Source organism: Corynebacterium urealyticum DSM 7109 (assembly GCF_000069945.1).
In the GTDB taxonomy this organism is placed as follows: Bacteria; Actinomycetota; Actinomycetes; order Mycobacteriales; family Mycobacteriaceae; genus Corynebacterium; species Corynebacterium urealyticum.
Map to the genome: position 1 here is coordinate 2017151 of NC_010545.1, position 57671 is coordinate 2074821.

Genomic DNA, 57671 nt, shown 5'->3' on the forward strand with positions numbered 1-57671 from the left:
ATGCCGCCAGCACGGGCCAGGTGGAAGATCACACTCGGGTCGATGTCACCGGTACGGGTGCCCATGACCAGACCAGCCAGCGGGGTCAGACCCATGGAGGTATCGATCGCCTCGCCACCACGGATCGCCGCAGCAGAGGCACCGTTGCCCAGGTGCAGGGTGATCTGGTTGATCTTCTCCGGCTCCCGGCCCATGATCTTCGGCACCGCGCGGGAGACGAACTCGTGGCTCGTGCCGTGGAAGCCGTAGCGGCGGATGTTGTACTTGTCCGCGACCTCCTTGTTGAGGCCGTAGTGCGCCGCGTGCTCCGGCAGGGTGGAGAAGAACGCCGTATCGAAGACCGCGACGTGCGGCACGTGGCCCAGCAGGGCGCGGGCGTTCTTGATGCCGTCGATGTTCGCTGGGTTGTGCAGTGGCGCCAGCGGGACGAGCTTCTCGATCTCAGCGACCATCTTGTCGTCGATCAGCACGGGCTCGGAGAAGGTCGCACCACCGTGCACGACACGGTGACCAACCGCGATGAGGTTCAGGTCCTGCGGGCCGCAGCCCAGCAGGGACATCATGCCGAACGCACGCTCCAGGCCCACCGAGTGGGACAGGATCGGGCGGGAGTCCTCCATCTTCGTGGTGGCCGTGGCGATCTTAATGTGGCCCTTCGGCTCACCGATCTTCTCGACGATGCCGGTGATGAACGGCTCTTCGTGCGCATCCGCGCTCGGGTCCAGGACCTGGAACTTGATGGAGGAGGAACCGGAGTTCAGAACCAGGACGAATTCGATCTCGCCTGCTGCTGGATCGTGCTCGGAGGGTGCCATGGTGATTGTCCTTTCGGAAGCTGAAGTGGTGAGGGGTGAGTGATGTTGTAGCTCGGGTACTTAGCCGGCCTGGATCGCGGTGATCGCCACGGTGTTGACGATGTCCGGGACGGTCGCGCCACGGGACAGGTCGTTGACCGGCTTGTTCAGGCCCTGCAGAATCGGGCCGACCGCCAATGCGTTCGCCGTGCGCTGCACCGCCTTGTAGGTGATGTTTCCGCTGTTCAGATCGGGGAAGATGAAAACATTGGCCTTGCCTGCCACGTCCGATTCCGGCATCTTCTTCTGACCCACGGAGGCGACGGCAGCGGCGTCAAACTGCAGTGGTCCGTCCAGCTGCAGTTCCGGGTTGTCTGCCTTCGCCTTCTCGACGGCGGCGGCGACAGCTTCGACGTCCTCGCCCGCACCGGAGGTTCCGGTGGAGTAAGAGAGCATCGCGACCTTCGGGTCGATGCCGAACTGGGCGGCTGTCTTCGCGGACACCGCGGCGATCTCGGCGAGCTGCTCGGCCGTCGGGTTCGGGTTGACCGCACAGTCACCGAAGGCCCACAGGTAGCCGTCCATGACCATGAGGAAGATGGAGCTGACCACAGAGGCGCCCGGGGCGGTCTTGATGATCTGGAAGCTCGGGCGGATGGTGTGCGCGGTGGTGTGCGCCGCGCCCGAGACCAGACCATCGGCCAGGCCCTTGTGAACCATCATCGTGGCGTAGTAGGAGATGTCCTTCATGGTCTCCCGCGCCTCGTCGAGGGTCACACCCTTGGACTTGCGCAGCTCCGCGAAGTCCTGGGCGAACTCCTCCAGCTGGGTACCGCTATTCGGGTTCGTGAGGGTAGCGCCGGAAAGGTCCAGCTGCAGCTCGCGGGCGCGCTGAGCGATCGCGCTCGGGTCGCCCAGGATGGTCAGGCGGCAGACGTTATGCTCCAGCAGCTGGTGGGCTGCCTGCAGGATGCGGTCGTCGTCGCCCTCCGGCAGGACGATGTGCGCGTTCTTCTCACGGGCCTGGATGATGAGGTTGCGCTCGAAGAGCTCCGGGCCGACGATCGGCTCGCGAGTCTCGGACTTGTGGACGCTGCCAAGATCGACGTAGCTGATGGCCTCGCCCTCGCACTCCAGTGCGGAGGAGGTGCTGGCGGGGCCTTCCAACATCGCGATGCCCGCCGGGACACGACCGATGCGGACGAGCTGGCCGAGGGACTGCTGCACGGAGATGCGGTCGGCGTCGGAACCTGCGACGAGGATGTGAGAGGCGCCCAGCGCGCCGGCGAGGCGGGCGTCGAAGGAAACGGACCCCGTGCCGACGAGAACGTCGGCGCTGGTGGTGCTGCCGAATTCCAGAGCCTGAGGGAAGTCCGGGTGGGACGGACGGATGTGTTCAAAAAAGGTCGGCGCTGCTGCCGCCACCGGCGTTAGCTGCCTCGATGATCGTGGGGCGCTGCGCTGCTGCGCTAGCCAGGGGGCTCACGACTGCTGTGACGGTCACCTAGTTCATCCTCCAGAGCTTCGTAGCGGTTAGCCGACCACAGTTGTCTTATATCGGTGGTGGGCTCGCAGCCCGCCACTATTACTGTGATCGGCTTCACTTTCTAGAAGAAACAATAACGTAGCGCACGTCACAACGCACGTTCGTATCCAGCCTACCTACACCCCTTTCCTACCCCTATGTATTTCCCGGGTTTGAACACTCAAAGGATGGAAAGCGGCAGCGCCACCGCACCACCTCGCGGCGGATCACAAGCCCCCCAAACCCTCAGGCCATGGCGGGCCAACCCCAGGCCTCGCCAGACATCCCCCGTGCGCTAGCGCAGTTTTTAGAGTGCGCTAGCGCCGTCCCCCCGCGTGCACCCGGCTATAGCGCTGGTCTGCGTGGCAATCCGCATCCGGAACCACGCCCTGCTGGCCTACCGGCGCCTCCGCAGAGCCTTCCGCGTCCGCCGACGCAGCCGGCGTTGCACCGTCGTCCTCGGTTTCCGCCTCGGCGGAGCCCTTGGCAGCCGACTTAGCGCGAGTCCAAGCCTTGCCTCGCCACAGGCCCCAGAGCACGATGACGGCGAGGATGGCCAGACCGATCTCCACCGCGCGCAGGCTCACCGTTCCCCCGGTCACCAGGCGCGAGGAGTTCAGCAGAACAAGCAGGAGACCCACCAGGCCACCGAGCACGGTGGGGTTGATGCGGCTCACGGCCCAGGCCGCGATCGGTGCGGCAATCACACCGCCGACCAGCAATCCGGCCACCGGCTGCCACAGGGACAGGAACTGCGGGCCCAGCCCGAAGATGAACCCGGCGGATGCCGCAACAGAAACCAGGAATTCCGAGGCGCTGACCGTACCGATCACCTTCCGCGGCTGAGTCTTAGCAACCGTCAGCAGCGTGGAGGTGGTCATGGGCCCCCATCCGCCGCCACCGCTGGCGTCCAGGAATCCGCTGGTGATCCCGAGAACACCCAGGCCGATGCGGGTGCGAGGTGCCCGGCGCGCGGTGTCCCGCTGCTTTTCTTCCTTAGTCTTCGACGCCTGCCTGGCGCTGGAGAGGAAGATCGAGCGGAAGAGCAGCCACAGTCCGAGCAGGAGCAGGAAGCTTGTCACCACCGGCTCGGCGGCCGCGGTGGAGATCTTGGAGAGCACCGTCGCCCCTAGGAAGGCACCGATCGCGCCCGGCACGCCGAGGGACAAGACGGTGGGCCAGTGAACGTTGCCGAGCTTCCAGTGGGCCGTGCCAGAGGCGGCGGTCGTGCCCACCTCGGCGATGTGCACGGCGGCGCTGGCCGCGGCGGGGCCGATGCCGGTGATCAGCAGCACCGTCGTGGCGGTGACGCCGAAGGCCATGCCCAGGGCGCCGTCCACGAGCTGTGCAGCCAGACCAGCGATGGCGAAAAGCAGAATTTTCCTCATGCCGGCACCCTCTCTGTAGCCCAGTGGCTAGCCGCGGCAGCAGCGGACGCCGCGCCAGCCAGGGCGGCGACTCGTGCGGTCACCAGCGGGGCGATCGCGGTGCCGAGTGGGCCCGCAGCGATCGCGCCCGGCACATCGACTGCCTTATCCAGCAGCAGGCCCGGGGCGAAGAACAGTGGCAGTACCGCGGTGGGTGCGGCCTGCGCCCCAGCGCGCTGGTCCAGCTCCTCGCGGTGCTGGGCCACGCTAATTCCCCCGCCGGTGGCGAAGATCGCCCGGGCGGGAATCCCCAGCAAGTGGCCTACCTCGGTGGCCAAATCCTCGACCGCCTCGTTGGCGCCCGGCACGGAGGACCCGACGGCGTAAACCACCGCATCTCCCACTGCATCGGCCTCCTCGCGGTGGCCGTGAGCCTTTCGCCACTGAGCCACGAGGAGCTCAGCCACATCAGCGCCCAAACCAATCGGTTCGGTGGCGCGCAGGGCCACACCATGGTTGCGCTCCGCCTGCGCGATGGCCGCGGGGACGTCCTTGCGCAGGTGGAAGGCGCTGGTGAACAGCAAGGGCATGACAACAGCCCGACGGTGACCAGCGGCCCGCAGCTCGCCGACCACGGCATCCAAGGTGTATTCGGAGAAATCCAGGAAGGCAGCACGCGCACCAACTTCTCCGGCAATCGCGTGCACGACATCCTCGGCACCGCGGCGTCGCGAGCCATGAGCCAGCACGATCACCGGCTCAGTCTGGGCGAAAGACTCGGCACACATCAGCTGCTCACCAAACCCGCGGTCAATGTATCCCCGGTCGAGGGGTTGATCAGCAGGAAGGAGCCCGTCTGCCCGCCCCGAACGTAGGCCTCCACCGCCAGTGGGTCGGCCACGGCCACGCGGATGCGGGCGACGTCATTCTGCTCCAGGGCGGTGGCCGGCCCCCCGGCCTCCCCCGCCTCCGCAGCCGCGCCATCGGCGATGCTCAGCTGCTCGTCGATGCCCAGCACGCGGGCGCGGACCTCTGCCGGGCCGTAGCGCAGCAGCAGGTTGGAACCGACCCGCACCGGCGCATCCGCCAGGTGGAAGGCCAGGGCGGAGAACTGGGTGACCGGCTCGGGCAGGGTCTCGTCGGAAAGGATGGAGCCGCGGGAAATGTCCAGCTCATCCTCCAGGCGGAGGGTGACGGACTGCCCGGCGGTGGCGCACTGCTGCGGGCCGTCCGGGGTGTCGATGCCAGCAACGCGGGAGCTGCGGAAACCAGCGTGCACGGTGTCCCCGACCGCGACCTCGCCGGAGGTGATGCGGCCGGCGTAGCCCCGGTAGTCGGTGGCGTGGTCGCGGATGACGAACTGCACCGGGAAGCGGAACTCCTCGGTGGCCGCGGCGGCGGGGCGGGCGTCCTCGAGGATCGTCAGCACGGATTCGCCCTCGTACCACGGGGTGTTCTCGGACTTGGAGACGACGTTGTCGCCCACCAGCGCGCTGATCGGGACGATGTCCACGACCGGCAGCTTCTCCTCGCCGAAGGCGCCGCGCAGCTCGTCGACGAGCTCGCGCACCTGCCCCGCGGCGGTCTCGAAGGCCTCCTGGGAGTAGTCCACCGCGTCGATCTTGTTCACGGCGACGACGACCTGCGGGATGTCCAGCAGGGCGGCGACGGTGAGGTGGCGGCGGGTCTGCTCGATCACGCCGTTACGGACGTCGACGAGGATGACCACCAGGTCGGAGGTGGACATGCCGGTGACGGTGTTGCGGGTGTACTGAACGTGGCCCGGGGTATCCGCGAGGATGAAGCTGCGGCGGTCGGAGGCGAAGTAGCGGTAGGCCACGTCGATGGTGATGCCCTGTTCGCGCTCGGCGCGTAGGCCGTCGACCAGCAGTGAAAGGTCGGGATTCTGCAGGCCGCGGGCAGCGGAGACGCGCTCCACGGATTCCAGTTGATCGGCCAGGATGGACTTGGTGTCGTGCAGCAAGCGGCCCACGAAGGTGGACTTGCCATCGTCGACGGAGCCCGCGGTGCACAGGCGCAGGGTCGGGGCTTCCTCGTAGGACGTCGCGGCGGTTACGCTCGCCTGATCGGCCCCGGTGGTCGTGGTGGATTCGGTGAGGGTGGTCGGGGCGGTCATCAGAAGTAGCCTTCCTTCTTGCGGTCTTCCATGGCGGATTCAGAGAGCTTGTCGTCAGCGCGGGTGGCGCCGCGCTCGGTGGTGGTGGAGGTGAGGATTTCCTCGATCACTTCTTGCGGGGTGGTGGCGTCGGAGAGAACCGCGCCGGTGCAGGACATGTCGCCCACGGTGCGGTAACGAACCGTCTTGGTGACCGTCTCCTCGCCTTCGCGGGGACCGCCCCACTCGCCGGCGGAGAGCCACATGCCGCCACGGTTGAAGACCTCCCGCTGGTGGGAGTAGTAGATCGGTGGCAGCTCGAGCTTGCGGTCGCGGATGTAGTGCCACACGTCAGCCTCGGTCCAGTTGGAGATCGGGAAGACGCGCATGTTCTCGCCGGCCTGAAGCTTGCCGTTGTACAGACCCCACAGCTCGGGGCGCTGACGGCGGGGGTTCCAGCCACCGAAGCCATCGCGGATGGAGAACACGCGCTCCTTGGCACGCGCCTTCTCCTCGTCACGGCGGGCGCCGCCAAGGACGGCGTCGTAACCGCGCTGCTGAATGGTCTCGACGAGCGGGACGGTCTGCAGCGGGTTGCGGGAACCGTCCGGACGCTCCTGCAGCGCGCCGCTATCAATCCAGTCCTGGACGTGCGCGACGTGCAGGTTGATGCGCGGATCGGCGGCGATGCGGTCGCGGAAATCGAGAACCTCCGGGAAGTTATGACCGGTGTCCACGTGCAGCAGCTCGAAGGGAACCGGGGCGGGGTGGAAGGCCCGCTTGGCTAGCTCCAGGACGACGACGGAATCCTTGCCGCCGGAGAAAAGCAGTGCCGGTCGGTCGAACTGGCCAGCGACCTCCCGAAGGATGTGGAGGGATTCGGCTTCCAGCTCCGCGAGGTGCGGACTGGAGAGCTCGGTGTTGGATTGTGCGTTGGTCGGTTCTGCGTTGGTAGTCGTGGTGCTCATACGTGTAGTCCGCATTCTGTTTTGTTGGTTCCTGCCCAGCGCCCGGAGCGGGGGTCCTCCCCCTCGGCGACGGGCAGGGTGCAGGTGGCGCAGCCGATGGACGGGTAGCCCTGCTTAGTCAGTGGGTTGATGATGAGGTCGTTGTCTTCGATGAAGCGCTGGACGTCGTCGTCGGTCCATGCCGCGATCGGGTTGAGCTTCAGCCGACCGGTGCGGTCCACCTCGATGACGGGGGTGTTCGCACGCAGCGGGGAGTCGACGCGGCGGACGCCGGAGACCCAGGCCTCGAAGGGGTCGAGCATCCTCGCGAGGGGCTCGACCTTGCGCATTCGGCAACAAGCCGTGGGGTTGCGCTGGTACAGGTTCGGCCCGTACACGTCGTCCTGCTCCGCGCGGCTCAGGGTCGGGGTGATGCGGCGCAGCGGAAGGTTGTAACGCTCCTCGACGGCGGCGGCGGTGTCGAGGGTTTCCGGGAAGTGGTACCCGGTGTCGAGGAAGACGAGCTCGGCATCGGCCTGCTGGCCATCAAATGCCCGCTGGGCCAGCTCGGCGAGGATCGTGTCCTGCATGCTGAGGGTGATGGCCACGGGCCCGTCCAGCTGCTCGGCTGCCCAGGAGAGTATCTCTGCGGCGCTGGCGTTGTCCAGCTTGTCCTTCCAGGTGGCGACCAGCTCCTCGTGGTAGCGGCGGCGTTCGTCGGGGATCGGGGTGGTTGTGGTCTGGGCAGGCTGCCCATCTGGCTGGGCGGGGCTGACCTCGGGGTCACGCCAGTTGTCGTTGTGGGTGTTGAGGCTCAACAGGGGCTGAGGCTGTTGAGTGATGCCTGCCTGGGAATTGCGCTCCGGCACTGCGGCTCCTCGTTGCGTTCTTGTCGTCGTGTTTGTCGTCGTTTGTTCTGCCGTGTGGTGAGCCCGGCTTCCCCTCGGAGGAGTAGAAAGCCAGACAGACCGCTCGGTCTAGGATTAGGGCACATACTAGGCGGGAATTGTGACACATGCAATAGAAGCGCAAAAGCCCGCCCGAGAAAAGAGCGACCACCTGCACTTTTACTTAGACCGCCTGGTCTACTTCCCAGCCCTAAACGACGAAAATATAGCCCCAATAACGAAGTAATCCCCCGTCCGATAGCATCAACCTCACAAATACCCCCCTCACCACCGAAGAAATCACATGACCGGATTGCCTTTGATGGGCGTCTTCGTTCTCGCGATCGTGGCGCTCATCCTGATGATCTCCAAGCTGCGTATCCACCCATTCCTGTCGCTGCTTTTCGTCTCCCTCGTCTTCGGACTCATCGGAGGCGTGCCACTGCTCGATGCGAAGGACGCCGATGGTGAAGTCATCACCACCGGCATCACCAGCCTCATCGGCGAAGGATTCTCCAGCACCTTCAAGTCCTTCGGCCTCGTCATCATCTTCGGCACGCTGATCGGCTACGTCCTGGAGAAAACCGGCGCCGCCTTCCAGCTCGCCGACGCCCTCGTGCGCCTCATCGGCAAGAGGCACCCAGTGCTGGCCATTCAGCTGATGGGCTGGATCGTGTGTATCCCGGTGTTCTCCGATTCCGGGTTCGTCATCCTCAACCCGGTGCGCCGAGCCCTCGCGCAGCGCACCGGCGCCTCCCCCGTAGCGATGGCCATCGCCCTCTCGGCGGGACTTTTCACCTCCCACGTCTTCATCCCACCAACCCCCGGCCCCATTGCCTCGGCCTCCAACCTCGGCCTGGAGGATAACCTCCTGCTCGTCATCGGCCTGGGCATGCTCGTGTCCATCCCGGTGCTGATCGTCTCCTACTTCTTCTCCGTCTACATCGGCAAGAAGATCACCACGCCGGAATCTGAGGTCATCCCAGATCAGGACGTCGAAGCCGCCTACGAGGAACTGCGTAACTCCTACACCCGCCTACCGAGCACCCTGACCTCGGTCCTGCCGATCATCGCCCCGATCATCCTCATGGCCGGCGGCTCGATCGCGAATATGTTCAAGTGGACCGAGGGCCTCGGGCGCCTCATCGTCTTCCTGGGCAACCCAATGCTCGCCCTCGCGATCGGCTTCCTGCTCGCCGTGATCCTGCTGGCTGAAACCCACATGATGGACCGCTTCCACCGGTTCACCGAGGAGGGCCTGCGCATCGTCGGCCCGATCATCTTCATCACCGCAGCCGGTGGCGTGCTGGGCAAAGTCATCGCCGAGACGGATGTCGTCGACTTCATCTCCAACAACGCCACCGAACTGGCAGGCCTCGGCCTGTTCTTCCCGTTCCTCGTCGCCGCCCTCTTCAAGACGGCACAGGGTTCGGCGACGGTTGCCATGGTCACGACCTCCGGCATCGTCGCCCCGCTCCTGCCCGTTCTTGGCCTGGAGACCCCACTGCAGGTCGGCCTCGCCGTCATGGCGATCTCCGCCGGCTCCCTGACCGTGTCCCACGCGAATGACTCGCACTTCTGGGTCGTCACGAACTTCTCCAAGATGACCCCTCAGCAGGCCTACCGCTCGCAGACCGTGGTGACTGGCCTCATGGGCGTCACCGCAATGCTCTTCGTGTGGGTATTGAGCCTGTTTATCGTCTAGCACCACGACAGTTTCCCTAAGCCGAGGCCCTTCGGGGCTTCGGCTTCGTGCTTTCCACACCATGCCCAACGAAGGATTTACACTCGAAGCCATGAAATTTGCCGTCATGCCGGACTCGTTCAAGGGAGCGCTCAGCGCCGGCGAGGCCACCGCCGCCATCACCCGCGGGCTCCTGCGGGCGATACCCGACGCCCAGATCAGCACCATCCCCATGGCCGACGGCGGGGAGGGCACCGTCGAGGCCATGCTCGCGGCCCACCAGAATGAACACGGCTCCGCTGGAGAAAGCACCAACGATTTCCCACGCCGCGTGAGCTGCGAGGTCTCCGGCCCCCACGGCCCGACCGCCGCACCGGTGGCAGCGACCTACGCCCTGCTGGACGAGCGCACCGCCGTCATCGAGATGGCAGCCGCCGCGGGGTTGCCGCTGATGGGCGAGGACCGCGACGTCGAAAACTCGACCACCTACGGCGTCGGCGAGCTGATCCGCGATGCGGTGGACAACGGTGCGACGCGGATCCTCATCGGGGCGGGCGGGTCAGCCACCAACGACCTCGGCTGCGGGGCGGTCGCCGCGCTCGGCGCCGTGTTCCGCGACGCCTCCGGCGAGGAGGTCCTCCCCACCGGGGCCACGCTGGCTGATGTCCATTCTCTCGACCTTTCCGGCATTCCGGACGTCATTACCGCGGCCTCAATCACGGTCCTCGCCGATATCGATAACCCGATCCTCGGCCCCCGTGGCTGCGCGGCCATCTTCGCCCCGCAGAAGGGTGCGGACGCCGAGTGCGTAGCCCGGTTGGAGGCTGGCGCGGAGCACCTGACGGAGGTTGTCGCCCGGAGCTGCGGAACGTCGATCGCGGATCTACCCGGCGCGGGTGCCGCTGGTGGATTCGCCGGCGGGCTCGTAGCGACCCTGGGAGCGGAGATCCGCCCCGGCATCGACGCGCTCTTGGAGGCCGTGGGCTTCGACTCCCTCGCCGCGGGGGTGGATGCCATCATCACCGCGGAGGGTCAGATCGATGGCCAATCGCTCTCCGGCAAGGTGCCGGTGGGCATCGCCCGGCGCGCGGGCGGAACCCCAGTATTCGTGCTGGCTGGCTCCGTCGGAGTGACGGAGAAAAACAGCGGTGCAGCGAGTGCTATGCAGCCACTCTACGACGCCGGGATCACCGCAATCTTCACCATCGGCCAGCGCCCGGAACCACTCCACACGGCCATCGCTGGCACAGCCGGAAACCTCGAAACCGCAGCCGAGAACCTGGCCCGCACGCTGGCCGCTCACACCTCTAACGAAAGGTGATGGGTTCTGCAGATGACAACAGCGCCTGCTGAAAAATCAGCAGGCGCTGCGGGGTATTTGCGAGGAGCAAGTCCTACGCTCATAAATGAGAATACACTGTCCCCATGACCAGTCAAGAGGCTCTCCAGCTGCTGCTATCTGAAAAACGCCTGGCTCCTTTCGCTCACGCTGCCAGCGGAAACATAGCCCGCGCTGAAGAGCTGTACCGGTGGAATAATCGCTTGTCGGGCGCTCTGCATGCTCAAATCGGGCTATTCGAAGTGATCACCCGCAATGCTCTTGATAGGGCCCTCCGAGCCTGGTGCTTACAACGCTTCGGAACCAGCTCCTGGACCTCCCGCGACTTACCTGCAAACGAGATCCATGTCCTGATTTCTCGTCAGCTCGCTGATGCCCGAAAAAATACCGCTAAGGCGGCTCGAAACCGGCCTCCTCGGCATCCACGGAAGAACGCGAAACCCATTCACGACGATGTCGTCGCCCAATTGACACTGGGAAACTGGGCTGCCTTGCTCGGAGCATTCCCCCGTCATCAGATGAGCCCAAAGAAACAGGAAGCGGCTGCATCGCTATGGTCCAACGCGTACACAGTCGCATTTCCGCGTTTAAGACTTGCTCCTCAACAAGACGGACATTCCATTCCCCAGGATGGCATCAGCTTAGGGGATAACTACCGACGGGTCACTGATCTCAGGAACCGTGTGGCACATCACGAAAACCTTTTGGATGTCCGGGTCAATCGACGCTTGAACGACATGATCACCGTGCTCGCCGCAATCGACGAAAACATACCCGGCTGGTTTCTCCGAGGAAGTAAAGTGCGACGCATTTACCAGCAAGACCCGAGGGGTTCTTGGTCTTAACAACTGTCTCTTCGCGCCACTATCGGCAAGCTCGCTCATCGCGCTTGCTGAAAAGCAGAGAAATCTCACACGCTATTCTTGAAGCGGTCAATCCGCTCACCATAAGGTTCAAAGGCCCATGAAGCACGCCAAAAACCTCGCCCGCATCGCGCGCAACTCCGTGAGCAGCCTAGCCACGGAGGTCCGCTCCCGGGTCGAGGAGAAGAAAGCCCGCCTCTTCCCGAAGTCCAGCACACCGCGGCAGGTCAGGCCGGGGATCCGTGACCTCGATGCCACCGGCGTCCTCACCGTCGCCGACCACGGCACGGACATCCCCTTGCACTGGTACGAGGTCGGCCCCGGCCACGGCTCGACTGCAGAGACGGGCAACGCGGAACCGCTGACGATCGTGTTCATCCACGGCTTCACCCTCGGCGCGGACTCCTGGTACCGCCAGTTCCGCGGACTGCGTAAGAAGCTGCCGGGCGTGCGTCTCCTCACCCTCGACCTGCGCGGTCACGGCAAGACTGGTGCGGTGCCACCCTCGTTGTGTTCGACGGAAACGGCTGCGGAAGACGTCCTGGCCGTTCTCGCCGAGCGTGCGCCGGCCGGAAAGCTGATCCTCGTCGGCCACTCCCTCGGCGGGCAGATTGCGTTCGCCGCGCTGCGACATGCCCCGGAGGACGTGCGGCAGCGCATCGCGGGGTTCGTGCTGGTATCCATAGCCATCGACCGCTTCGCCGCGAACGGTATCCCGGAGCTGCTGAATCTGCGCAGTGTCGGCTGGCTGGCCGGGCTGCTGAAGGCCTCGCCGAAGCGGGTTCGCAAGCTGCGCGACAAGATCGCCGGCCTGATCGCCCCGGCGCTCGCGATCGCGGTGTTCTCCCGACCCACGAACCGCCAGGTCATCGACCTGCACGCCTACATGATCAACGAAACGCCACTGGACACGTACCTAGGCTTCCTCGATGACCTGCGCGGGCACGATGAATACGACGCCGTCCCGTATCTTTCCGGTCTGCCCGGGACCGTCCTCGTCGGGGACAACGACGACGTCACCTCACGCGAACAGGCTGAAAAGATCGTTGCTGCGTGGCCGGGCGCGGAGCTGATCGAGGTCGCCAACGCGGGCCACATGCTCCCCTTGGAGGCTCCGAAGGAGGTCAACGCGGCGATCGCGCGACTGGCAGAGAGGGTCGCGGGAGGTACGACGCACCCCCAACAGCGCTGAGACATCGTTACTGAAGCATGAGCTGACGTGTACACCCCACACCACGGTCCAGAACGCCAGAGTCCCCGGCCAAAGGACCGGGGACTCACGAGGCACAAGTGCTAGAGCTGGAGCCAGCAAAAGCGAATGCCACTGTCTACTGTGTCGCTGACACCAACTGCGCGTCGAGCTGACGGTTTTTCAGGTCCTTGCGCAGGATCTTTCCGGTGGCAGATTTTGGAACAGCGTCCAGAAACTCCACGATGCGAACCTTCTTATACGGCGCCACCCGCTCCGCAACCCACGCCTTCAGCTCCTCCGGGTCAATCTCTGCCGGAACGCCAGCGGAATTCTGCTGCGGGACAACAAAAGCTCGAGGAATCTCTTCGCCATCCCCCTCGCGCACGTAGCCGACCACCGCGGCGTCAGAAATGTCATCCCGGGTCAGGAGCAGCGCCTCCAGCTCTGCCGGAGGCACCTGGTAGCCCTTGTATTTGATCAATTCCTTCGCGCGATCAACGACGTAGCAATTACCTTCCGAATCCACGGCGACCATGTCGCCGGTGCGCAACCAACCATCCGGCAGCAGAGTCCGGGCCGTGGCCTCCTCGTTGTTGAGATAGCCCTTCATCACCTGCGGACCGCGGACCCACATTTCACCAACCGCCGATCGTTCGCCCGACTGTGTGGGCGCGGGAATCTCCGGCAGATCATCCTTGGAGATATCAACGATCTTGATCTCGGTATTTGGCAACGGAGCGCCAACGGACTCTAGAGGCGTCACGTTAACCAAAGAGTTATGGGTAACCGGGGAGGTTTCAGTCATCCCAAAGCCCTGGTAGATATCCACGCTGAGCCGCTGCTGCACCGCGATGGCAAGCTCCCGGTCGAGGGGTGCAGCTCCGGACTGGATAGCGCGCAGAGAGCTCAGGTCATAGGATTCCACCGCCGGGTGCTTCGCGAGTAGAACAGCGATCGGCGGCGCGATGAAGGTGCAGTCAATGTTGAATCGCTCGTGTGCTGACAAGAAGGATTCCAACTCGAACTTCGGCAGCGTGACCATTGTGCAGCCCTGAAACAGAGCCGCCCCAAGCAGGCAGTTCATACCGTAAATGTGGAAGAAGGGAAGGACGCCGCAGACCACCGAGCCGGTTTTCATGCCATTGTGCTGCATGGACGGGGACACCTGGAAGAGATTGGCGACCAGGTTCTGGTGACTCAGCTTCACACCCTTCGGAATCCCTGTGGTTCCCGAAGAAAACGGCAACACAGCAATATCCTCGTCCGCGTTGATTTCAACCTCAGGCGCAGTGTGATTTTCAGCGAGAAGCGCCTTGAGCCCAGCCTCGGCATCGGTGAGGTTAATAACCCCTTCAGCCGGAATCCCCTTCGCCTGCGCAGCTTCCATGCCTGCGGTGCCCAGCAGATCTGTGGTGAGCAGCATCTTTGCATCCGCCGCCCGCAACTGCTTTTCAGCATCCTCAGCAGTCGCCAAGGAGCCTAGCGTCGTCACCGTGGCCCCGGATCGAAGAATGCCGAAGTAGGAGATGACAAACGCGGCATGGTTGGGGCAGTGCAGCGCAACCACGTCCCCCTTCCCGACCCCGCGAGCGGCGAGAGCGCCTGCCATGCGCTCGTAACTCGCCTTCAATTCTTGAAATGTCATCTCTTCGCCGGTCAAACCGTCGATGAGCGCAGTTTTGTTTGCCAGCCCGCCCGACAGGTCGCCGAAGATGGCGTCATAAAGAGGAATCTGTGGGATTGTGACGTCTGGATAAGGGCTTGGGATGGGCATAGCGGTAATCCTTTCGGCGTATCAACGAACCGCGGAGCGTGACCCATAGTGGAAATCTGAAACGTGATTCAGGTCACAAGCGCGAGGTTAGCAGAAGCCCTTTCCCTGGCAAATGTTTTTCTCGAAAAACAACCACGCGGGCGGCTACCCATCGCCGGTCGCCCCATCAGCGACCCCGTCCGGACTATCGCAAGTGAAGCAAGCGCTCCGCTCCGTCGAAAAGGTGCGAGTGCTCGTTGTAGCTCACGAGACGCACCGGAGTAAGCCCATCCACGCCTCGGCCCGCTCCATCGAACGGCGCCACCTCCAGCTGGCGAGCACCTCCAACCCACCCATCAGCATTAGCTCCCGACCTCTCTGGGAGAACCCTAAGCACAGTCAAAGACGCGGTGTAGGTACGCCCAATTAGGTGACGGAAATTGGAACCAAAGAGCGAAGACACAATCACACTAATCGGGCCACCGCTCGTCGCCACGACCACATCCCTCCCTTGAGCAAGATCTACTACAGCCGCGAACGCACCGAGCACCTCCCTGCGGAAATCTTGAAACTCCGGAGCCTCCACCCAACGATCCAGCGCCCGATCCAACACAGCCCCTAGCAGGCGATGCCCCTCGACGAGCAGCTCCCCATCCCCGCCGTCTGCCGCCTGCCGATAAACCTCCGCCAAGCGGTCACGCTCTTCCGGATGCTCGTCAAGATAGGGCATCACGACAGAATCGGAGTTGAACTCGCACCACCCCTCCATGACGGCTGGATCAATGTCGAGCGACTCGGCGAGCGGAGCCAAGGTGTCGCGCTGGCGACGCAAGGGTCCCGATACAAGAGCTGCACCCCCTTTGAGCCTTCGCTGCAGCTCCGCAGCCACGAGCCGCGCTTGCCGATGCCCAACGCGGGTGAGGCGATCGTATTGCTCCTCCATTCCCCGCTGCCATTGCCCCCGCCCTGCAGCAGCAGAATCCGCCTGGCCATGCCGGAGCAGGTAGATCGTTCCTGTCATGCGAAAATTCAACTTTCTGAGATATCGGGCATTCTAAGGTGCCTTAGGATCAAGTCTATGGCCACACATCCACCCCAGGAGCAACTCCAGAAAACTGAGAAGCTATCGCCCAGAGCCGCCGCCCGGCGCGAGGAAATCCTCACCGCTGCCCGGAAAGTTTTTGTCCGCGATGGTTATACCGCGACAAAGCTCCTCGATGTTGCTAAAGAGGCCGGATGCGCAGCGGGAACGCTGTATACCTACTTCGAGAACCGCGAAGATCTCTTCACAGCCGTCCTGCAACAAGTTGAACATGAGATGCGCAGCGCCAGCGGAAGAATAGCCAGCGATGACCCCCGCGAACTCATCAGCGCCGCCAATCGCGCCTATGTCGAAAGCTACGCCGACAATGCCCCGGAACTCTCGCTGATGGAGCAGGTTTCGCAAACCCATCCCGAAATGCACAAACTGCGCACGTCGCGGGCGCGGGGATTCACCTCCCGGAACCAACGGCTCATCAAGTCATTGCAGGACGATGGCACTCTCGCCAGCGACCGGGACGCCGAAATGCTCGCCCTCAGCTTGTCCATCATGGTCTCGCGACTGTGCTACTCAGTGTTCGTTGAAAACATGATCCCCGATGCCGGCGAGGCAGACGGTGCCGCCACGGCCGAGAAACATAAAGCCCGCACTATTGAGCGCATCGTCAACACCGTCAATGACATCTGGTTTCGCACGCTAGGCCTCTAGCGCACCCTGAAGGGCTAGACCCCACCACCCAAGACCCCTCGGAGGTCGGCAAGGCTGAAATCTCCCAAAAGGATTGAATCGTGATTCAATTCACATTACAATCAGCATTGTTCACCAAAACTATGCACAACGGCAGGTAGGAACCTCATGTCTCACCACACCCCAGCAAACAAGCCGATCAGTTACGACTACTCCGGGCACAACGCAATCGTTACCGGCGGCACCCGTGGCATCGGCTACGCCACGGCTCGACTCTTGGCCGCGAGTGGCGCGAACGTGACGATCACCGGTCGCAAACAAGAAACCGTCGAACCCGCCGCCGCTGCCCTCCAGGCTGAGGCAGCCGAGCTGAACCCCAACGCCGGTCGCGTCATCGGAATCGCCGCCCACGTCGCAGACCCCGATGCAGCCCGAAGGACCTGCGAAGCCACCGTTCAAGAATTCGGCAGCGTCGACGTCCTGGTGAATAACGCCGGAACAAACCCCGCCTACGGGCCAATCCACAAGCAGAGTCCCGAAGCCATGGCAAAGACCTACGAAGTCAACGTCATCGGCCCCGTCATCTGGACCGCCGCCGCGAAAGACGCAGGCATGGGGGCCGATCGCAAGGGCGCGGTCGTCAACCTCTCGTCCATCGGCGCCCTCACCGAGGAAGCAAAGCTCGGCGTCTACAACGGGACCAAAGCTGCGCTCCTGCACATGACCCGCCAGATGGCCAACGAGCTCGCCCCCACCATCCACGTCAACTCAATCGCCCCAGGCGTGGTGCGCACCAAGCTCTCCGAAGCGCTATGGAAAGAACACGAAGACGCCGTCGCGGCTATCACTCCCGCGCAGCGGATTGGCGAGCCCGAAGACATCGCCGCTGCTATCGCCTTCCTCGCAGCACCTGCAACAACCTGGCTCATCGGTGAAAATCTCGTCGTCGACGGCGGCATGCTCGTCCAGCCCTAGGTTCATCACCCACCCAAGCAACAGCACCACCGAAACGCTCAGAACGAGGAAAAGATATGGACTTCGCGCCCAGCGCACGCTCGAAGGAGTATCAGGAACAGCTCCTTCGCTTCATGGATGAACACGTCTACCCGGCCGAGCCGATCTACCACCGGCAGATGACCGAGTCCGGCGATCCGCACCACCACCCAGCGATCCTTGAAGACCTCAAAGCCGAAGCCAAGAAGCAGGGCCTATGGAACCTCTTCCACCCCCACGCCGGCACCGGCCCGGGCTTGAGCAACGTTGACTACGCCCCATTGGCAGAAATCATGGGACGCTCCCCCCAGCTTGGCCCCGAAGCCTGCAATTGCAATGCCCCGGACACCGGGAACATGGAGGTTCTCGAGCTTTACGGCAGCGAGGCCCACCGCAGGGACTACCTGAATCCGCTGCTCGACGGTGAAATCCGCTCCGCGTTCGCCATGACCGAACCAGGAGTCGCCTCCTCAGATGCCACCAATGTGTCCATGCGCATGGAACGAGTGACCGGCTACACCGCCGAAGGCTCGAATAAGCCCCTCGATGGGTATGTACTTAACGGGCGGAAGTGGTTTAGCTCGAACGGCATGCGACCCAACCTCAAGGTGCTCATCGTCATGGGCAAGACCAGCCCAGAGGCTGAGCCCCACCGCCAGCAGTCCATGCTGGTCGTCCCCGCCGACGCCCCCGGCGTCCACATCGTGCGCGACCTTCCCGTCTTCGGCTACCACGACCGCGAAGGCCACGCCGAACTGGAATTTGAGGACGTATTCGTCCCCGACCACGACATCCTCCTGGAGGAGGGAGCGGGTTTTCGGATCTCCCAGGACCGCTTGGGGCCAGGCCGGATTCACCACTGCATGCGCGCCATCGGCATGGCAGAACGTGCACTCGAGCTGATGTGCGAACGAGCCTTGTCGCGAAGCACCTTCGGCAAAGCGCTGGCCGAGCGCGACACGATCCAAGAACGCATCGCCAACGCCCGCATCGACATCGAGCAGGCCCGGCTATTGACTTTGAAGGCCGCCTGGATGATGGACACGGTCGGCAATAAGGCCGCTCGCCAGGAAATTGCTGCCATCAAGGTTGCTGCCCCACAGGTCGCACTCCGCATCGTGGACGAAGCCATCCAAGTATTCGGTGGCGAGGGTGTGACCTCCGATACCCCGCTGGCTCACATGTGGGCTGGCCTGCGATCACTCCGGCTGGCCGATGGCCCGGATGAAGTCCACCGCATGACCATCGCCCGACAAGAACTGCGCAAATACAAGTAGAACCCCTGCACAGCACAGACCTATCGAAGGAGCCACGGTGAACGACCCAACAACCGGCAGCCATAATTCAGCCACGAAGAACCCGGCCGCGCCGTTCAACATGGACGAGCTCAGCGCCTGGCTTAGCCGCATCACGCCGTTGAGGGGTGAGATCTCGCTCGACCGCGTCGGAAACGGACAATCGAACCTCACGTTTCTCGTCGAAGACACCGCGGGCTCGCGCTGCATCGTCCGCCGCCCACCGCTCGGGAAGCTGGCTGCCAGTGCCCATAACGTCGTGCGCGAAGGAAAGATCATGGCAGCCCTTCACGACACCGAGGTGCCAGTCCCGGTAATTCATGGCAGCACCGACGAGCTCGCGGACCACGGTCAGTCAATCTCCGATGCCCCCGTCGTGGCGATGAGCATGGTCGACGGAATAACCATTAGCTCCGCAGAAGCCGCCTCGCCCTTGGGGCTGGACATCCGGCACAACGTTGCCACCAACATGCTGGACGCGATGATCCACATCCACGACGTCAATCTCGAATCCACCGGGCTGGACACGCTGGCGTCCCACGACCCCTACGCCCCACGCCAGCTCAAGCGCTGGTCAGGGCAGTGGGATAAAACCAAAACCCGGGAATTACCTGCGCTCGACAAACTCACGGCCCTCCTGGAGAAAAACACCCCAGAGCAGAAAGAAACCGTGCTGGTGCACGGCGACCTGCACGTCGGCAATGTCATAGCCAACCCAGACGACGGCACCATCAACGCGGTCATTGACTGGGAGCTCACCACACTGGGCGATCCTCTCGCGGACGTGGGGACAATGCTGGCTTATTGGCCAGTCAAGGACGGGCTAGTGCTCCCCGGATTTGAAGCACCCCTCCTCGACGGATTCCCAAAGTCTGAAGAACTAGCCTCACGGTATCTCTCTGCCACGGGACGGGATAGGAATGCATTGGCGTTTTGGCACGTCCTGGGACTATGGAAAGTCGCGATCATCTGCGAAGGCGTGGTGCGGCGCGTCATGCAGAATCCCGACAACCGCGCCTCCGGAGGCGCCCCCACCCAGGAGATGGTCGAATGGGTTGTCGCTGAGGCACAGCAGACCGCGAGGGAGTACGGGCTCAGCTAGGTGGCCTGCTTTTAGCAGAGAACCTCCGGCAAGCTCACTAAGCTGGGCGCCATGGCAATCCGAACCCCGCAAGAGTGGATCAGCGAGTACCCCCTCCTCGAGCGCCTCGTCGCGCTGGAGGAGACCCTGTGGTTGAAACCCGACCTGCCTCGAGCCGAAGAAGGCCTGGCGCACGTCGGGATCACCCCGGACCAGGTCCAGGACGCCGCGGACCGGCTGAAACGCTTCTCCCCCTACCTGCAGCAGGTCTTCCCAGAGACCACGCCCAGCGCGGGCGTCATCGAATCCCCTCTCCGCCACGTGCCCGCGATGAAGGAGGCGATCGAGGACCTCACCGGGCAGCAGATCGAAGGACAGCTGTGGGCGAAGCTCGACTCCCACCTGCCGATCTCCGGGTCCATCAAGGCCCGCGGCGGGATCTACGAGGTGCTCCAGCACGCCGAGGCCCTCGCCCTGGAACACGGCCTGATCACCGTGGACAGCGACTACCGGCTCCTCGACTCCGCCGAGGCCCGCGAGCTCTTCGGCCAGCACCGCGTGGCTGTGGGCTCCACCGGCAACCTGGGGCTATCCATTGGCATCATGAGCGCCAAGCTGGGCTTCCAGGCCGCGGTCCACATGAGCGCGGATGCCCGCCAGTGGAAGAAGGACCTGCTGCGCTCCCACGGCGTGGAGGTCGTGGAGTACGAACAGGACTACTCCGTCGCCGTCGCCGCTGGCCGCAAGGCCGCCGAGGACGACGACAGCGTCTACTTCGTGGATGACGAGAACTCCGTCTCCCTCTTCCTCGGTTACGCGGTCGCCGGGGCGCGACTGGCCGGCCAGCTGCAGGCCTTGGACGTCCGGTTCACCGAGCAGGAGCCGCTCCACGTGTACCTGCCCTGCGGGGTCGGCGGTGGTCCAGGTGGTGTCGCATTCGGCATCAAGGCCATTTTCGGCGACGCGGCGCGCTGCTATTTCGCCGAGCCCACCCACTCCCCCGCCATGTTCATCGGAGTGCACACCGGCGCCCACGATCAACTGGCAGTGCAGGACTTCGGCATCGATAACCTCACCGCCGCCGATGGCCTGGCCGTGGGGCGCCCCTCCGGCTTCGTCGGCGAGCGGATGCAGCACCTCATCGACGGCTACTACACCGTCAGCGACGAGAACATGTTCCGGGGTGTGGCCCTCTTCGATCGCTCCGAGGATGTGCAGTGTGAGCCGAGCTCCGCGACCAGCTTCTTCGGCCCCGGAGCCATCGGCCGGGCGGGCACCCACCTGGCGTGGATCACGGGTGGGGCGATGGTGCCAGAGGAAGAAATGGCTAGCTACATCGCCCGCGGTGAGGAGCTGCTCTAGGGCTAGCCTGTCTATATAAAAACAGTGGCCACGGGGTTATCCCCGCGGCCACTTGTGTTATTGAGTTATTACTCGGCCATTACAGCGCTGGCGAAAGACCGGCGCTCGACTGGTCAGACACCCGGTAGAGGTGCTCGTTGACGAACTCGCCAACGCCCCAGCGGGCGAGCTCGCGGCCATAGCCGGAGCGTCCGATTCCGCCGAAGGGCAGGCCCGCGCCGGTGACGGCGTGCTCATTGATGAAGGTCATGCCGTCGTGCAGCTGCACGGCGACCTCGCGGGCTGCTTCCAGGTCGGTGCTCCACACGGAGCTGGAGAGACCGTAGTCGGAGTCGTTAGCGATCTCGATGGCCTCTGCCGCGTCCTTTGCGCGGTACACGATCGCCACGGGTCCGAAGATCTCGTTGCAGCCAACGTCGGCCTTGGGGTCCACGTCGACCAGCAGGGTTGGCTCCATGAAGGCGCCCTCGCGGTCGATGGCCTTACCGCCGACGCGGATGGTGGCATCACCATTCTTCTCCGCCTCGGCGAGGCGCTCGACGATCTCGTCGCGGGCACCGATGGAGGACAGCGGACCGATATCGGCGTTCTCGTCGTCGTATGCGCCGACCTTCATGTCGCCGATGAGCTTCTCCAGCGTCTCGACGGTGCGGTCATAGAACTCGTCCATGACGATCAGTCGCTTCGGGGCGTTACATGCCTGGCCGGTGTTGTACATGCGGATCTTGGTGAACTGCTCCAGGACCCAGTCCAGGTTCTCATCGTCGAGCACGATGAAGGGGTCGTTGCCGCCCAGCTCCAGCAGGGACTTCTTGTAGTTCTCGCCGGCGGTCTTCGCTACAGCAGCACCAGCCTGCTCGGATCCGGTGAGGGAGACACCCGCCACGCGCTTATCCGCCACGAAGGCATCCATCTGGGAGCCGGAGGCGTACACGTTGATGAAAGCATCCTTCGGCAGCCCGGCCTGCTCCAGCAGGTCCTGGCAGGCCTGGGAGGACAGCGGGCAAATGGAGGCGTGCTTCAGCACCAGCGTGTTGCCCAGCAGCAGGTTCGGTGCTGCCCAGCGGGCGACCTGGTAGTAGGGGAAGTTCCACGGCATGATGCCCAGCACCACGCCCAGGGGCTCCTTACGGACCCAGGTCTGCTGTGCGCCTTGCTGGGAAAGCTGCTCATCTGCCAGGAGCTCGTGGGCGTGCTCGGCATACCAGGTGAAAATGTCCGAGACGATGTCGATCTCAGCCTCGGCCCAGCGGGTCAGCTTGCCCATCTCGCGGCCGATGTGTTCCGCCAGCTGCTTCTTGTTTTCCTGAAACAGCTTCGCGGTCTTCCTCAGGACGTCGGCGCGCTGCGCAATAGGGGTCTTGCGCCACTGCTCGCCTGCAGCGGTGGCGCGATCCAGAATTGCATCGCGGTCGGCATCATTGATGCGGTTGAACTGCTCTTCTTCTTGGCCAGTACTTGGATTCTGCAATGCAAAAGTGCTCATGACCCCTGCCTACCAGAGGTGTCGGGGCGGTGTCAGTGACCAAGGACAAAACCCCGGCCCGCGGTGCAGCACCTCGGGGCCGGGTTTTCGCTATGTGCCCAGCGCTTTAGCTCAAGCCAGCAGTCCGTGAAATTTCACCGAAAATTCGCGACGGCACTCGCGGCATTGCCAGGAATTATCCGTTTCCGTGGTCGGAAACAGGTTCTCCCCCATGCAGTAGGGGCAGAAGTTCACGGTCGCACGCCGACCGTTGCTGTGGCCGGACTTCCCACCGATTGCCTGGTTCACCGGTGGCAGGGAATCAGTATCGGGGACACTCATCGCAGGGCTTCCTCCTCGGCGCGGGCGACCCAGGAGCTGAACTCCTCGCCGGCCTCACGCTGCTCCTTGAAGTTCTCCACCACGCGGACCACGTAGTCGCCCACGTCCTTGGAGAACACGTTGTTGCCGCGCAGCTTGCGGCCGAAGCCCGGCTCCAGGCCGACCTTTCCGCCCAGGTGAACCTGGAAGCCCTCGACGCGGTTGCCGTCCTCGTCGGTCAGCACCTTGCCGGACAGGCCGATGTCCGCGACCTGGGAGCGAGCGCAGGAGTTCGGGCAGCCGTTCAAGGAGATCTTCAGCGGCACATCAAGGTCGCCGACCCGCTCCTCCAGCTCGTCGACCAGCTGGATAGCGCGCTGCTTCGTCACGACGTGCGCGAGCTTGCAGAACTCCAAGCCGGTGCAGCTGATGATGTCGCGGCGGAAGGCCGAAGGCTTCGCGGACAGCCCCTCCTTCTCCAGCTCGGCGGCAAGCTTGTCTGCATTCTCCGGGGTCAGATCCAGGAACAGCAGCTCCTTATCGGGAGTCGTGCGCAACCGCGTGGATCCATAGGACTCGGCGAGCTCCGCCAGGCGCTGCAGCTGGGCGCCATCGGTGTGACCGACCGTGGGCTTCACGCCCAGGTAGACCTTGCCGTCCCGCTGCTCGTGGATGCCGATGTGGTCGCGGTAGCCGGGGTACTCGCCCGGGTCCGGACCGTCGACGAGTTTGCGGCCGAGGTAGTCCTCCTCCAGCACCTTGCGGAACTTCTCGATGCCCCAATCAGCGACGAGGAACTTCAGGCGCGCGCGGTTGCGTACCTTGCGGTAGCCGTAGTCGCGGAAGATGCGAACTACGCCGGCCCACACCTCCGGGACTTCATCCAAGGGTACCCAGGCGCCGAGCCGCTGGGAAAGCATCGGGTTGGTAGACAGCCCGCCGCCGACCCAGACGTCGAAGCCAGGGCCATGCTCCGGGTGATTGGAACCGATAAACGCCAGGTCCTGGATCTCGTGGGTGACGTCCTGGCGGGAGTTGCCGCTGATCGCGGACTTGAACTTGCGTGGCAGGTTGTCGAACTCGCCGCTGGTAAGTAGCTCTTCCTTGATGGTGTGAATGGCCGGGGTGGCGTCGATAATCTCGTCGGCAGCGATGCCTGCGACCGGGGAGCCCAAGATGACGCGGGGGACGTCACCGCAACCGAAGTTGGTGTCCAGCCCAACGGATTCGAGCCTGTCCCAGATGGTCGGGACGTCCTCGATGCGGATCCAGTGCAGCTGGACGTTTTGGCGGTCGGTGAAGTCCGCGGTGTCGCGGGCGTAGTCGCTAGAAATCTCGCCGATGACGCGCAGTTGCTCGCTGCTGACGAGGCCGCCGTCGAGGCGGATGCGCATCATGAAGTAGTTATCCTGCAGCTCCTCGGTGCTGAGCGTGGAGGTAGCCACACCGTCGAGGCCAGGACGGCGCTGGGTATAAAGACCGACCCACTTGAAGCGGGGCGCGAGGTCCTCCTTCGGGATGGAGTCGAAGCCCTGCTTCGAGTAGGTCTCGCGGATGCGGTCGATAACGCCGAGGCCGGCGCCTTCTTGCTTAATCTTCTCGTCGTCGTTGAGCGGGGTGGTGCCGTCAACGAGCCACTGGCCTTGCGGCCGGGGCTTACGCTTCGGCCTCGGTCGAGTGGTGGGGGTTGCAGTCATGGTGAATTTCTCCAGTTAATTGTGCGTTGCGGCGGTCTTGTCTTGATCCGCAACGCGGGCTGCAGATCAACCTACACTAGACAGACCGTGCGGTCTATAACTGCACACACTAAACCGGTAAGCCGCAAGGTTGCAAGCAATTTCAGCAAAGTCAATTGCATAAACTAGACAATGCTGTCTACACTCTTGTGTGATCCACCCCCTAGAACCTCGCAATCCCATCGCGGTGGGATTAGCTTGGTGGGTGAAGAATATGCACTTAGAACCAACGATTGGACCCTAAATAAAAGTGTCAGACGCAGCAAAGACCACTCGTCCGCTCCGCATCGCGGTCATCGGCTCCGGCCCGGCCGGCATTTATGCATCCAACGCCCTCGCCAAGGCCACCATCCCGGAGGGCAGCGGCGACACCACCTTCGACGGCGTGAGCGTGGACATCTTCGAGCGCATGCCAGCCCCATTCGGGCTCATTCGTTACGGCGTCGCACCCGACCACCCCCGCATCAAGGGCATTATCCGCTCCCTGCACCGCGTCCTCGACCAGCCTCAGATCCGCCTATTCGGCAACGTCAACATCGGCGAGGACGTCACCCTCGAGGAACTGAAGCAGCACTACGACTCCGTCATCTACGCCACCGGCGCAACCAAGGACCGCGACCTCAACCTACCGGGCGCAGAAGCCACCCACGGCGGCGCTGAATTCGTCGGCTTCTACGACGCCAACCCGAAGTTCTCCGAGGACTGGAAGCTGGACGCCGAGTCCGTCGCCGTCATCGGCGTGGGCAACGTCGGCCTCGACGTCGCCCGCGTCCTGGCAAAGACCGGTGACGAGCTGCTCACCACCGAAATCCCGGACAACGTCTACGAGTCCCTGAAGAAGAACCAGGCCAAGGAGGTCCACCTCTTCGGCCGCCGCGGCCCCGCACAGGCGAAGTTCACCCCGCTGGAGCTGAAGGAGCTCAGCTACTCCGATAACATCCAGGTCATCGTCGACCCGGAGGACATCCAGTACGACGCCGCTTCCGAGGAGGCCCGCCGCGGCTCCAAGATCACCGACATGGTCTGCTCTTTGCTGGAGCAGTACGCCATCGCCGACCCAGGCGAGGAGCCACACCGCGTCTACATCCACTTCTTTGAATCTCCGAAGGAGATCAAGACGGACGAGCAGGGCAACGTCACCGCCCTGATCACCGAGCGCACGAAGCTCAACGGCGACGGTTCCGTCTCCACCACCGGCGAGATCCGCGAATGGCCGGTCGGCGCGGTCTACCGCACCGTCGGATACAAGTCCGACCAGCAGGCCGACCTGCCGTGGGACGCCGACGAGAACGTCCTGCCGAACGTCGGCGGTCGCGTGCTTACCGAAGGCCCCACTGCGGACGGCATCGCAGGTGTGCCGGGCAGCGCCGACCCGGAGGCCGAGAAGCGCGAGACCCTGCCAGGCGTATACGCCACCGGCTGGATCCGTCGCGGCCCCGTCGGCCTGATCGGTAACACCAAGGGCGACGCCAACGAGGCCGTCGATAACCTCTTGACCGACGTCGCAAAGGGCATCGGCTTCCAGCCAGCCAAGCCGGAGCTGGAGAGCGTCGAGGAGCTGCTGCGCTCCAAGAACATCTCCTGGACCGACTGGGAGGGCTGGTACGCCCTGGATAAGCACGAGCGCGAACTCGGCGAGGCCGAGGGCCGCGAGCGCAAGAAGGTCCGCGAGTGGGACGAGATGCACCACCACTCCAAGTACAGCGGGGAGTAAGCACTCCCCTGGTCGGAGCGGCAGCAAAGGCCACGCCGACCGCACCCCCACGCACACGGGGAGAGCCCAGGCCCAGTAGTTAGCAAAAACTAACATTCCTACTGCAAAGGTACAGCTCTACCCCCATTTTGCGCGGGGGTTTCCTTTCCCCTTTAGAGCTCTTGTGGCTTAGGTAACATGCGACTCATGACTCTGGAAAACGACGCCGTAGAAGAAGGCCCAAAGGTCTACATCACCGGGCGAACCCTGCTGTCCATGCCTGCGTACCAGGTCCACGCCCTCTACAAGCTGCGGGTGGACGTCTTCGTTAATGAACAGCGCGCCGCATTCCCGGAGATCGACGACCAGGACGCCCTGCCGGAGACCCACCACCTGCTGGCCTACGTCCACCCCGGCAGCGGCCCGGACTACCCGTGGGGCACCGCCGACCCCGGCTCCCCCATGCGGCTCGTGGGCACCGTGCGAGTCTTCGGACCGCCGGAGGAGCAGCACATCGGCCGCCTCTGCGTCCACCCGGACCTGCGCGGTTACGGGATCGCGCACAACCTTGTCGCGCGCTCCCTGGAGGTCGTCCGCGAGCGCGCCGCCGCCCTGGACCCCACGACCCAGAAGTCGATCGTAAAGATCGAGGCACAGAGCCACTCCGTGCCCTTCTACGAGGGCTACGGTTTCGCCACCGTGGGCGAGCCCTTCGACGTCGAGGGCATCGACCACGTGGAGATGCAGCTCGAGCTCGACTAGTCGGCGGCTAGCACTCCCCGCAGGTCACCGCCGGGTCGGCCGCGCAGTCCTCGCACAGCAGGATCTGTTCGCGGCACTCGGAGTTCTCGCAGTTGTGGAAGGTATTCGTCGCCGCCCCGCAGTTCTTGCAGAAGCCGAGCTGCTTCGCTTCCTCCGAGAACTCCATGTGCATGCGCTTGTCGAAGACGTACAGCGAGCCCTCCCATAGGCCCTTATCGCCATACTTCTCGCCGTAGCGGACAATGCCGCCGTCGATCTGGTAGACCTCCTCGAAGCCACGGTTCTTCATCAGCGCGCTGAGCACCTCGCACCGGATACCGCCGGTGCAGTAGCTGACGACCGGCTTGTCCTTCATCCAGTCGTACTTGCCGCTCTCCAGTTCCTTGATGAAGTCGTGGGTGGTCTCCACGTCTGGGACGACGGCGTTCTTGAACCGGCCGATTTCGGCCTCCATCGCGTTGCGTCCGTCGAAGAAGACGACGTCGTCGCCGCGCTCCTCGACCAGCTTGTTGACCTCTTCCGGCTTCAGGTGGGTCCCTCCCCCGATGACGCCGTTCTCGTCGACCTTCAGCTCGCCCGGCGCGCCGAAGGAGACGATCTCGTCGCGCACCTTGACGGACAGGCGCGGGAAGTCCTCTGCCCCGCCCTGCGACCACTTGAATTCCATGCCCTTGAAACCGGGGTATTCGCGGGTGCGGCGCGCGTACTGCTTGCAGGCATGCAGGGAGCCACCGACGGTGCCGTTGATGCCGTGTTCGGAGATGAGGATGCGCCCGGTCAGTCCGAGGCTTTCGCAGAGCTGCTTCTGCCACAGCATGATCGCCGTAGGGTCCGCGATGGGTGTGAAGCAGTAGTACAGCAGGATGCGGGATTCTTTGAGGTCGGTCGCGCTAACAGCCATACCTCAAAGTGTAGCCCCACCAGCGAGGACCCCCTAAACCCTCGGGAGTAGCAGCAACGCCGGTGGGCTACTCCACGGCGGGCTGCTCGCCCGTCGGCAGGTCGGCCTCATCCTCAGTCGAGTTGCCGGCGTCCTCAGGAGCCGCGTGGGTCTCGTGTGCGACCTCCGCTGCCTGGATCTTGATGGCCCCGGCGGCGTCGGCTGCCCGGTCGCGGGCATCTTCGATCGTCTCCGCGGTGGAGACAGCCACGCCCATGCGGCGTCGGTTGTAGCTGGCCGGCTTGCCGAAGAGGCGGACCTTGGTCTCTGGGACGGCGAGCGCCTCGGCCAGGCCGTGGTACTCCACCGCCGCACCTTCCGGCAGGTCCTCACCGAGGATCACGGCGGAGGCGCCCGGGGAGATCAAAGTCGTGTCGATCGGCAGGCCCAACACAGCACGGGCGTGCAGCTCGAACTCGCTGCAGCGCTGCGTGCCGATGGTCACCATGCCCGTGTCGTGCGGCCGCGGGGAGACCTCAGAGAAGTACACATCATCACCTTTGATGAACAGCTCCACACCAAACACGCCCCGGCCGCCCAAGGCGTTGGTCACGCGCGCCGCCACGGAGCGGGCATTATCCAGCGCGGAGTCCCCCATCGTCGCAGGCTGCCAGGACTCCACGTACTTGCCGAGGTCCTGGCGGTGGCCGATGGGCTCGCAGAACCAGGTGGCGGACTGGCCGCTGACCGGGTCAATGCTGCGCACCGTGAGCAAGGTGATCTCGTAGTCGAAGGGGACGAACTTCTCGACGATGACCTTTTCGCAGGTCACGCGGACGTCGGAAAGCGCGAAGTCCCAGGCCGCGTCGAGCTCGTCTGCACTGGCCACGTAGCTCTGACCCCGCCCCGCGGAGGACACGACGGGCTTGACCACGCACGGGAACCCGACCTCCTCGGCCACGGCAGTGAGCTCTTCGGGGGTGGACGCAAAGCGGTGCACGCCCGTGGGAATGCCCAGCTCCTCGCTGACCATCGTGCGGATCTTCTCGCGGTCCATCGTCAACTGCGCGGCCCGCGCCGTCGGGGCGATGGTGACGGTGCCCTCCTCTTCCAGTTCGGCGAGGACGTCCACCGCCAACGCTTCGATTTCCGGAACCACGATGTGCGGGCGGACCTCGGTGATGAGTTCGCGCAGTGCGTCGCCGTCCATGAGGTCCAACACATGCGAGTGATTGGCCACGTTGTGTGCGGGCGCGCCCCGGTAGCGGTCCACGGCGTGTACTTCTACACCGAACCTCTGGAGGGCGATGGTCAGCTCACGGCCGAGCTCACCGGCTCCCAGGATCATGACGACTGTCGCGCAGTCACTGTTGGGGGTGCCGATCGCTTGTGGGGTGTACATGAAGCGCAATTCTAGCTGGCAACGCGGGCGCGTCTAATCCGCTTTCGCGATCATCACGCAGCTACGCAACGTTTCCAGCCCCGGAATCAGCGCGACCCACGCCAGAGACCGCTAGTGGATTTGGGGTCGTGGCGCGCCCATAATGGAGCTATGAGCTCGCAGTTTTCGAACCCCCAGCCCACTTCTGATTCGGCCGCCGGTGCCGGCCAGTTCTCCTGCTCCCGCCGCAGCCTACTGCGCGGCGCAGCACTGGCCACGGCAGCCACGGCCGCGGGCGCACTGCTCGCCGCCTGCGCGGGCGAGGAGACCGTCGCTAAGGCCGCGACAACCGACATTCCGGTCGGCGGGGCGAAGATCATCGATAACTGGATCATCGCGCAGCCGGAGAAGGATAAGTTCACGGCCTACTCCACCGAGTGCCCCCACGCCCGCGGCCGCATCGACAAGATCGCCGAGCAGGACGGTATGACCGTCGCGATCTGCCCGAAACACGGCTCGGTCTTCGACACTGCCACCGGTGATGTGGTCGACGGCCCCTCCCGCGACCCGATGGCCCTGGCCCGCGACGTCCAGGTCAACGAGGGAGCCGTCGAGGTCATCAACTAACCCCTCCCCTCCCGAGGCCGCGACATGGTCGCTTCACTACGGCGCGATGACGATCGAGCGGTCACTCACCGCGTCCGCTACCCGCTGGTCGTGGCAGGTCCATAGCACCGCGGGCCTCCGGTCCTGCCGCACGAAGGCGTCGATGCCCTCCAGCAACTTGCGGTGGCCGTCCACGTCCAGGCCCACCGTCGGTTCGTCGAGCAGCAGGACGTCCGGATGCCCCGCCATCGTCGCTGCCACCAGCACCAGTCGGCGATCAGAGGTGGGAACGTCAAGGGGGTGTTCCTCGGCCCACTTCTCCAGGCCGAAGATTTCCAGCGCCTCCCGGTCGCCAGCGACCTCATCGATCACCCGGCGGTGAAGGAAGGACTGGTCCAGCGCAGTCGGCGCCCAGCCGCACCGGCCGGCCGAGATGAAGCCCTCGTAGTCCACCAGGCCAAGTGCTGCCAGCATCAACGAGGTCTTGCCGCAGCCATTAGGCCCAGCGATGTGGGTGACCTGGCCCGCCGGGGCGGCGACGGTAAACGGCCCCAGGCCACGGACCCGGACGTCCCGGGCAGACAGCGCGACACGCTGCGCGGCGGCGCCATCGGCGCTGGTACGAGGCGGAAAAATCGGCAGGTCGAACTCCGGAATCGGCCGCTCCCGCAACTCGCCGTCGGAGAGCTGGAACTGCTGAGCGGCAGCCTCCGAGACCGCCGACGGGCGGCGATCGTAGACGGTCACCTCGCCGGGGTAAGCGTCCAACACCTCAGCGAGCTGGTTGACCGCGGCCGTGTCCAGCCCGTCCAGCGGGCAGTCGAGAACCAGGGCGCCCGGGCGTGTCAGCAGCGCCTGGGCGATCGCCATGCGGCGGGTCTGACCGGTGGATAGCCGCATCGGGTCCTGGCCCGCAACATGCTGCAATCCCCAGGTCTGAAGAGCCTGATCCACGCGGGGGCGCATCTGCTCCCGCGGCACGCCCAGCTGCTCCATGCCGAAGGCCAACTCCTCGGCCACCGTGGCGCGCAGCAGCGAGATGTGGGCGGAAGCGTTGTTACCCACCCACGCGGCCCCGGTGGCCTCCGCGGCCTGCCAAGCATGGTCCGAGAGCCCATCGCCCCAAATAAAACGGGTCACTGGCATGGCGCTAGCTCACTCCAATCCACACGATGGCCGCGCACGTGGCGGCAACCAAAACCCAGCGCAGAATCCGTTGCCCGGGAGGGTTTGCCACCGGGTTCAGCACGGTACGCGGGCCGGGATCCCCGATCCCGGTGCGCTGCAGAGGCCGGGCGCGCTGCGCGGCATCGTCCACCAGCCCCACGATCAGGGGCATCACGAAGTTCAACTTCCCACGCGCCCCTGCGGTATTGACCCCACGGGCGGTGAACATCTGATTTAAGGTCTCCACCCGGGCCCGGGCCATCGGATACAGCCGGATAGTGGAGCCCACGACGTAGACCATCTTCGCGGGGAACTGCTCCTGCATCGCCCGCATCAACCGATCCCCATCCACGAAGGACCCGAGGGTCAGTCCAACCGCCGCGGCACCGAAGAGGCGCAGGGAAAGCAGGCCTGCAAGCTGCATACCGTCGGAGGTCAGCGGACCGAAGACAGGGTGACGTCCAAATGGGGCGTGCATCAAAAACAGGCCCACGGTGGTCGGAATCGCGAGCAGCACCGCCGCGAACAGCGGACCACGAGCGGGCCGGAAAAACACCGCGAGCAGGGCAGCAATCCCCAGCGCGGTGATCGAGACAACCAGCTTGTGAGCCAGCAACACCACGACCACCGCGCAGATGGCGGCGGTCAGCGGCGTATAGGGGTGAAGTTTTCTCACTTGCTCTCGGGGCTGAAGGTCACGCGGGTGCGCTTCGGCAGCCAGCGCAGCACCAGCCACACGATGGTGAAGACGATGAGCTTATCGATCGGATCGGAAGTCCAGGACTGCAGGAACACGGCAGTCAGCTGGTCGAAACCGAGGCCACGGTAGGCAGTGACCAGCAGACCCGTTCCGGTGCCCGCGGTGCCACCGAAGATGAACGAGGCGACCGGCGCGGAGAGCAAGGCCGTGATGAAGCCGACGACGAGGCCCGCCCCACCCACGCGCCACCACGCGCCGACAAAGAGCTTGCGCAGCAGGCCAGCAGCCACGCCCACGAAGGCATAGGCCGCCGCGAAGGGCACGACTGTCGGGTTGAAGGTTCCCCACACCAGGGAGCTCAGCACACCAGTGACCAGACCCGCCCAGGGGCCAGCAAGTGCGCCGACCAGGACGGTGCCGATGGAGTCCATGTACAGCGGTAGTGGCAGGCCCATGGTGCCGATGACCTGGCCGGTGATGATGTTCAACGCCAGGGCCACCGGGATGAGCGAGAGGGTGCGCACTGGCAGCTGCGGCACGATCGCGATCAGGGCGAGGATCGCCGGAACAAGGAAGCCCACGAGAGCAATCGTGGAGCTGCGGGAATCAGCCAGCGACTCCCAATTCGAGTCCGTGGGCTGGGAGATGACGAGGGTCAACCACGTCGCGGCGATGATGAGAATCGCCAGGCCAAGAAGGCTTTTTTGCATGCGTGACATAGCTATTCCAAACAGGGTTGAAGTAATCCCCGAAAAGCCTATGTCACCTCGGCGCGGGGAACGTGGAAAGTCGCCCAACATCGTTGTCGATGAACCTAAGTTTCGTCAAATGATTGCGTAGGGCACCCTAGCCAGTCACACAGAGCTGGTGCTGCTTTCAACCTGACTGGTCGGGCGCTATTTCTTAAACATCAGTTGACAGACCAAGCTGTCTAGTGTTTCATATCACTCAACGCACAACGGTTCGCCGCGAGCACCTCCCGACCCCTGGAGCCCCGGACACGGTCGGTAGGAACCGTTGGTTTTGCCTGAGATATCCACCTAGCCACCACTCTGTGCGCCACCACCGCCGCAGCCGCTAGGGAATATCACCCGGGGTTTCACGCTTTCTTGCGCCTTCGGGTTGGGCACGACCGCTGTGTGAGTCACCAACACCAACCACGAAGAAGGAAAACATGACTTTCCACGCAACCACCGCCGGGGTCCCACGCATCGGACCTGATCGCGAGCTCAAGAAGGCGCTCGAGGCATACTGGCGCGACTCTGCCACCGGCCGCGACCTCGCCGGCACCGCCACCCGCCTGGTCAATGACTACACCGACGGCCTGGTCAACGAGGGCCTCGACTCCGCCCCCTTCCAGGGCCGCTCCTACTACGACGCCATCCTCGACACCTCCGCGATCCTCGGCGCCCTGCCGGAGCGCGTCGCCGATATCAGCGACCACGAGAACGACGGCCTCCCACAGTTCATCGACCGCCTCTTCGCCGCTGCCCGCGGCACCGCTGAGTTGCCGGCCTCCGCGATGACCAAGTGGTTCGACACCAACTACCACTACATCGTCCCGGAACTGTCCGCTGACCAGGAGTTCCGCCTCGAGGACGGCGCCTGGCTCGACGACATCCGCGACCAGGTCAACCGCCACGGCGACAAGGTCCGCCCGGTTCTGGTCGGACCGTTCACCTACCTGGCACTCGCCCGCTCCACCGACGGCTCGAACCCGCTGGAGCACCTGGAGTCCCTCTTCGAGACCTACGGCCGCCTGCTGCCACGCATCGCTGACCGCGGTGTCACCTGGCTGCAGCTCGACGAGCCTTCCCTAGTCACCGACGTCGACCCAGCCACCCTGTCCCGCGTCAAGGCTGGCTACAAGAAGCTCACCCAACTCGCCCACGACGCCGGCCTGAAGCTGCTGGTCCAGACCTACTACGGCGATGCCGACCAGGCCATCAAGACCCTCAGCGGCCTGGGCATCGACGCTTTCGGCGCCGACCTCGTCGCTGGTGGCAAGGAGCTGCCGAACTGGACCGGCGAAGAGCTGCTGGTCGCCGGTGTGGTCGACGGCCGCAACATCTGGCGCACTGACTTGGACGCCGCCCTGGAGACCCTGAAGGCGCTGGCTGAGCGCGGCCCGGTCGCCGTCTCCACCTCCGCGTCCCTGCTGCACGTGCCATACACCCTGTCCCGCGAGACCACCCTGAGCGACGAACTGCGCAGCTGGCTGGCATTCGGTGAGGAAAAGATCCGCGAGGTCGCCCTCCTCTCCCGCGTCCTGCGCGGCGAGGGCACCGAGGCCGACGAGAAGGCACTGGCCGAGGCCCGCGAGGCCGTGCAGTCCCGCGCGACCTCCAAGCTGACCCACAACGACGAGGTCCGCGAGCGCACCGCCAAGATCACCGAGGAGGACCGCCACCGCGGTGATATCGAGGAGCGTCGCAAGGCCCAGCAGGAGGAGCTGAACCTCCCGCCGCTGCCGACCACCACGATCGGTTCCTTCCCGCAGACCACCCAGATCCGCCAGGCGCGCGCGAAGCTGCGCAAGGGTGAGATCACCGAGGAGCAGTACACCCAGGCGATGCGCGACGAGATCGCGGACGTCATCGAGCGCCAGGAGAAGCTGGACCTGGACGTCCTCGTCCACGGTGAGCCGGAGCGCAACGACATGGTGCAGTACTTCTCCGAGCAGCTGGAGGGCTACCACTCCACCGAACACGCGTGGGTGCAGTCCTACGGTTCCCGTTGTGTCCGTCCGCCAATCCTGTTCGGTGACGTCCGTCGTCCGGAGCCGATGACCGTCTCCTGGTTCGAGGAGGCCCAGAAGCTCACCGACAAGCCGGTCAAGGGCATGCTCACCGGTCCGGTGACGATGCTCGCGTGGTCCTTCGTCCGCGACGACCAGCCGCTGGGCGAGACCGCTGACCAGGTTGCCCTGGCGCTGCGCGACGAGATCGACGACCTCGTCTCCGCTGGTGCGAAGGTTGTTCAGGTCGACGAGCCGGCCATCCGCGAGCTGCTGCCGCTGCGGGAGGCTGAGCAGCCGGCGTACCTGAAGTGGGCCGTGGGCTCCTTCCGCCTGGCGACCTCCGGCGTGGCTCCGAAGACTCAGATCCACACCCACATGTGCTACTCCGAGTTCAACGAGCTCATCGGCACGGTCGGTGACCTCGACGCGGATGTGACCTCCATCGAGGCCGCCCGCAACGGCATGCAGGTGCTCGCCGCCCTGCACGAGGCGGGCTACGACCTGGGCGTCGGCCCGGGCGTGTGGGACATCCACTCCCCGCGTGTTCCGAAGCAGGAGGAGGTCGACCAGCTGCTGGCCGATGCGCTGGCTAACGTCGCCCCAGAGCTGCTGTGGGTCAACCCGGACTGTGGTCTGAAGACCCGTGGCTGGGAGGAGACCACCGCCAGCCTCGAGGTGCTGGTCGACGCCGCGAAGAAGGCGCGCGCCACCCTCTAAATCCCCGCGATTTAGCCTCTTACGCTGGGATAAGCGTTCGGCCCCGCACTGCAGGAAGTGTCTCCTGCGGCGTGGGGCCGTTGCCATGCTCGAAGAGCGGGTGGCTAGCTGTTGAAGTAGGCGCTGACCTTGCCGGCGACCTTCTCCGGAGCCACGAGCATCACGCCGTGGGCGTGGCCCGGCACCTGTACGGCCTCGCCGCCGAGGGCCTTCTGCATCTGCCAGATGGCGTCACCGGTGACGGCCGAATCATTCGTGAACCCTACGTGCAGGGGCTTGGTCTCCAGCTTCTCACCGTTGATTGGCGCACCCGGGTGCGGCAGCGGCCAGCCCGCGCACACCCGGCCCGAGCCGAGGTTGCCCTCGATCGCGGAGACCGAATCGCCGCCGGTGAGCTCGTCGATGAACAGCTGCGGCAGCATCTCGGGCTTGGTCGGCGTGGCGTTGTCGTTGCAGACGATCGAGCGTTCCACGGACCCCAGGGAGGTCATCTGCTCCAGCAGGCCCATGGTTTCTTCCTCGGTCAGCTCCTTGCCGGTCACGGGGTTGACCGGCCGGCCATTCGGCCCCAGCTCCTGGCCTTCCATCTTCGGCTGCTTGCCGGTTCGGATGTACTCGGCGAGCTTCGGCCGCATCTCCGGGTTATACAGCGCTCCGAAGTAGGTGAAGGTGAACAGCGGGGAAGTCAGCGTGGCCTGCTGCTTACCCTTGGCGAGCGTGACCATGGCTGAGCCGAGTCTCCATGCGGGCGGCAACGCCTGGTTCGCGGCGGGCAGCACGACGTTGGCGTGTTCCTTCAGCCCTGCTGGCAGGTCGCCGATCTCGGCCGGCGGCGGTGTCACCTGCGCGGGTGCCCCGCTTTCCTTATCAATGACGGCTGACCAGCGCTGGTAGACCTGCAGCGGCGTGGTACCCAGGTGGTACTCGTCGTCCCGGTCGGCGATCCACTGGAAGACATCGTGCAGCCCGTCGCGGCGCCAGGATTCGCGGTCGCGGCCGGTCTTGAACCAGAGGCTCTCGGGGCTCGCGGAGCTGTCGATCAGGGCCTTGCCGGTGTGCTGCGGGAACATCGTGGCGTAGGTGCCCATGAGCACTCCGCCGTAGGACACACCGTAGAGGTTGAGTCGCTCCTCCCCCAACAGCTGGCGGGCCCGGTCGAGGTCTCGGGCGGTGTTTGCGGTGGTGACCTGCTGGGAGTAGCCGGGCTGCTCGAGGTTGCACAGGTCTCGGAAGAGCCCGGCGGCGAGGGTCGGGATGACGCCGCTGGCGAGGTGCCCGTAACTGCAGTTCAGTGTCTCCCCGTGGGCCAGGCCGCGGGGCTGGACCGCGATGAGGTCGTAGTGCTCCTGCACATCGGCGGGGAGCTTGACCCGCTGCCCGGTGAGCTTGTCTGGCGCGGCGTTGTCCGCGAACATCTCCAGCGCACTGCCGCCCGGGCCGCCCGGGTTGCCAGCGATGACGCCGCGCTTGGCACCGGTCGCCGGGATCTTGCTCATCGTGAGCGTGATTTTCTTCCCATCGGGCTTCGAGTAGTCCATCGGCACCTGGAACTCCGCGCATTTCGCCCGCTTCGTGACGAAGACGTCTGCTGGGCAATCGCCCCAGGAAAGTTGCTGTGGTTCTGCGTTCGCCACCGGGGCGACCAGGGCACCGAGTAACCCGAGGCCTCCCAGCATTCCTGCAATTTTGTGGCCTACTCGCACTAGGAACTGCTCCTCACCGTGTTGTTTCTCGTCCGTGTCATGCCTCAGCCACGCCCTCGCCGTTGACCACGCGTTATTGCGGCTTAACGCGTTGCCCGTGGCTACAAGCGACCTGATACTTCGCGGTACAAAGTCTAACAACCGGCTCGGACATGCCAGACAGGAAGCCTCAAGGCCGCCCGGCAAGTAGCTCGCCAAAGCGCTCCAGCACCCCGGCGGCGTCCAGGCGCTCCAGCACTCGCGCATTCGGGGTGAGTTGCTGCCCGAAGGGCGGTTTTGGGTCGAAGGCCAGGGTCGCACCGCGAGTGAGCTCGGAGTCGGCTTCCACGTCCACGTGGAACTCCCGGGTGGCACAGTCCACGTCCTCAAGCAGCACCATCGCGGCGGCAAGGTCGTGGATCTGCGCCTGGTATCCGACCCCAACCTGCTCGTGAAATTCGAAGTAGAACTCAAGCGCGGCGGTCAACAGTTGGCCGAGCTGTGACATCGCCTGCGTGCCTGCCCAGTCGCCTTGCCTGTCAGCCTGCCGACCCGCCTGCTGCCCAATGTCCTGCCCAATGTCCTGCCCAGCGTCGAGGGAGCGAACCCAGCTGCGCAGCCGCTTTGGGGTGAGCAGCACCTGCTCGGTCATGTTCAGCGGGGCGATCACCGGCAAGGGCGCACCCGTGGGCCAGTGTTGCAGGGCGTGTTTCAGTGCGTGCGGATCTACCCAGGCGTTCCATTCCGCGACCGGGGTGGTGTTGCCGGGATATCCGAATGCCCCGCCCATGATGACCACCTGGCAGCCCCGCAGCACCTCCGGGGCATGCTCCACAGCCCAGGCCAGGTTCGTCGCAGGACCACACACCAGCAGGTGGGTGGGCTGAGCTTCTGCCCAGTGGGCCACCGCTGCAGCCGCGGTGCCACCCGATGTGCTGCCGCCCGGCGCGGGAGATTCTTCGGCCTGCCCAGGCGATTCTGCTGCCTGCGCCTGCCGAGCATCGCCGGCTTCTCCCAGCCAGTAGCCCAACCCCCGCGGTCCGTGGGTTTCCGGCGTCGTCACCAGAGGCAGCACCCGCGGCTGCGCGGCGCCGATCGTGATCTTCGGGATTGAAACATCCGAACCCCCACCGCGTTGGGCGCGGTGACGTCCTAAAGAAGAAGGTCCCCACTGATCCGCGGCGACGCGCAAGACTTCCGCGGAATTACGGGCGGCGTCATCGGCAGTGCAGTTGCCGGCGCTGGTGGTCACCGAGAGGTCGATCCGGCTGGCTAGATGCAGCCGATAGAGGTAGATCAGGGCGAGGGCATCGTCGATGCCGGTGTCCACGTCGGCAACGACCGTCAGGGAAGGTGTGCTCACAGCTTCTCACGCTACCGATCACCCCGACCGCCGGGTAAGGTACTCCAAAGTTAATGGGAATACTTTTCTTTTACCCGGCGCGCACGCGACCGCCCGCGCGCCATTTTTAGCGAGGGATAACCCGTGGCCAAGCACCATAAGAAAACAACACCGCGGTGGAGCACACCCCAGTGGGTGCTGGCCATCGGACTGGCGGTATTCGCCATCGCCACCCTCGCCGCCCTCGTCGTGCAGTGGCCACACAGCAGCGAGGAGCCCAAGGTCACCCCGGCCTACCAAAATTCCGGCTACGCGGGAGCGCTGACCAGCGGCGAGGTGCTCTTCACCCGCGCCGCGAAGTGCGGGGCCACCGAGATCGGGGTGACCAGCGAATCCATCCCGGAGGATAAGAACCCCTTCGCGGAGAAGCTCTGCACGCAGGTCATCGTTCGACTCACCGACGGCGCCGACGAGGGCAAATACACCGCACTAGAGTCCCGCCACATGCCCGGCGAACCGGAGCTGCATGAGGGCGATAGCATCAAGCTGATCCACAGCCACGGCACCTACGCCTTCCAGGATTACGACCGCACGGGCCCACTGTGGGCATGGGTGCTGGCCACGATCGTGCTGATCATCGCGGTCGGCCGCTGGCGTGGGCTACGGGCGCTAGTGGGGCTGGCGATCACGATGGTGATGATCCTCGCTTTCCTATTGCCCGCGTTGCTGCGGGGCGGGTCCCCGCTGTGGTTGGCGGTGACGACGGCGGCGACCGTCATCCTTCTCGTCGTCTTCTTGGTCCATGGGATGAACTGGAAATCGGCGGCCGCGATGGGCGGTTCCCTGGTGGCGGTGGCCATCGCCACGGCGCTCTCGGGGCTAGCCATCGACTCCACCTCCCTGCGGGGCTTGGGGGATGAATCGAATCTGCAGATCCTGCTCTATCTGCCGGAGCTGGACATCACCGGGCTGATGCTGGCTGGGATGATTATCGGCGCGCTGGGCGTGCTTAATGACGCCACGATCGCGCAGGCCTCTACGATCACTGAGCTCAAGCGTGCAGAACCGGATGCGTCGCCCTGGCAGCTCTTCCGCAACGCCATGCGGGTCGGTGAGGATCACATCGCGTCCATGGTCTACACCCTGGTGCTGGGCTATGCGGGTGTTGCGATCCCCATGATGCTGCTGCTGAGCATCTCCGGCCGGCCGATCGAGCAGGTGCTTACCTCGGATGTGATGGCCACCGAGCTGCTGCGTTCCGTCACGGGCGCGATCGCGTTGCTGCTCGCGATTCCGCTGACCACCGCCATCGCGGCTGTGACCGCGGACCCAAACAGCAGGGATTCAGGGCACGCGCATATCCACACCCATTAGGATTAAATTCATGACGAATAACCCGGTATCCAATGCTGCAATTTTGAAGCCTCTGCCGCTGCCGGAACTAGAGGACACCCTGGGTCGGTTGCGGCATGTGGTCAGTGCCGTAGCCAGCACCGATCAGCTGGCCCACACCGACGAGGCCATCGCCGATTTCAAGCAGCAAGAGGGCCCGCGGCTGCAGGCTCAGCTGCGGGAGTTCGCCGAGGAGAAGGAGGCCGAGAACTCCAGCTGGCTGGCCGAGCAGTGGTTGGATGATTACCTCGACGTCCGCACCTCCCTCCCGGTGACCACGAACGTCGGTTTCCAGGCACGCATCGACGTCGCCGGTGAGGGTTTGGATCGGGTTGCTCGCGTCATCCGTCGCATTGCAGAGGTGCACCTGATGCAGGCGCGCGGGCAAATGCCGGAGGAGCGCGATTTCCGCGATAATCCGCTGAGCTCGACGCAGTGGCGTTGCTTCAACGGCGGCCTGCGCCACCCGAATGTGGATCGCGACGAGATCCTGCGCTGCACCAAGGGGGCGCGTAGCCGCCGGATCGGCGTTCTTCACGAGGGACGCATGTGGAATGTCCCCATTTCGGACGGCAGTGGGCATGCCCTGTCCATCTCCACGATCCGCGCCGCACTCGGCAAGATCGTCGATGCTCCAGCCCCGGAGGCTGAGGCGGATGGCGAGGCGGCTCTCGCCGCGCGCCCGGGTTTTGCGGACATGAGCTACCTGGGCTCGGGCCTGCTGGCGGAGCCCTTCAACGAGATGATCCGCGACCGGGACAACGCCGAGACCTATGACCAGCTGCGCGACCAGCTCTTCCACGTCTCTCTCGATTCGGCCCGCGGCTCCGAGGCGGAGCTGCTGCGGCGTGCTGCGTTTAGCACAGGGCTGGCCTGGGTCTACAAGCCGATCACCTACGTGATCAGCACGGTTCAGAACTTCCAGGCCATGCACGTGGAGCATTCCACGGTGGACGGCGCGACCCTGGTCACGGCGCTGCGACGCATCCAGGAGGTCAAGGTCAAGGACGAGGCCCCAGGTTCGCCGGCGCTGGCCCGCCCCGAGGAGCTGACCTGGGTTCGGGTGCCTGAGGAGCTGGCGAGCGTGGGCGCCCCGGGTGGGGCGAGCGTTGGCGCGGAGCCGGAGCTGCGCATCGTGGATGCCCCTCGCCTGCCGCAGGATGAGATTCCCTTCAAATTCAGCGCCGGTGCGATGAGCCAGCTGATCCTCACTCTGGCTCAGGAGCTGTCCTTTGGCCGCACCCGCGGGGTCTACGAGGCCGTGGATATGCGGGAGTACAAGGCCGGGCGCACGGAGTGCCTGCGCGCTGCGACCCCGGAGGCCGTGGCCTTCGCTAAGGCCTTGATCAAGGCGGAGGACGCGGAGTCCGCTGCGGCGGATGCGGAGCTCCGCGAGAAGCTGGACGCGGTGCTGGCCGCCCACCGCGCATGGGTGAAGAGCTGCAAGGCAGGCGCGGGCATCGATCGCCACCTGTGGGCACTGAACTTCACCGCCCAGAAGTCCGAGGAGGGTGCGGACGGCATCGCCCTGCTGAAGGACGAGGGGGTAGCGCTCGCGCTCCGGGACTTCCTCTCCACGACGTCGGTGGGTTCAGCGGATCAGATTATTCGCTATGCTTTTGCGCCGACCGTCGCCGAGGGCTTCGGTGTGAACTACACGCCGGATCAGGATCACATCGAGTACCTGGTGAGCTACAGCGAGAGCGCGGAGGATCCACAGTGGTTCCTGGAGAACCTCGTGGCTGCTGGCCAGCTGCTCGCGGACTACCTGGGGGCGCTGGAAAAATAAGCCCCAAACAGGGCCGCCGTGGATGATCCGCGGCGGCCTTTATTTATTGCCTGAATTACTTAACTCGTGGCCAATGAATGTATTTAGTGATATCAATCACTTTCGGCAATTAATGGCCTTAATCACATTTTCGCGCACTCGTTGCGCGAACTATCTTTTATGTGTTTGACCATTACTTTGTTGCTTCATATCGCCGCCTTACCCCCTGTTTAAAAATGGTAGACTTCGGGGTGTCATGGCTCCTGCCGCAGTAATGAATAGCAATAGGCATTAATCGGCAGAGCGGTGAACTAATAAGGGTTCACCCAACCATTCTTTGACCACAGGAGAGACATGCACCTCACAGCACGAGAGCAGGAGAAGCTTCTCATTGTTGTCGCCGCCGACGTGGCGCGTCGCCGCAAGGAGCGCGGCGTCAAGCTGAACCACCCGGAAGCGGTCGCGTACATCACCGCCGAGCTCATGGAGGGCGCCCGTGACGGCAAGACCGTCGCCGAGCTCATGAGCGAGGGCCAGCAGTACCTGACTCGCGACGACGTCATGGAAGGCGTCCCGGAGATGATTTCCGACGTCCAGGTGGAGGCCACCTTCCCGGACGGCACGAAGCTTGTCACTGTCCACAACCCGATCCGCTAAGTAGCGCCCAAACCTTCACGTTTGGCCACGCAACCGGCACGCTTCGAGAGGATTTTCTCAATGACCATTTCCGGTGAGTACTTCATCGGCGACGAGCCGATCATCCTGAACGAGGGTCGCGAGACCACGACCATCGAGGTCACCAACACCGGCGACCGCCCGATCCAGATCGGATCCCACTTCCACTTCTACGAGATCAACAAGGCTGTGGAGTTCGACCGCGAGGCTGCTTATGGCAAGCGTCTCGACATCCCCGCTGGCACCGCTGTCCGCCTCGAACCAGGCGACAAGCGCACCGTGGACCTGATTGACTTCGGCGGCCACCGCGAAGTCTACGGCTTCAACCAGCAGGTCAACGGCAAGCTGGACTAGCGCCGTTTAAAGAACACAGCGAAGAACTTCTCACACTTCACTCCTAAGGAGAGCATTCATGGCTTACGAGATTTCTCGTCAGCAGTACGGGGAGCTGTACGGCCCGACCACGGGTGACGGCATTCGTCTTGCTGATACCGACCTGGTCCTGCGCATCGAAAAGGACCTCACCGCCAAGGGCGATGAGGTCGGCTTCGGCGGTGGCAAGGTGATCCGCGAGGGCATGGGCATGAACGCCCGCATGACCCGCGACGAGGGCGTCGTCGACACCGTCATCACGAACGCGATCATCGTCGACCACACCGGCATCTACAAGGCCGACATCGGCATCCGCGATGGCCTGATCGAGGGCATCGGCCGCGCCGGCAACCCGGACGTCCAGGATGACATCGACATCCCGGTCGGCGTGAACACCGAGGCCTACGCCGGTGAGCACACCATCGTGACCGCAGGCGCGATCGATACCCACATTCACTTCATCTCCCCAGATCAGTTCGACACCGCACTGTCGAACGGCACCACCACCTTCATCGGTGGCGGGACCGGCCCAGCTGATGGCACCAAGGCCACCACGATCACCCCGGGCGAGTGGCACATCCACCGCATGATCGAGGCCACCTCCGACGCACCGGTGAACATCGGCCTCCTCGGCAAGGGCCACGCGGCAGTTCCAGGCCCCCTGAAGGCCCAGATTCGCGCGGGCGCCATCGGCCTGAAGATCCACGAGGACTGGGGTGCTACCCGCTCCGCCATCGACACCTCGCTGCGGGTTGCCGATGAGCTGGATGTCCAGATCGCTATCCACACGGATACGCTGAACGAGTACGGCTACCTCGAGGACACGATTAAGGCCATCGACCATCGCACGATCCACACCTTCCACACCGAGGGTGCTGGCGGTGGCCACGCTCCGGACATCATCGCCATCGCTGGCGAAAAGAACGTGATCCCGGCGTCGACTAACCCGACCCTGCCGTTCACCAAGAACACCGTCGATGAGCACCTCGACATGCTCATGGTCTGCCACCACCTGAACAAGGACATCCCGGAGGATGTCGCGTTCGCAGACTCCCGTATTCGTGGCGAGACGATCGGCGTCGAGGACGTGCTGCACGACCTCGGTGTGTTCTCCATCACCTCCTCCGACTCCCAGGCCATGGGCCGCGTCGGTGAGGTCGTCCTGCGCACCTGGCAGGTCGCACACATCAACAAGCAGCAGCGCGGCCCACTGGAGGGCGACTCCGAGGGCAACGACAACAACCGCATCAAGCGCTACGTCTCCAAGTACACCATCAACCCGGCCATCGCCCACGGCATCAGCCACCTCGTTGGCTCCGTGGAGGTTGGCAAGATGGCTGACCTGGTGCTCTGGGAGCCGCGCTTCTTCGGCATCAAGCCGAAGGTGGTCCTGAAGTCCGGCCAGGCTGCCTACTCCGAGATGGGCGACTCCAACGGCTCCATCCCGACCCCGCAGCCAGTGACCTACCGCCGTAACTGGGGCGCTACCGGCGCAGCCTCCGAGACCGCAGCAGTAACCTTCGTTCCGAGCGTCGCTCTGCAGTCCGGCGTCGAGGATAAGCTGCGCGGTGGCCGTGCCCTGCTCGAGGCACGCGACATGCGCGAGATCACCAAGAAGGACCTGAAGCACAACGCAGCCACCCCGAAGATCGAGGTGGATCCGCAGACCTACCAGGTCCGCCTGGACGGCGAGCTCGTCGAGGGCTCCAAGCCGACCGAGACCCTGCCAATGGGCCAGAAGTACTTCCTCTTCTAAAGCCAAAGGCAGTATTGCTTCTGTGATCTAATGCACCGCGACCGGCGGCTTTTGCCGCCATCGCGGTGCATTCTTTTTCGTTAGACTTGAGGCTGCATAAATAAACACGCAGTCAATTGAGCAACGTCATTTATTAGGAGCCGGAAATGATTATCACCGAGATTCTGGGGAACCGCGCACAGCTCTCCGCCGATGAGATCGCCCAGTACACCGAGGAAAAGGTCAAGCTGCCGAACCTCGACCTGGTCAAGCGCATCCAGCGCGTCACCACCGACGCAGACCGCGAGATCGGCCTTCGCCTGCCGTCGGAGGTCAAGGAGCTCAAGGACGGCGACATCCTGTACCAGAACGACAGCCTGCTGATCACCGTCGAGGTGCTGCCGACCGACGTCCTGGTCTACCGCCCGCGCAACACCCTGGAGATGGGCAAGGTCGCCCACTCCCTGGGCAACCGCCACCTCCAGGCCCAGTTCTTCGGTGAGGATTCCGAGTACGGCGAAACCGTCATGGTGCTCCAGTACGACCACACGGTCGAGGACCACCTCAAGCACGTCGACGCGCAGTACAGCCGCGAAGACCGAGTAATGCCGGAGGCATTTCGCCATGCAGAACACTCCCACTAAGAGCAAGAAGAACGGGAAGAAGACCGAGCAGGCCGAGACCGGCCCACAGCACGTCCCCTCCGCGGTTCGCGCGCAGCTCGCAATGCTGCACTTCACGGACTCCGCGCTGCCCACCGGTGGCTTCAGCCACTCCTACGGCATGGAGACCTACCTGCAGCGCGACGACGTCCACGACCCGGACACCTTCGCGACCTGGCTGCGGGCCTATCTGCGCCAGGCAGCCTATAACGACGGCCTGATCTGCCGCTTCGCTGCAGAGGTCGGCGCGCAGATCAACAGCGGTGAGCTCGACGAGGACGCCGCCTACGCGCGCCTGACTGAGCTCGACCAGCTCGCGCACGTCTCCCTCGTGCCACGCCAGGTCCGCGATGCGAACTCCTCCATGGGCACCCGCATGGCCAAGATCGGCCCCGTCGCGGTGCCCGAGTCCCCAATCCTGCAGCGCTATTGCAAGGACGTCCGCGAGGGCGAGCTGCACGGCAGCCCCGCTATCGTGCACGGACTGGCCCTGGGCGTGCTCGGCCTGGATATCTCCGAAGCGGTGCGCAGCTACCTCATGCAGCTGACCGTCTCGCTGACGCAGAACGGGATCCGCGGCATCCCGATTGGCCAGGACGCCGGACAGCGAGTGCTCTCCGCGATGTACCCAGTCATTAACCGCACCGCGGAGAAGATTTTCACCCTGGGGATGATCGACCTCGGCATGTCCTCCCCCGGCCTGGAGATCGCGCAGATCCAGCACGAGACGCACCGTTCCCGCATGTTTATGTCCTAGCCCTTGGGCACAGCCCCGCCGGTAATCCAAGGATTCTCCGGCGCGGCACCAAGGGCACCGCGCACCCGCTGCTCCCCCGCTATCTGGGGAATACCCAAGACCAGCGGCGCGCTGAAATATAAGAGTAAAAGAAGACAAGAAAGAAGGCCTAGAGAATCATGGCACCTATCAAGATTGGTATCGGCGGCCCGGTCGGCTCCGGCAAGACCGAGCTCATCGAGCGCATCACCCGCGCCCTCGACGGCGAGATCGAGATGGCCGCGATCACGAACGATATTTACACCCTCGAGGATGCGAAGATCCTGGCACGCAACTCCGTCCTGGATGAGGACCGCATCATCGGTGTCGAGACCGGTGGCTGCCCGCACACCGCTATCCGTGAGGACACGTCCATGAACGACGCGGCCTACGAGGAGATCGTCAAGCGCCACCCGAACCTGGACATCGTCTTCGTCGAGTCCGGCGGCGATAACCTCTCCGCAACCTTCTCCCCGGAGCTCGTCGACTTCTCCATCTACATCATCGACGTCGCGCAGGGCGAGAAGATCCCGCGCAAGGCCGGCCAGGGCATGATCAAGTCCGACCTCTTCGTCATCAACAAGACGGACCTGGCACCCTACGTCGGCGCCGACCTGTCCGTCATGGAAGCCGACTCCAAGAACTTCCGCGGCGAGAAGCCCTTCGTCATGACCAACCTGAAGACCGACGAGGGCCTCGACGGCGTCCTGCGCTGGATCCGCGAGGACGTCCTGATGAGCGACCTGGCGGAGAGCTAATCCGTGAAAGCCTCCCCGTTCATCGACACCCCACCGAAGCGGTATCACTCGCTGCGCGACCCCATCGGCAGGCTCGACCTGCACATCGCGCAGCGAGAGGGTAAGTCCTACTCAAAGCGGCAGTACTACCACAACGCCCTGCGCGTTATCCGCCCCCACTACCTCGACGATTCCGGCCAGGTCTACTACCAGATCGTCAACCCGGGCGGCGGCTACCTGCGCGGCGATGATTACCACATCACCGTCCGCGTGGACGAGGGCGCGAGCCTGCTGCTGAGCGACCAGTCCGCGACGAAGATCTACAAGACGCCGGATGATCGCTCCCTGCAGGACGTCCACGTCGTGCTGGGCGAGGCCGCCGTCTTCGAGTACCTGCCCGATCAGCTGATCGCGTACGAGGACGCCTCCTATGCGCAGTTCATGAACGTGCAGATGGACTCCAGCGCCTCCCTGGTCACCGCGGAGATCGTGACGCCGGGCTGGTCCCCGGACGGCACCCGTTTTAAGTTCCAGGACGTGCGCCTGCACACCACCGTCGAGGTGGATGGCACGCTCGCGGTGCTGGATAACCTGCTGATCCTGCCGGGCTCCAGCGAGTTCACCGAGGACTCCATCCTCTACATGGAGGACCAGACCCACGTGGGCTCCCTGCTGGCCGTAGACCGGCGCATCGACGCCGCGCTGCTGGACGAGCTGCGGGAGTACCTCGCGGGCCTGGAGTTCAAGGAGACCGTGCGCTTCGGGGTCACCCTCATCGACGGGCCGGGGCTCGCGCTGCGCTCCCTCGGCACGCTGACGGAGGATCTGTACCTGCTGAATACGGAGGTCGCTAACTTCCTCCGCGCGAAGTTCCGCAACCAGCCGCGGCTGCACCTGCGCAAGTACTAGTTAGAGCAGCCGCCGGGCAAACTGCATCTAGAGCACACAAGGCTCTTTGCAATTCAAGTTCCGGCTGCTATCAACGGATTCACAGAGGACTCCACGCCAATGCCGGGGCATTTTTGCCCCGGCATTGTGCCATGCTGGACAAGTTCCATCACCCACTCAGTTGAAGAACGAGGTCCGCGTTAAACGTGCGCAAAACCCAGCTCCCCTTCCTCCTCGCTGCCGTAACACTCGGGCTCGCCGGATGTGCTTCCAGTGGCGACCCGTCGACTGATACTGCGACGAGCGCCGTCGAATCCCAGAGCGAGGAAAACGCCCAGATGACCCCTGCGGACATCCTCGCCCCATATTCCTTGGAGAATCGCAACGTCGAGGATGTGGTCGATGCCCTGGATCAGATGCCGGTAAACGAACGGCCGAAGGACCTCATCGCCTCCGTACGCATCGATCAGCTGGAGCTGAGCACCAACGACGGCAGCTCCGCTATGGATATGCCCAAAGACAAGACGTACGTGTCCTTCGCGCCCTACGTTGATAGCACTCACCCCTGCACGTTCCACAGCCTGACAACGTGCCAGGGGGAAATGCGTAACGCCCCGATTCACATCAAAATTACCGAATCAGGCTCGAATCGAGTACTGGTCGACGAGCGCGTAAAGACCTTCGATAACGGTTTCTACGGCGTATGGCTGCCGCGGAATATCGATGGCGAGATCGAAGTCACTCACGAAGGAAAATCAGGCAGCGCCGATTTTTCCACCAAAGCAGATGGCGCTACGTGTGTCACTGACCTCAAGCTGAGTTAACTAGAGCAGCCGCCGGGCAAGCTGCGCTGCCTCATCCGGGGTTAACGCGGCACCGGTGGCCTCCCCCATGGCGGGTCGTGTCGATTCATCGGCGCTGACCCGCCATTTTTGCTGCCCGGAGGCTGCAGCGCTGGCGTCCTCGTGGGCATCCACAGCGTCGAAGGCCACGTAGACGTGTGTTTCTACCGCGTGCTGCACCTGGACCCACTCCAGTCCGGCCGCCACCGGTGCCTGAAGCGCGGCCGCCAGCAACTGGTGCAGCTCCTCGGCGTCACCCACCCGGTGGGCAAAGCCGTTGGAGGCGGCGAAGACCCAATCGGTCTCCCGGCTAGGTGCGCTCACCGGCTCGCTTGCCGGGCTCATCGCCTGCTCGCCTACCGGTTCTCCGCCCGCACCGTGGGTCTGACTATCCCCGCTAGTCCTTGAGGATGTCATTGATCACGATGGTCTGATCGCGACCCGGGCCCACGCCGATGTAGGACATGCGGCAGCCGGAGAGCTCCTCCAGGCGCTTGACGTAATCCTGCGCCTTCTCCGGCAGCTCCTCGAAGGTGCGGCAGCCGGTGATGTCCTCGTCCCACGCCGGCATCGTCTCGTAGATCGGGGTGGCGTGGTGGAACTCGGTCTGGGTCATCGGCATCTCGTCGTGGCGCACACCGTCGACGTCGTAGGCCACGCAGATCGGGATCTCACCGATTCCGGTCAGGACGTCCAGCTTCGTCAGGAAGTAGTCCGTGAAGCCGTTGACGCGGGAGGCGTAGCGCGCGATGACGGAGTCGTACCAACCGCAGCGGCGCGGGCGGCCGGTGTTCACGCCGACCTCACCACCGGTGGTCTGCAGGTACTCGCCCCACTTGTCGAAGAGCTCCGTCGGGAACGGGCCGGCACCAACGCGGGTGGTGTAGGCCTTGATGATGCCCAGGGAGCTGGTGATGCGGGTCGGGCCCACGCCCGAGCCCACGCAGGCGCCACCGGTGGTCGGGTTGGAGGAGGTGACGAACGGGTAGGTGCCGTGGTCCACGTCCAGCATGGTGGCCTGGCCGCCCTCCATCAGCACGCGCTCGCCGCGGTCCAGGGCCTCGTTGAGGACCTTCGAGGAATCGATGAGCATCGGGGCCAGGCGGTCCGCGTAGGACAGGAAGTACTGCACGACCTCCTCCGGCTCAATAGCGCGGCGGTTGTACATCTTCACCAGCATCTGGTTCTTCTTGTCCAGCGCGGATTCGATCTTCTGGCGCAGGATGGACTCGTCCAGCAGGTCCTGGGCACGGATGCCGACCCGGCCGACCTTGTCCTGGTAAGTCGGGCCGATGCCGCGGCCGGTGGTGCCGATGGCGCGCTTACCGAGGAAGCGCTCGGAGACGCGGTCGATCGCCACGTGGTACGGGGCGACGAGCTGAGCGTTGGCGGAGACACGCAGGTGGGAGGTGTCCGCACCGCGGGCCTGAAGGCCGTCGATCTCCTCGAACAGGGCCTCCAGGTTCACCACGCAGCCATTGCCAATGATGGAGGTGGCGTTGTCGGAGAGGATGCCGGCCGGCAGGAGCTTCAGCTCGTACTTCTCCCCTCCCACGACGACGGTGTGGCCGGCGTTGTTACCGCCGTTGGGCTTCACGACGTAGTCGACCTGGCCACCCAGGATGTCCGTCGCCTTACCCTTGCCCTCATCGCCCCACTGGGCACCGACAACGATGATTGCTGCCATTTGACTTCTCTTGTCCTCGCTTATTGGGGGTAGTCCAACTTAAAGATCATACTACGAGGTCGTGGCCCGGCTCTTCTTCAGCGCGAGGATCGGTGGGATCAGCATCACCAGCCCGGCGATGAGGGCGACTCCGCCGAAGAGCCACACCAGCCCCGCGATGATCGCGATGGGTGCGAGGATCGCCGCAGCGATCTCGAAGGGGGCGAAGCCCACGTAGGCCATACCGAACTCTTCGAGGGTGCCGGAGCGCATCTCCGGGTCGACGATCTTCAGCACGGCAATACCCGTGGCCACCGAGGCAGTGGCCCAGCCCCAGCTGAACACCGCGCGCTCGAACCAGCCGTGATCGAAGGTGCGGGGCGCAACGTAGAAGAAGAGGAACAGGCAGAAGGCCAACCCCACCAGGAACAGGATGATCAGCGGGACGATGTAGCTCGCGACCACCGCCGGGACGATGGAAGCAATGCCCACCGCCACCAGGAAGTCCGTCGACGCACCCGAGACTGAACCCATCAGCTTCGTGTCCAGGTAGTGCGGGGCCTTGAGCAGGTGGAGCGCTCCCACCCCGGCCAAGCCGACGAGGAAGGCCATCGCGAACAGCGGGAAGCTCAAGGCCGGGAAGGTCTCATTGAGCCAGTTGGTCAGGATATTCGCCAGGAAGATCGTCACGGTCAGCACCGCGATGTGCAACGCGATCGGCTCGATCGAGGACGGGCTCGTGGTCGCCCGCCCCACGCTCGGGCGCTGGCCAGGCAGGGAAATAATGCCGGTGCGCATCTCCTCCGGCAGCTGGTCCAGGCGGGGCAGCTCATTGGTGTGGCCCCGCTTCGAGCCCCACCGGGCGAAGATCACACCACCGATGATCGCGGAGAACATGCCCACCGCAGCGGCGGTGAAGCCCAGGCTCGTGGCCTCAGTCATGCCCGCGGAGTCCAGCGCGCCACCGACCGCGGCCGCGACGCCGAAACCACCGACGAAGCCGACGGGCAGCATGATGCCGAACCAGTCTGGCGTCCCAAACAGCGGGGCGAACAGCAGCACACCCAACAGTGCGAAGAAGCCCCACTGCGCCAGGTACATGCCCACGGAGTAGGACCACATCGTGCGCGCGCCCTGGCGCACCTTGGCGTCGAAATTCATCGTGAACGGCAGCGCACCGAAGACGACAGCGATGAGGATGGTCGCATAGTCCCCGAAGTGTTCGCTGAACTGGATCAGCCCCAACCCATTGGGCCCCAGCAGCAGCCCCAGCAGGCCCGCGGTGATTGGAGCGGGAATCAGGAGTTTCTGGAACCAAGGGATGAAGCGCCGCATGAGGTTTCCCACGATGAGCAGCACCGAAATCCAGCCGATATCCATCACGACGTCGAAGGGTGTGAAGCCATCCACGTGAATAAATCACCTTTCTTCTCGTACGGGTTCTCGCGGGCGGCTGTCATCGCGTTTGGCTCACTCTCGCGGTGGTGGCCACCCGGGTTAAGCTAAACGCCATGATAATCGTGTTGCTCACCCCAAAATCCAATTTCACGGAGCAGGACGTCCGCGCTGCCGCCGGCGAGGGCTCAGAGAAGCTGGAGTTTCACGAGGTCTCCACGATTCCCACTCGCCGCGAGCTGAAGGTGCTCAACCCGCTGCCGGAGCTGGTGACCGAGCCCACCCCCACGCTCGACGAGATCGCCGCCCAACCGGATGTGCCGCACCAGGGCGAGCCGCAGCCCGCCCCGCACGTCACCAGCGAACCGGTGCGGGTAGTCGTTATCGGTGAGGACGCCACCGTGGCCGCCGTGGCCTCGAAGCTCATGCGCATCGACGCGCTGTGGGCCCAGCTCGCCTACGTCCCCACCGGTGGGGAGAGTGCCATCGCCCACAGCTGGGGGCTACCCGAGGAACCGGGCGCAGCGCTGGAGTTCGCGCTCACCTCCCCGCCGGTCCCCACGCCCGTCATTCGCGACGACCACTCCATCGTGGTGCTGGGCAGCGCGGAGCTGACCGGACCGGAGGGCGGGGAGCTCTACGGGGAGGTCATCGTGGACTCCGACACGCTCTACCACCATGACCGCGGGGCGCGTGGGGACTTCACCCACGGCGTGCGGCTGGTACCGACCCCGTCCGCGCCTGGGATCGCGGCAGTGCAGTTGCCGAGCCCGGAGCAGGTCAACCGGCTGGCGAAGGCCCGTTCGGGTGGCTGGTGGGCGAAGTTTACAGCGGGATTCCGGCCGCCGGCCGAGCCCACGATTCTGAAGGGCCGGGCGCTGCAAGCAGGTGCCCGGGAGATGACGGTCACCCGGGATACGGTCACGCACCCGCGGCCGCTGAAGGCCGTGACCTTCTACCGGCACCTACGCGACGGGCAGTTCATTCGCCGCTAGGAGCGGTGGGGATCAGTCCTCGTCGAAATCCGGGTCCTCGCCCCAGACCTCCGGCGGGTGCCACGGGTTTTTCACCGTAGGCGCCAGGGAGGCCATCGCGGAGGGGCGGGAATAGCCACAGACCATCAGCGCATCCACGATCGCGGAGCGCACCTGCGCCACGATCACCAGACCCGAAAGCCCCTGGTCCGGAATGATGTCCGGCTTGGCTTCCGATGCCAGTTTCTGCAGCGCGCGGATCACCTCTGGGATCTCGACCAGCTCCTGGCGGCTGCCACGGGTGCCACCCATCGTGTACAGCGCGCCCAGGTGGCCGAGGGCGTCAGAGAGATCACGGACGACCTCCACGAGCTCCTGCGGGACCGGCTCGCCGTCCTCGACCATGATCTCCGCCCGGCGGGCAAGCACCCGGATGTTGCGGACCAGGTTATCCACCGGTAGGAGCGCTCGCTGCATGGAGCGGGAGTGGCGCCGGGCGGACCAGTAGAGCGGGGAGATGGTGACGATCTCGTCGCCGCCCTTGGACTCCGCCATCAGGGAGTTCACCGTGGACTGCGTGCCACGCGCAGTCTCTAATGCCTCGGCCAGTGCGTCGCCGTCGCCGAGCTCCATCGCTGCCGCGACCTCGTCGAGCACGAGAGCGGACTTCGAGATCAGGGAGGACAGGTCGCGGCGGGCGGCGCGCAGTGGCGAGCGGGGCACGATAGCCATGACGAGCATGCCGATCACCCCGCCGATCAGCGCATCGACCATGCGGTCGGCAGACCCCCCGGAACCAGGTGGCAGCAAGGTAGCGATCAGCACTCCGGTATTGGCCGCCTGTATCGCGACCATCGGGCTGCGGTCAACGAAGCTGGCGATGACGATGCCGGTGAAGACCACCACGGCGATCTGCCAATAGCCGGCCCCGATCTCTCGGATCACAAGGTCGCCGATACCCACCCCAAGGCTGACGCCCAACACCAGCTCGAAGGCGCGGCGGAGGCGTTTTCCGCCGCTGACACCCAGGGTGATGATGCCCGCCATCGGAGCGAAGAACGGGTTGTGGTGATCGAAGAGCTCGATCGCAATGAAGTACGCCAGTGCGGCGGCGAGCGCACACTGGAAGGCAAAGATGAAGGAAACCTGCACACGCGTCATGCGCTGCTTCGGTGCAAGGTCTCGGATACTGCGCGCGGCGGCCGCGATGCCCGGCCGGCGGCGGATCAGGGCACGCAGCCGGGCCCGGGCTGGGCGGGACTTGGCCTCCTCTTTATCGAGGATTTCACCCAGGTCCTCCCCCAGCGGGATATCTTTCGGCCGATGCGTACTCATGCCCTTCAGTGTGCCACGTCCAGCTGTGGCCTCGAGCACGAAGGGCTGAGAGTGAGAGGGCGTACAAGCCTTTTAAAGCTTGTCGATGTCCTCAAGGTTCATCGCCGGCACGGCTGCCGGGTCGCAGTCGTTGAGCAGATTGAGGCAGCGGATAACCTCGTCGTCCTCATTGATGCGTTTCGCGGCGACGACGAGCGCGCCGATCGCGCGCAGAACACCCTGGTTGGGGACGTGGTCCCACGGCACTGGGCCGGTGCCCCGCCAGCCGTTGCCACGCAGCGCATCCAGCCCCCGGTGGTAGCCGGTGCGGGCGCAGGCGTAGGCGGTGACCGGCTCGTCGGCCTCGATCAAGCGGAAGGCCAGCGCAGCCCACGCACCGGAGTCCTTCGGGTTGGCCTTCGCGATCTTAGCCAGCGACTCCAGGTCCGCGCCCGCGTCATCGGCGGTGACGGCACTGGTCAGTTCCTCCGGCAGGCGAACCTCGGGGTGCTCGGCACCAAAGAGGTCTCGGCCGGTACGCAGTTGTTCAGCCATTGGTCCTTCCTCCTGATCAGTTTTTGCTTCGGCACGGAGGCCATTGTTTCCCCGCGCCGATATGGAAGCGGGTGTTACTTGCCCAGCGTGTTGCCTGCAGAGCGCAGGTCCTGGCAGGCCTCGACGATGCGCTCGGACATCGCCTGCTCAGCCTTGCGCAGGTAGGAGCGCGGATCGAAGACCTTCTTGTTACCGACCTCGCCGTCGATCTTGAACACGCCGTCGTAGTTCTCGAACATGTGGCGAGCGACCGGGTTGGTGAAGGAGTACTGCGTATCGGTGTCGATGTTCATCTTGATGACGCCGTAGCGCAGGGACTCCTCGATCTTCTCCTTCTCGGAGCCGGAGCCGCCGTGGAAGACGAAGTCGAATGGGTTGGTGCCCTCAGCCAGGCCCAGCTTCTTCTCCGCGACCTTCTGGCCCATGTCGAGGACCTCTGGGCGCAGCTTCACGTTGCCCGGCTTGTAGATGCCGTGGACGTTGCCGAAGGTTGCTGCCAGCAGGTAGCGGCCCTTCTCCCCTAGGCCGAGGACGTCGATGGTCTTCTCGAAGTCCTCTTCGGTGGTGTAGAGGTTTGCGTTCGGGTCGGCGGAGACGCCGTCCTCCTCGCCTCCGACGACGCCGATCTCGACCTCGAGGACGATGTTTGCGGCGACGGACTTGTCGAGCAGGTCCTTGGCGATCTGCAGGTTCTCATCGATCGGGGTGGCGGAGCCGTCCCACATGTGGGACTGGAACAGCGGGTTCTCGCCGGCCTCGACGCGCTTGCGGGAGATCTCCAGCAGCGGCAGGACGAAGGTATCCAGCTTCTCCTTCTGGCAGTGGTCGGTGTGCAGCGCGACGTTCACGCCATAGTGCTTCGCAGCCTCGTGGGTGAATGCCGCGAGTGCTTCGGCGCCCGCCACCATGTTCTTCACATTCAGGCCGGAACCGAACTCTGCGCCACCGATGGAGAACTGGATGATGCCGTCGGACTCGGCGTCCGCAAAGCCCTTCAGGGCGGCGTTGATGGTCTCGGAGGAGGTGCAGTTAATCGCTGGGTAAGCGAAGCCACCCTCCTTCGCCTTGTCCAGCATGTCGCGGTAGACGTCCGGGGTTGCAATTGCCATTTTTGCCTCCTATGTGCCGCTTCGGGGCGGCGTGGGCCACCCGCTCAGCATGGTTTACTCACCTGAATTATGCCTGCACTTCATTCTACGCGTCGGCAGCCCCGCCGGTCCCCGCCCGTTTGAGGGGGCAAGCAGCACAGGCATGTGGCGAAGAACCCCCTACGACAAGGGATTCTCTAAAAGCTGGGGCGCTAGTTAGCCTGCTCGCGCTGGGCGGCCTCCAGCTCCGTGATGCGCGCGGCAGCCTCCATCAGCTTCCACCCGGAAAGCTGCACAGACAGATCCCGCTCCGCGATGTCGGAACTAGCCACCGCCCCGGCGATCGTCGCACCAACCAGGCCACCGGAATGCGGCAACGTCGCGTCCCGATCCCACCGGGAAGGGAAGACGGGCAGCCCGTCCACTTCCAGACGGTAGCGCCAGGCGGACTCGGCTGAGTGCAAAACGATTCTGCGCGCCTGCGAGCGGGCCTTGCGTGTCCGTGGCCCCAGCTCCGGCAACTTCTCCACCGCGAGCGCGAGGTAGCGGACCAAAATGCCATTGAACAGGCCGCCATCGCCGCCGGCGGTGGGGGCGTTGATGACGTCATTGGAGCTGGTCAGGTGCTCGGAGATCGCGTCGATGAGGCCGCATGCGCGGTAGATATAGTCCATCCCGGCCTCGGAGACCTCATCGTCCCCAACGCGGGCCTGCTCGCGCTCGGCGACGGCCAGTTCGACGCAGGCCCCGAGGGCAACGCCCTGGCAGTAGCTGTGGATCGTGGGCTCCGGGACAGGGCCGTTCATGCGCATCCACAGCCCGTCCATGACCAGGCCGTCCTCGTTGAGCATGTTCTCCCAAATCCAGTCGACCAGCTGGCGGGCTAGATCAAGGCGCCCGGTGCGGGCGGCCATGATCGCGACCGGCCCGTTGGTGGGAACGTTGTAGAAGGTCTCGTTGCTGCGCCACGGCAGCACCCCCGTGAGCGAATCCACGCCCTCCAGGATGTTCTCCTCCAGGTCCTTGCGGGCAGAGACCCGCTTGACCTTGGTGTACTGCTCCGCCCGCCACATGGCCAGCGCGAGCCAGGCCTTGTCGTCGTAGTAGTTATTCCGCGTCAGGGGGGCGAGGTTGCGCAGCCGCATGCCACGGAGCGTGGCTCGCAGTTCGCGCTGACGGGTCTTGGAAGGTCGACGGCGCGTGGCGTCCACCTGGCAGTCCACATAGTGGGCCTGCCACCAGTAATGCCAGCGGTAAAAGGCCTTGTCCCGCGCCAGGGGCGGCCAGGCGATCACAGCAAGATTAGTCCGCGGCACGCCCCATACTTTCGAGGCGTGGCGGTCCATGATTGCTTGCTGGGCCAGATCGGCCCGGTAATCCCAACGTTCGTGCACGCCTTAAGTCTGCCCAATCCCGGCGATTTTCGCGAAGTTTTGCTGCTTTTACCAGGCCTGGGAGAGGTCCGCGTGCTGCCGGATCCAGGCGTGCATCGCGATCCCCGCTGCCACGCCCGCATTGATCGAGCGGGTGGATCCGAACTGCGCGATGGAGACGGTCATCCGCGCCCCGCGCTGCGCCTCCTCGGTCACTCCGGGCCCCTCCTGGCCGAAGAGCAGGAGGCAGCGGCGCGGCAGCTCAGCGGTCTCCAGCGGCACGGAGCCGGGGGTGTTGTCCACGGCGACGACCGCCAGGTCCTGCTCCGCCGCATAGTCGAGTACTTCGGCGACGGTCTTGTGGTGTTCGAGGTGCTGGTAGCGGTCGGTGACCATCGCGCCCCGCCGGTTCCAGCGCTTGCGCCCGACGATGTGGACCGTATCCACTGCGAAGGCGTTGGCGGTGCGGACGACGGTGCCGATGTTGGCGTCGTTCTCGAAGTTCTCGATGGCGATGTGCAGCTCGTGTCGGCGGGAGTCGATGTCCGCGACGATGGCGTCCATCTTCCAGTAGCGGTAGGCGTCGACGACGTTGCGGCGGTCACCGTTGTCGAGCAGTTCCGGGTCGAAGTGGGCCTCCGTAGGCAGCGGCACCCCGGGGTACTCCTGCTCCCAGGGGCCGACGCCGACGCGGGATTCGAACCACTCGGTCGGGCCCTTGCCGGAGCCTTCGGTGGGTTCCGGCTGCTGGGGCGACTGGTGGCCCGGCTGCGTGCTCTCCTGCCTGTCTTCGTGGCTCACTACGCGGCCTTTTCTGTTTTCTGTTGCAGCGCGCCGTTGATTCCGTCGACGAGCAGTAGCTGCGCGATGACATAGGTCGCCATGACCGCGCCGTCGGTGAGCGCGTCGATGATCTTCAGCGCCCTTGGCGCGGTGGGGCGCTGCGCGTGCTTCAACAGGGTGAGGCGGTTGAGGATCAGGGCGTCGGAGAGCAGGAAGAGCGTTCCGCCGAGGGCGTGGCCGTAGTCCTCCGGGGTTTCCTCTGGTGTGCTGCGAAGGAGGGCCGGGTCTTGCGCCAGCATGTTGGTGGCTCCCAGCAGGGAGCCGTAGCCGCCCGCGGCGGGTAGGGCCTTGGGTAGCTTCCATCTGGCTAACCCCAGCCCCGTCACCAGGGCCGGCAGGTGGGCTGCGGCGACCGCCGGCGATGGCCGGGCGCCCCGCTTGGCGAGCAGCCAGATATAGGCCAGCTGGTTGGCGCTGAACCACGCCGCACCCCGGTTGAGGCTTTTAGCCCGCTCGACTGGCTCCGCGCTGCGGGACTGGGTGTTCATCAGGGTGATG

General features: G+C 64.5%; 52 protein-coding genes (2 of these 52 running past the window's edge). 24 read left to right on the plus strand and 28 right to left on the minus strand.

The genetic code is table 11. From position 1 onward, the window contains the following. From CU_RS08715 to CU_RS08745, 7 genes are all read right to left on the minus strand, one after another. A protein-coding gene (locus CU_RS08715; RefSeq protein ID WP_012360973.1) for an acetate kinase crosses the window boundary here: on the minus strand, window positions 1-815 show its 5' portion. Its footprint begins 427 nt before the window's first position; 815 of the gene's 1242 nt are visible here — the first part of the coding sequence; its start codon is at window positions 813-815; its stop codon lies beyond the left edge, outside the window. 60 nt (window positions 816-875) lie between these two features. Further along, window positions 876-2219 carry a phosphate acetyltransferase gene (gene pta / locus CU_RS08720; protein ID WP_012360974.1) on the minus strand — a complete coding sequence of 448 codons (1344 nt, stop codon included), beginning with the start codon at window positions 2217-2219 and terminating at the stop codon, window positions 876-878. 417 nt (window positions 2220-2636) lie between these two features. Next, entirely contained in the window at window positions 2637-3707 is a 1071-nt protein-coding gene (locus tag CU_RS08725) for a sulfite exporter TauE/SafE family protein (protein ID WP_012360975.1), read from the minus strand. Continuing rightward, complete coding sequence (locus CU_RS08730) at window positions 3704-4474, minus strand: sirohydrochlorin chelatase (protein ID WP_012360976.1); 771 nt, start codon at window positions 4472-4474, stop codon at window positions 3704-3706. The genes CU_RS08725 and CU_RS08730 overlap by 4 nt, the downstream gene beginning before the upstream one ends. Then, on the minus strand, window positions 4474-5823 hold the full coding sequence (locus tag CU_RS08735; protein ID WP_012360977.1) for a sulfate adenylyltransferase subunit 1: 1350 nt from the start codon (window positions 5821-5823) through the stop codon (window positions 4474-4476). The genes CU_RS08730 and CU_RS08735 overlap by 1 nt, the downstream gene beginning before the upstream one ends. Then, window positions 5823-6770: a sulfate adenylyltransferase subunit CysD gene (gene cysD / locus CU_RS08740; RefSeq protein WP_041628523.1), complete on the minus strand. Its 948-nt coding sequence runs from the start codon at window positions 6768-6770 to the stop codon at window positions 5823-5825. The genes CU_RS08735 and cysD overlap by 1 nt, the downstream gene beginning before the upstream one ends. Next, window positions 6767-7618 (minus strand): phosphoadenylyl-sulfate reductase, encoded by an 852-nt coding sequence (locus tag CU_RS08745; protein WP_012360979.1) that lies wholly within the window; start codon window positions 7616-7618, stop codon window positions 6767-6769. Before CU_RS08745 ends, cysD begins: the two co-directional genes overlap by 4 nt. Before the next feature lie 322 nt (window positions 7619-7940). Here CU_RS08745 and CU_RS08750 point away from each other — a divergent pair, with 322 nt between their 5' ends. The 4 genes from CU_RS08750 (at window position 7941) to CU_RS08760 (ending at window position 12714) form a co-directional block, all read left to right on the plus strand. Next, window positions 7941-9341 (plus strand): GntP family permease, encoded by a 1401-nt coding sequence (locus tag CU_RS08750; protein WP_012360980.1) that lies wholly within the window; start codon window positions 7941-7943, stop codon window positions 9339-9341. 91 nt (window positions 9342-9432) lie between these two features. Beyond that, entirely contained in the window at window positions 9433-10641 is a 1209-nt protein-coding gene (locus tag CU_RS08755) for a glycerate kinase family protein (RefSeq protein ID WP_041628524.1), read from the plus strand. Window positions 10642-10745: 104 nt separating this feature from the next. Continuing rightward, complete coding sequence (locus tag CU_RS10675) at window positions 10746-11504, plus strand: Abi family protein (protein ID WP_012360982.1); 759 nt, start codon at window positions 10746-10748, stop codon at window positions 11502-11504. Between the two features lie 118 nt (window positions 11505-11622). Then, window positions 11623-12714, plus strand: coding sequence for an alpha/beta fold hydrolase (locus CU_RS08760; protein ID WP_012360983.1), 1092 nt, complete (start codon window positions 11623-11625; stop codon window positions 12712-12714). A 136-nt stretch (window positions 12715-12850) separates the two neighbouring features. Here the strand turns inward: CU_RS08760 and CU_RS08765 are convergent, their stop codons facing one another. Further along, window positions 12851-14488 carry an AMP-binding protein gene (locus CU_RS08765; protein WP_012360984.1) on the minus strand — a complete coding sequence of 546 codons (1638 nt, stop codon included), beginning with the start codon at window positions 14486-14488 and terminating at the stop codon, window positions 12851-12853. A gap of 184 nt (window positions 14489-14672) precedes the next feature. Further along, window positions 14673-15488, minus strand: a complete 816-nt coding sequence (locus tag CU_RS08770; protein ID WP_012360985.1) for a histidine phosphatase family protein — start codon at window positions 15486-15488, stop codon at window positions 14673-14675. 57 nt (window positions 15489-15545) lie between these two features. On the opposite strand from CU_RS08770, the gene CU_RS08775 reads away from it, so the two are divergent. From CU_RS08775 to CU_RS08795, 5 genes are all read left to right on the plus strand, one after another. Then, entirely contained in the window at window positions 15546-16217 is a 672-nt protein-coding gene (locus CU_RS08775; RefSeq protein WP_012360986.1) for a TetR/AcrR family transcriptional regulator, read from the plus strand. A gap of 147 nt (window positions 16218-16364) precedes the next feature. Next, window positions 16365-17171 carry an SDR family oxidoreductase gene (locus CU_RS08780; RefSeq protein WP_012360987.1) on the plus strand — a complete coding sequence of 269 codons (807 nt, stop codon included), beginning with the start codon at window positions 16365-16367 and terminating at the stop codon, window positions 17169-17171. Between the two features lie 56 nt (window positions 17172-17227). Next, window positions 17228-18466 (plus strand): acyl-CoA dehydrogenase family protein, encoded by a 1239-nt coding sequence (locus CU_RS08785; protein ID WP_012360988.1) that lies wholly within the window; start codon window positions 17228-17230, stop codon window positions 18464-18466. A gap of 37 nt (window positions 18467-18503) precedes the next feature. Beyond that, a complete protein-coding gene (locus CU_RS08790) occupies window positions 18504-19586 on the plus strand; it encodes a phosphotransferase family protein (RefSeq protein ID WP_012360989.1) in 1083 nt (360 codons plus the stop codon). A gap of 51 nt (window positions 19587-19637) precedes the next feature. Next, window positions 19638-20927 (plus strand): D-serine ammonia-lyase, encoded by a 1290-nt coding sequence (locus CU_RS08795; RefSeq protein ID WP_012360990.1) that lies wholly within the window; start codon window positions 19638-19640, stop codon window positions 20925-20927. 79 nt (window positions 20928-21006) lie between these two features. Here the strand turns inward: CU_RS08795 and CU_RS08800 are convergent, their stop codons facing one another. The 3 genes from CU_RS08800 to CU_RS08810 all read right to left on the minus strand — a co-directional run bounded on the left by CU_RS08800 (window position 21007) and on the right by CU_RS08810 (window position 24410). Continuing rightward, window positions 21007-22413 (minus strand): NAD-dependent succinate-semialdehyde dehydrogenase, encoded by a 1407-nt coding sequence (locus CU_RS08800; RefSeq protein WP_012360991.1) that lies wholly within the window; start codon window positions 22411-22413, stop codon window positions 21007-21009. 111 nt (window positions 22414-22524) lie between these two features. After that, window positions 22525-22734 carry a hypothetical protein gene (locus CU_RS08805; RefSeq protein ID WP_015381947.1) on the minus strand — a complete coding sequence of 70 codons (210 nt, stop codon included), beginning with the start codon at window positions 22732-22734 and terminating at the stop codon, window positions 22525-22527. Further along, entirely contained in the window at window positions 22731-24410 is a 1680-nt protein-coding gene (locus CU_RS08810) for a nitrite/sulfite reductase (protein WP_012360992.1), read from the minus strand. Before CU_RS08810 ends, CU_RS08805 begins: the two co-directional genes overlap by 4 nt. A gap of 289 nt (window positions 24411-24699) precedes the next feature. On the opposite strand from CU_RS08810, the gene CU_RS08815 reads away from it, so the two are divergent. Both CU_RS08815 and CU_RS08820 read left to right on the plus strand, forming a co-directional pair. Then, the gene (locus CU_RS08815; RefSeq protein WP_012360993.1) at window positions 24700-26163 is read left to right on the plus strand and encodes an FAD-dependent oxidoreductase; all 1464 of its coding nucleotides are present in this window, start codon (window positions 24700-24702) and stop codon (window positions 26161-26163) included. Between the two features lie 177 nt (window positions 26164-26340). Next, window positions 26341-26904 (plus strand): GNAT family N-acetyltransferase, encoded by a 564-nt coding sequence (locus tag CU_RS08820; RefSeq protein WP_012360994.1) that lies wholly within the window; start codon window positions 26341-26343, stop codon window positions 26902-26904. Window positions 26905-26911: 7 nt separating this feature from the next. Here CU_RS08820 and trhO read toward each other — a convergent pair whose 3' ends face one another. Both trhO and purT read right to left on the minus strand, forming a co-directional pair. Continuing rightward, entirely contained in the window at window positions 26912-27805 is an 894-nt protein-coding gene (trhO, locus tag CU_RS08825) for an oxygen-dependent tRNA uridine(34) hydroxylase TrhO (RefSeq protein WP_012360995.1), read from the minus strand. 67 nt (window positions 27806-27872) lie between these two features. Next, window positions 27873-29186 (minus strand): formate-dependent phosphoribosylglycinamide formyltransferase, encoded by a 1314-nt coding sequence (gene purT, locus CU_RS08830; RefSeq protein ID WP_012360996.1) that lies wholly within the window; start codon window positions 29184-29186, stop codon window positions 27873-27875. A 150-nt stretch (window positions 29187-29336) separates the two neighbouring features. Between purT and CU_RS08835 the strand changes: the two genes are divergently transcribed. Further along, entirely contained in the window at window positions 29337-29792 is a 456-nt protein-coding gene (locus CU_RS08835; RefSeq protein ID WP_012360997.1) for a Rieske (2Fe-2S) protein, read from the plus strand. A 36-nt stretch (window positions 29793-29828) separates the two neighbouring features. Here CU_RS08835 and CU_RS08840 read toward each other — a convergent pair whose 3' ends face one another. The 3 genes from CU_RS08840 to CU_RS08850 are packed head-to-tail and all read right to left on the minus strand — an operon-like array spanning window position 29829 to window position 32357. Continuing rightward, a complete protein-coding gene (locus CU_RS08840; protein WP_012360998.1) occupies window positions 29829-30917 on the minus strand; it encodes an ATP-binding cassette domain-containing protein in 1089 nt (362 codons plus the stop codon). A gap of 4 nt (window positions 30918-30921) precedes the next feature. After that, entirely contained in the window at window positions 30922-31614 is a 693-nt protein-coding gene (locus CU_RS08845) for an energy-coupling factor transporter transmembrane component T family protein (RefSeq protein WP_231837660.1), read from the minus strand. Next, window positions 31611-32357, minus strand: a complete 747-nt coding sequence (locus tag CU_RS08850; RefSeq protein WP_173362324.1) for an ECF transporter S component — start codon at window positions 32355-32357, stop codon at window positions 31611-31613. Before CU_RS08850 ends, CU_RS08845 begins: the two co-directional genes overlap by 4 nt. 455 nt (window positions 32358-32812) lie before the next feature. On the opposite strand from CU_RS08850, the gene metE reads away from it, so the two are divergent. After that, complete coding sequence (metE, locus tag CU_RS08855; protein WP_012361001.1) at window positions 32813-35095, plus strand: 5-methyltetrahydropteroyltriglutamate--homocysteine S-methyltransferase; 2283 nt, start codon at window positions 32813-32815, stop codon at window positions 35093-35095. Window positions 35096-35199: 104 nt separating this feature from the next. Here the strand turns inward: metE and CU_RS08860 are convergent, their stop codons facing one another. Beyond that, window positions 35200-36771, minus strand: a complete 1572-nt coding sequence (locus tag CU_RS08860) for an alpha/beta fold hydrolase (RefSeq protein ID WP_231837661.1) — start codon at window positions 36769-36771, stop codon at window positions 35200-35202. Window positions 36772-36967: 196 nt separating this feature from the next. Then, a complete protein-coding gene (locus CU_RS08865) occupies window positions 36968-38140 on the minus strand; it encodes a nucleoside hydrolase (protein ID WP_012361003.1) in 1173 nt (390 codons plus the stop codon). A gap of 123 nt (window positions 38141-38263) precedes the next feature. Here CU_RS08865 and CU_RS08870 point away from each other — a divergent pair, with 123 nt between their 5' ends. From CU_RS08870 to CU_RS08915, 10 genes are all read left to right on the plus strand, one after another. Continuing rightward, on the plus strand, window positions 38264-39493 hold the full coding sequence (locus CU_RS08870) for a YibE/F family protein (protein ID WP_012361004.1): 1230 nt from the start codon (window positions 38264-38266) through the stop codon (window positions 39491-39493). A 10-nt stretch (window positions 39494-39503) separates the two neighbouring features. Continuing rightward, window positions 39504-41300, plus strand: a complete 1797-nt coding sequence (locus CU_RS08875) for a choline/carnitine O-acyltransferase (RefSeq protein ID WP_012361005.1) — start codon at window positions 39504-39506, stop codon at window positions 41298-41300. Between the two features lie 333 nt (window positions 41301-41633). Further along, window positions 41634-41936, plus strand: a complete 303-nt coding sequence (locus CU_RS08880; RefSeq protein WP_012361006.1) for an urease subunit gamma — start codon at window positions 41634-41636, stop codon at window positions 41934-41936. Between the two features lie 60 nt (window positions 41937-41996). Continuing rightward, window positions 41997-42308 carry an urease subunit beta gene (locus tag CU_RS08885; RefSeq protein WP_012361007.1) on the plus strand — a complete coding sequence of 104 codons (312 nt, stop codon included), beginning with the start codon at window positions 41997-41999 and terminating at the stop codon, window positions 42306-42308. Window positions 42309-42366: 58 nt separating this feature from the next. Continuing rightward, window positions 42367-44082 carry an urease subunit alpha gene (gene ureC, locus CU_RS08890; protein ID WP_012361008.1) on the plus strand — a complete coding sequence of 572 codons (1716 nt, stop codon included), beginning with the start codon at window positions 42367-42369 and terminating at the stop codon, window positions 44080-44082. 146 nt (window positions 44083-44228) lie between these two features. Beyond that, complete coding sequence (gene ureE, locus CU_RS08895) at window positions 44229-44705, plus strand: urease accessory protein UreE (RefSeq protein ID WP_012361009.1); 477 nt, start codon at window positions 44229-44231, stop codon at window positions 44703-44705. Beyond that, window positions 44686-45480, plus strand: a complete 795-nt coding sequence (locus CU_RS08900) for an urease accessory protein UreF (RefSeq protein ID WP_012361010.1) — start codon at window positions 44686-44688, stop codon at window positions 45478-45480. Before ureE ends, CU_RS08900 begins: the two co-directional genes overlap by 20 nt. 158 nt (window positions 45481-45638) lie before the next feature. Then, window positions 45639-46256, plus strand: coding sequence for an urease accessory protein UreG (ureG, locus tag CU_RS08905; protein WP_012361011.1), 618 nt, complete (start codon window positions 45639-45641; stop codon window positions 46254-46256). Window positions 46257-46259: 3 nt separating this feature from the next. Next, on the plus strand, window positions 46260-47144 hold the full coding sequence (locus tag CU_RS08910; RefSeq protein WP_012361012.1) for an urease accessory protein UreD: 885 nt from the start codon (window positions 46260-46262) through the stop codon (window positions 47142-47144). 185 nt (window positions 47145-47329) lie between these two features. Further along, on the plus strand, window positions 47330-47947 hold the full coding sequence (locus CU_RS08915) for a CueP family metal-binding protein (RefSeq protein WP_012361013.1): 618 nt from the start codon (window positions 47330-47332) through the stop codon (window positions 47945-47947). On the opposite strand, the gene CU_RS08920 is transcribed toward CU_RS08915, so the two are convergent. The 3 genes from CU_RS08920 to CU_RS08930 are packed head-to-tail and all read right to left on the minus strand — an operon-like array spanning window position 47948 to window position 51011. Continuing rightward, window positions 47948-48310, minus strand: a complete 363-nt coding sequence (locus CU_RS08920; protein ID WP_012361014.1) for a hypothetical protein — start codon at window positions 48308-48310, stop codon at window positions 47948-47950. It abuts the gene before it with no gap. A 52-nt stretch (window positions 48311-48362) separates the two neighbouring features. Continuing rightward, window positions 48363-49652 (minus strand): adenylosuccinate synthase, encoded by a 1290-nt coding sequence (locus CU_RS08925; protein WP_012361015.1) that lies wholly within the window; start codon window positions 49650-49652, stop codon window positions 48363-48365. Between the two features lie 51 nt (window positions 49653-49703). Further along, complete coding sequence (locus CU_RS08930) at window positions 49704-51011, minus strand: sodium/glutamate symporter (RefSeq protein WP_041628627.1); 1308 nt, start codon at window positions 51009-51011, stop codon at window positions 49704-49706. 131 nt (window positions 51012-51142) lie between these two features. On the opposite strand from CU_RS08930, the gene CU_RS08935 reads away from it, so the two are divergent. Further along, window positions 51143-52021 (plus strand): diacylglycerol kinase catalytic domain-containing protein, encoded by an 879-nt coding sequence (locus CU_RS08935; protein WP_012361017.1) that lies wholly within the window; start codon window positions 51143-51145, stop codon window positions 52019-52021. 12 nt (window positions 52022-52033) lie between these two features. Here CU_RS08935 and CU_RS08940 read toward each other — a convergent pair whose 3' ends face one another. The 6 genes from CU_RS08940 to CU_RS08965 form a co-directional block, all read right to left on the minus strand. Then, window positions 52034-53335 carry an FUSC family protein gene (locus CU_RS08940; protein ID WP_012361018.1) on the minus strand — a complete coding sequence of 434 codons (1302 nt, stop codon included), beginning with the start codon at window positions 53333-53335 and terminating at the stop codon, window positions 52034-52036. 72 nt (window positions 53336-53407) lie between these two features. After that, window positions 53408-53869 (minus strand): DUF3151 domain-containing protein, encoded by a 462-nt coding sequence (locus tag CU_RS08945; RefSeq protein WP_012361019.1) that lies wholly within the window; start codon window positions 53867-53869, stop codon window positions 53408-53410. A 74-nt stretch (window positions 53870-53943) separates the two neighbouring features. Further along, the gene (fbaA, locus tag CU_RS08950; RefSeq protein WP_012361020.1) at window positions 53944-54978 is read right to left on the minus strand and encodes a class II fructose-bisphosphate aldolase; all 1035 of its coding nucleotides are present in this window, start codon (window positions 54976-54978) and stop codon (window positions 53944-53946) included. Between the two features lie 191 nt (window positions 54979-55169). Beyond that, window positions 55170-56303: a glycoside hydrolase family 76 protein gene (locus CU_RS08955; protein WP_012361021.1), complete on the minus strand. Its 1134-nt coding sequence runs from the start codon at window positions 56301-56303 to the stop codon at window positions 55170-55172. A 96-nt stretch (window positions 56304-56399) separates the two neighbouring features. After that, window positions 56400-57131 carry a TrmH family RNA methyltransferase gene (locus tag CU_RS08960; RefSeq protein WP_012361022.1) on the minus strand — a complete coding sequence of 244 codons (732 nt, stop codon included), beginning with the start codon at window positions 57129-57131 and terminating at the stop codon, window positions 56400-56402. Continuing rightward, a protein-coding gene (locus tag CU_RS08965) for a lysoplasmalogenase (protein WP_012361023.1) crosses the window boundary here: on the minus strand, window positions 57131-57671 show its 3' portion. The gene runs 329 nt beyond the window's last position; only the last 541 of its 870 coding nucleotides appear in the window; its start codon lies off the right edge, out of view — the gene reads right to left on this strand; its stop codon occupies window positions 57131-57133. Before CU_RS08965 ends, CU_RS08960 begins: the two co-directional genes overlap by 1 nt.

Coding starts and splice junctions, on each gene's coding strand:
- CU_RS08725 (WP_012360975.1), bottom strand. CDS start 3,707: ATGAGGAAAATTCTGCTTTTCGCCATCGCTGGTCTGGCTGCACAGCTC.
- CU_RS08730 (WP_012360976.1), bottom strand. CDS start 4,474: ATGTGTGCCGAGTCTTTCGCCCAGACTGAGCCGGTGATCGTGCTGGCT.
- CU_RS08735 (WP_012360977.1), bottom strand. CDS start 5,823: ATGACCGCCCCGACCACCCTCACCGAATCCACCACGACCACCGGGGCC.
- cysD (WP_041628523.1), bottom strand. CDS start 6,770: ATGAGCACCACGACTACCAACGCAGAACCGACCAACGCACAATCCAAC.
- CU_RS08750 (WP_012360980.1), top strand. CDS start 7,941: ATGACCGGATTGCCTTTGATGGGCGTCTTCGTTCTCGCGATCGTGGCG.
- CU_RS08755 (WP_041628524.1), top strand. CDS start 9,433: ATGAAATTTGCCGTCATGCCGGACTCGTTCAAGGGAGCGCTCAGCGCC.
- CU_RS10675 (WP_012360982.1), top strand. CDS start 10,746: ATGACCAGTCAAGAGGCTCTCCAGCTGCTGCTATCTGAAAAACGCCTG.
- CU_RS08760 (WP_012360983.1), top strand. CDS start 11,623: ATGAAGCACGCCAAAAACCTCGCCCGCATCGCGCGCAACTCCGTGAGC.
- CU_RS08765 (WP_012360984.1), bottom strand. CDS start 14,488: ATGCCCATCCCAAGCCCTTATCCAGACGTCACAATCCCACAGATTCCT.
- CU_RS08770 (WP_012360985.1), bottom strand. CDS start 15,488: ATGACAGGAACGATCTACCTGCTCCGGCATGGCCAGGCGGATTCTGCT.
- CU_RS08775 (WP_012360986.1), top strand. CDS start 15,546: ATGGCCACACATCCACCCCAGGAGCAACTCCAGAAAACTGAGAAGCTA.
- CU_RS08780 (WP_012360987.1), top strand. CDS start 16,365: ATGTCTCACCACACCCCAGCAAACAAGCCGATCAGTTACGACTACTCC.
- CU_RS08785 (WP_012360988.1), top strand. CDS start 17,228: ATGGACTTCGCGCCCAGCGCACGCTCGAAGGAGTATCAGGAACAGCTC.
- CU_RS08795 (WP_012360990.1), top strand. CDS start 19,638: ATGGCAATCCGAACCCCGCAAGAGTGGATCAGCGAGTACCCCCTCCTC.
- CU_RS08800 (WP_012360991.1), bottom strand. CDS start 22,413: ATGAGCACTTTTGCATTGCAGAATCCAAGTACTGGCCAAGAAGAAGAG.
- CU_RS08805 (WP_015381947.1), bottom strand. CDS start 22,734: ATGAGTGTCCCCGATACTGATTCCCTGCCACCGGTGAACCAGGCAATC.
- CU_RS08810 (WP_012360992.1), bottom strand. CDS start 24,410: ATGACTGCAACCCCCACCACTCGACCGAGGCCGAAGCGTAAGCCCCGG.
- CU_RS08820 (WP_012360994.1), top strand. CDS start 26,341: ATGCGACTCATGACTCTGGAAAACGACGCCGTAGAAGAAGGCCCAAAG.
- trhO (WP_012360995.1), bottom strand. CDS start 27,805: ATGGCTGTTAGCGCGACCGACCTCAAAGAATCCCGCATCCTGCTGTAC.
- purT (WP_012360996.1), bottom strand. CDS start 29,186: ATGTACACCCCACAAGCGATCGGCACCCCCAACAGTGACTGCGCGACA.
- CU_RS08835 (WP_012360997.1), top strand. CDS start 29,337: ATGAGCTCGCAGTTTTCGAACCCCCAGCCCACTTCTGATTCGGCCGCC.
- CU_RS08840 (WP_012360998.1), bottom strand. CDS start 30,917: ATGCCAGTGACCCGTTTTATTTGGGGCGATGGGCTCTCGGACCATGCT.
- CU_RS08850 (WP_173362324.1), bottom strand. CDS start 32,357: ATGTCACGCATGCAAAAAAGCCTTCTTGGCCTGGCGATTCTCATCATC.
- metE (WP_012361001.1), top strand. CDS start 32,813: ATGACTTTCCACGCAACCACCGCCGGGGTCCCACGCATCGGACCTGAT.
- CU_RS08860 (WP_231837661.1), bottom strand. CDS start 36,771: ATGCTGGGAGGCCTCGGGTTACTCGGTGCCCTGGTCGCCCCGGTGGCG.
- CU_RS08875 (WP_012361005.1), top strand. CDS start 39,504: ATGACGAATAACCCGGTATCCAATGCTGCAATTTTGAAGCCTCTGCCG.
- CU_RS08880 (WP_012361006.1), top strand. CDS start 41,634: ATGCACCTCACAGCACGAGAGCAGGAGAAGCTTCTCATTGTTGTCGCC.
- CU_RS08885 (WP_012361007.1), top strand. CDS start 41,997: ATGACCATTTCCGGTGAGTACTTCATCGGCGACGAGCCGATCATCCTG.
- ureC (WP_012361008.1), top strand. CDS start 42,367: ATGGCTTACGAGATTTCTCGTCAGCAGTACGGGGAGCTGTACGGCCCG.
- ureE (WP_012361009.1), top strand. CDS start 44,229: ATGATTATCACCGAGATTCTGGGGAACCGCGCACAGCTCTCCGCCGAT.
- CU_RS08900 (WP_012361010.1), top strand. CDS start 44,686: ATGCAGAACACTCCCACTAAGAGCAAGAAGAACGGGAAGAAGACCGAG.
- ureG (WP_012361011.1), top strand. CDS start 45,639: ATGGCACCTATCAAGATTGGTATCGGCGGCCCGGTCGGCTCCGGCAAG.
- CU_RS08920 (WP_012361014.1), bottom strand. CDS start 48,310: ATGAGCCCGGCAAGCGAGCCGGTGAGCGCACCTAGCCGGGAGACCGAT.
- CU_RS08925 (WP_012361015.1), bottom strand. CDS start 49,652: ATGGCAGCAATCATCGTTGTCGGTGCCCAGTGGGGCGATGAGGGCAAG.
- CU_RS08930 (WP_041628627.1), bottom strand. CDS start 51,011: ATGGATATCGGCTGGATTTCGGTGCTGCTCATCGTGGGAAACCTCATG.
- CU_RS08935 (WP_012361017.1), top strand. CDS start 51,143: ATGATAATCGTGTTGCTCACCCCAAAATCCAATTTCACGGAGCAGGAC.
- CU_RS08940 (WP_012361018.1), bottom strand. CDS start 53,335: ATGAGTACGCATCGGCCGAAAGATATCCCGCTGGGGGAGGACCTGGGT.
- CU_RS08945 (WP_012361019.1), bottom strand. CDS start 53,869: ATGGCTGAACAACTGCGTACCGGCCGAGACCTCTTTGGTGCCGAGCAC.
- fbaA (WP_012361020.1), bottom strand. CDS start 54,978: ATGGCAATTGCAACCCCGGACGTCTACCGCGACATGCTGGACAAGGCG.
- CU_RS08955 (WP_012361021.1), bottom strand. CDS start 56,303: ATGGACCGCCACGCCTCGAAAGTATGGGGCGTGCCGCGGACTAATCTT.